This is a genomic window from Aeromonas sp. QDB30 (assembly GCF_027707645.1).
GTDB classification, from domain to species: domain Bacteria; phylum Pseudomonadota; class Gammaproteobacteria; order Enterobacterales; family Aeromonadaceae; genus Aeromonas; species Aeromonas caviae.
In genome coordinates, this window is the sequence record NZ_JAPCIY010000010.1 from 1 (window position 1) to 57671 (window position 57671).

Annotated in this window: 48 protein-coding genes, 3 tRNA genes and 1 riboswitch (1 of these 52 running past the window's edge); of the genes, 21 read left to right on the top strand and 30 right to left on the bottom strand. The window is 62.5% G+C overall.

The annotated features are described in order from the left end of the window. Positions 1–143 precede the first annotated feature (143 nt). A complete protein-coding gene (gene aqpZ, locus PG896_RS04885; protein WP_010673516.1) occupies positions 144–830 on the top strand; it encodes an aquaporin Z in 687 nt (228 codons plus the stop codon). A gap of 428 nt (positions 831–1258) precedes the next feature. On the opposite strand, the gene PG896_RS04895 is transcribed toward aqpZ, so the two are convergent. Next, complete coding sequence (locus PG896_RS04895) at positions 1259–1999, bottom strand: lytic transglycosylase domain-containing protein (RefSeq protein WP_042864220.1); 741 nt, start codon at positions 1997–1999, stop codon at positions 1259–1261. Between the two features lie 342 nt (positions 2000–2341). Here PG896_RS04895 and PG896_RS04900 point away from each other — a divergent pair, with 342 nt between their 5' ends. Next, entirely contained in the window at positions 2342–2782 is a 441-nt protein-coding gene (locus PG896_RS04900) for a GNAT family N-acetyltransferase (RefSeq protein WP_223919618.1), read from the top strand. 4 nt (positions 2783–2786) lie between these two features. Here PG896_RS04900 and PG896_RS04905 read toward each other — a convergent pair whose 3' ends face one another. Then, the gene (locus tag PG896_RS04905) at positions 2787–3329 is read right to left on the bottom strand and encodes a DUF1439 domain-containing protein (protein WP_029313991.1); all 543 of its coding nucleotides are present in this window, start codon (positions 3327–3329) and stop codon (positions 2787–2789) included. Positions 3330–3425: 96 nt separating this feature from the next. Between PG896_RS04905 and cls the strand changes: the two genes are divergently transcribed. Further along, on the top strand, positions 3426–4907 hold the full coding sequence (gene cls, locus PG896_RS04910) for a cardiolipin synthase (protein WP_010673520.1): 1482 nt from the start codon (positions 3426–3428) through the stop codon (positions 4905–4907). A 109-nt stretch (positions 4908–5016) separates the two neighbouring features. Continuing rightward, positions 5017–6285, top strand: coding sequence for a DUF945 family protein (locus PG896_RS04915; protein ID WP_103244466.1), 1269 nt, complete (start codon positions 5017–5019; stop codon positions 6283–6285). 58 nt (positions 6286–6343) lie between these two features. Here the strand turns inward: PG896_RS04915 and purU are convergent, their stop codons facing one another. Then, on the bottom strand, positions 6344–7180 hold the full coding sequence (gene purU / locus PG896_RS04920) for a formyltetrahydrofolate deformylase (protein WP_029313992.1): 837 nt from the start codon (positions 7178–7180) through the stop codon (positions 6344–6346). A 209-nt stretch (positions 7181–7389) separates the two neighbouring features. After that, positions 7390–7547: riboswitch (FMN riboswitch) on the top strand. Between the two features lie 104 nt (positions 7548–7651). On the opposite strand from purU, the gene ribB reads away from it, so the two are divergent. After that, on the top strand, positions 7652–8305 hold the full coding sequence (ribB, locus tag PG896_RS04925; RefSeq protein WP_201956734.1) for a 3,4-dihydroxy-2-butanone-4-phosphate synthase: 654 nt from the start codon (positions 7652–7654) through the stop codon (positions 8303–8305). Positions 8306–8530: 225 nt separating this feature from the next. Further along, entirely contained in the window at positions 8531–8773 is a 243-nt protein-coding gene (locus PG896_RS04930) for an Lpp/OprI family alanine-zipper lipoprotein (RefSeq protein ID WP_010634682.1), read from the top strand. A 139-nt stretch (positions 8774–8912) separates the two neighbouring features. Here PG896_RS04930 and PG896_RS04935 read toward each other — a convergent pair whose 3' ends face one another. Further along, positions 8913–9761: a tetratricopeptide repeat protein gene (locus PG896_RS04935; RefSeq protein ID WP_201956736.1), complete on the bottom strand. Its 849-nt coding sequence runs from the start codon at positions 9759–9761 to the stop codon at positions 8913–8915. After that, entirely contained in the window at positions 9758–10480 is a 723-nt protein-coding gene (locus PG896_RS04940; protein WP_270835448.1) for a 4'-phosphopantetheinyl transferase family protein, read from the bottom strand. Before PG896_RS04940 ends, PG896_RS04935 begins: the two co-directional genes overlap by 4 nt. Before the next feature lie 276 nt (positions 10481–10756). Here PG896_RS04940 and PG896_RS04945 point away from each other — a divergent pair, with 276 nt between their 5' ends. The 3 genes from PG896_RS04945 (at position 10757) to PG896_RS04955 (ending at position 13305) form a co-directional block, all read left to right on the top strand. Continuing rightward, positions 10757–11245 (top strand): C40 family peptidase, encoded by a 489-nt coding sequence (locus tag PG896_RS04945; RefSeq protein ID WP_010673526.1) that lies wholly within the window; start codon positions 10757–10759, stop codon positions 11243–11245. Between the two features lie 151 nt (positions 11246–11396). Then, positions 11397–12344, top strand: a complete 948-nt coding sequence (gene rlmF, locus PG896_RS04950) for a 23S rRNA (adenine(1618)-N(6))-methyltransferase RlmF (protein ID WP_029313997.1) — start codon at positions 11397–11399, stop codon at positions 12342–12344. A gap of 235 nt (positions 12345–12579) precedes the next feature. Next, complete coding sequence (locus tag PG896_RS04955) at positions 12580–13305, top strand: MaoC family dehydratase (RefSeq protein ID WP_010673529.1); 726 nt, start codon at positions 12580–12582, stop codon at positions 13303–13305. A gap of 63 nt (positions 13306–13368) precedes the next feature. Here the strand turns inward: PG896_RS04955 and PG896_RS04960 are convergent, their stop codons facing one another. Continuing rightward, positions 13369–14361, bottom strand: coding sequence for a DUF481 domain-containing protein (locus tag PG896_RS04960; protein WP_029313999.1), 993 nt, complete (start codon positions 14359–14361; stop codon positions 13369–13371). A 13-nt stretch (positions 14362–14374) separates the two neighbouring features. Beyond that, complete coding sequence (locus PG896_RS04965) at positions 14375–15292, bottom strand: L,D-transpeptidase family protein (protein ID WP_270835449.1); 918 nt, start codon at positions 15290–15292, stop codon at positions 14375–14377. Positions 15293–15632: 340 nt separating this feature from the next. On the opposite strand from PG896_RS04965, the gene PG896_RS04970 reads away from it, so the two are divergent. Next, a tRNA-Ser gene (locus PG896_RS04970) sits at positions 15633–15722 on the top strand. Between the two features lie 380 nt (positions 15723–16102). On the opposite strand, the gene PG896_RS04975 is transcribed toward PG896_RS04970, so the two are convergent. Next, on the bottom strand, positions 16103–19540 hold the full coding sequence (locus PG896_RS04975) for a hybrid sensor histidine kinase/response regulator (RefSeq protein ID WP_010673541.1): 3438 nt from the start codon (positions 19538–19540) through the stop codon (positions 16103–16105). A 249-nt stretch (positions 19541–19789) separates the two neighbouring features. Here PG896_RS04975 and PG896_RS04980 point away from each other — a divergent pair. Together PG896_RS04980 and PG896_RS04985 are read left to right on the top strand one after the other, a co-directional pair. After that, positions 19790–19865 (top strand) — tRNA-Gly (locus PG896_RS04980). Between the two features lie 55 nt (positions 19866–19920). Beyond that, positions 19921–19994 (top strand) — tRNA-Cys (locus tag PG896_RS04985). 62 nt (positions 19995–20056) lie between these two features. Here the strand turns inward: PG896_RS04985 and PG896_RS04990 are convergent. Beyond that, entirely contained in the window at positions 20057–20344 is a 288-nt protein-coding gene (locus tag PG896_RS04990; RefSeq protein WP_010673542.1) for a hypothetical protein, read from the bottom strand. Positions 20345–20558: 214 nt separating this feature from the next. Here PG896_RS04990 and PG896_RS04995 point away from each other — a divergent pair, with 214 nt between their 5' ends. Then, a complete protein-coding gene (locus PG896_RS04995) occupies positions 20559–20759 on the top strand; it encodes a YbfA family protein (protein ID WP_010673543.1) in 201 nt (66 codons plus the stop codon). A gap of 254 nt (positions 20760–21013) precedes the next feature. Here the strand turns inward: PG896_RS04995 and PG896_RS05000 are convergent, their stop codons facing one another. The 4 genes from PG896_RS05000 to PG896_RS05015 all read right to left on the bottom strand — a co-directional run bounded on the left by PG896_RS05000 (position 21014) and on the right by PG896_RS05015 (position 27207). Then, positions 21014–24235: a response regulator gene (locus PG896_RS05000; protein ID WP_270835450.1), complete on the bottom strand. Its 3222-nt coding sequence runs from the start codon at positions 24233–24235 to the stop codon at positions 21014–21016. A gap of 143 nt (positions 24236–24378) precedes the next feature. Next, complete coding sequence (locus PG896_RS05005; RefSeq protein ID WP_102948757.1) at positions 24379–25146, bottom strand: DODA-type extradiol aromatic ring-opening family dioxygenase; 768 nt, start codon at positions 25144–25146, stop codon at positions 24379–24381. Positions 25147–25444: 298 nt separating this feature from the next. Then, complete coding sequence (locus tag PG896_RS05010) at positions 25445–25915, bottom strand: FKBP-type peptidyl-prolyl cis-trans isomerase (protein WP_010673545.1); 471 nt, start codon at positions 25913–25915, stop codon at positions 25445–25447. 137 nt (positions 25916–26052) lie between these two features. Continuing rightward, complete coding sequence (locus PG896_RS05015) at positions 26053–27207, bottom strand: Na/Pi symporter (protein ID WP_223932150.1); 1155 nt, start codon at positions 27205–27207, stop codon at positions 26053–26055. Positions 27208–27513: 306 nt separating this feature from the next. On the opposite strand from PG896_RS05015, the gene PG896_RS05020 reads away from it, so the two are divergent. Continuing rightward, positions 27514–27963, top strand: coding sequence for a hypothetical protein (locus PG896_RS05020; RefSeq protein WP_223932151.1), 450 nt, complete (start codon positions 27514–27516; stop codon positions 27961–27963). A gap of 88 nt (positions 27964–28051) precedes the next feature. Here PG896_RS05020 and PG896_RS05025 read toward each other — a convergent pair whose 3' ends face one another. From PG896_RS05025 to PG896_RS05045, 5 genes are all read right to left on the bottom strand, one after another. Next, positions 28052–29395 carry an APC family permease gene (locus PG896_RS05025; protein WP_039039328.1) on the bottom strand — a complete coding sequence of 448 codons (1344 nt, stop codon included), beginning with the start codon at positions 29393–29395 and terminating at the stop codon, positions 28052–28054. A 471-nt stretch (positions 29396–29866) separates the two neighbouring features. Then, positions 29867–31210, bottom strand: coding sequence for an APC family permease (locus PG896_RS05030; RefSeq protein WP_041214747.1), 1344 nt, complete (start codon positions 31208–31210; stop codon positions 29867–29869). Next, a complete protein-coding gene (locus tag PG896_RS05035; RefSeq protein ID WP_010673549.1) occupies positions 31210–31347 on the bottom strand; it encodes a hypothetical protein in 138 nt (45 codons plus the stop codon). Before PG896_RS05035 ends, PG896_RS05030 begins: the two co-directional genes overlap by 1 nt. A gap of 233 nt (positions 31348–31580) precedes the next feature. Then, positions 31581–32870, bottom strand: a complete 1290-nt coding sequence (gene gabT, locus PG896_RS05040; protein WP_042014742.1) for a 4-aminobutyrate--2-oxoglutarate transaminase — start codon at positions 32868–32870, stop codon at positions 31581–31583. 232 nt (positions 32871–33102) lie between these two features. After that, entirely contained in the window at positions 33103–34566 is a 1464-nt protein-coding gene (locus PG896_RS05045) for an NAD-dependent succinate-semialdehyde dehydrogenase (RefSeq protein ID WP_270835451.1), read from the bottom strand. A 309-nt stretch (positions 34567–34875) separates the two neighbouring features. On the opposite strand from PG896_RS05045, the gene puuR reads away from it, so the two are divergent. Beyond that, positions 34876–35484 carry an HTH-type transcriptional regulator PuuR gene (gene puuR, locus PG896_RS05050; protein WP_029314011.1) on the top strand — a complete coding sequence of 203 codons (609 nt, stop codon included), beginning with the start codon at positions 34876–34878 and terminating at the stop codon, positions 35482–35484. Positions 35485–35533: 49 nt separating this feature from the next. Further along, the gene (locus PG896_RS05055; protein WP_125117411.1) at positions 35534–36811 is read left to right on the top strand and encodes an NAD(P)/FAD-dependent oxidoreductase; all 1278 of its coding nucleotides are present in this window, start codon (positions 35534–35536) and stop codon (positions 36809–36811) included. A 100-nt stretch (positions 36812–36911) separates the two neighbouring features. Here PG896_RS05055 and PG896_RS05060 read toward each other — a convergent pair whose 3' ends face one another. The 5 genes from PG896_RS05060 to PG896_RS05080 all read right to left on the bottom strand — a co-directional run bounded on the left by PG896_RS05060 (position 36912) and on the right by PG896_RS05080 (position 41296). After that, on the bottom strand, positions 36912–38111 hold the full coding sequence (locus tag PG896_RS05060; protein WP_041213311.1) for a transporter: 1200 nt from the start codon (positions 38109–38111) through the stop codon (positions 36912–36914). Between the two features lie 62 nt (positions 38112–38173). Further along, on the bottom strand, positions 38174–38833 hold the full coding sequence (locus tag PG896_RS05065) for a hypothetical protein (protein ID WP_010673556.1): 660 nt from the start codon (positions 38831–38833) through the stop codon (positions 38174–38176). 7 nt (positions 38834–38840) lie between these two features. Further along, positions 38841–39518, bottom strand: coding sequence for a C39 family peptidase (locus PG896_RS05070; protein WP_039039335.1), 678 nt, complete (start codon positions 39516–39518; stop codon positions 38841–38843). A gap of 52 nt (positions 39519–39570) precedes the next feature. After that, on the bottom strand, positions 39571–40530 hold the full coding sequence (locus PG896_RS05075; protein WP_081331937.1) for a hypothetical protein: 960 nt from the start codon (positions 40528–40530) through the stop codon (positions 39571–39573). 187 nt (positions 40531–40717) lie between these two features. Continuing rightward, positions 40718–41296, bottom strand: a complete 579-nt coding sequence (locus PG896_RS05080; protein WP_223924172.1) for a hypothetical protein — start codon at positions 41294–41296, stop codon at positions 40718–40720. A gap of 346 nt (positions 41297–41642) precedes the next feature. Here PG896_RS05080 and PG896_RS05085 point away from each other — a divergent pair, with 346 nt between their 5' ends. After that, positions 41643–42944 (top strand): sigma-54 dependent transcriptional regulator, encoded by a 1302-nt coding sequence (locus PG896_RS05085; RefSeq protein ID WP_010673560.1) that lies wholly within the window; start codon positions 41643–41645, stop codon positions 42942–42944. 98 nt (positions 42945–43042) lie between these two features. Here the strand turns inward: PG896_RS05085 and ybaL are convergent, their stop codons facing one another. Further along, on the bottom strand, positions 43043–44674 hold the full coding sequence (ybaL, locus tag PG896_RS05090; protein ID WP_043155825.1) for a YbaL family putative K(+) efflux transporter: 1632 nt from the start codon (positions 44672–44674) through the stop codon (positions 43043–43045). 373 nt (positions 44675–45047) lie between these two features. After that, entirely contained in the window at positions 45048–46829 is a 1782-nt protein-coding gene (ggt, locus tag PG896_RS05095) for a gamma-glutamyltransferase (RefSeq protein WP_203764579.1), read from the bottom strand. 112 nt (positions 46830–46941) lie between these two features. Between ggt and PG896_RS05100 the strand changes: the two genes are divergently transcribed. Then, entirely contained in the window at positions 46942–47559 is a 618-nt protein-coding gene (locus tag PG896_RS05100) for an arylesterase (RefSeq protein WP_270835452.1), read from the top strand. 168 nt (positions 47560–47727) lie between these two features. Here the strand turns inward: PG896_RS05100 and rdgC are convergent, their stop codons facing one another. Then, positions 47728–48639: a recombination-associated protein RdgC gene (gene rdgC, locus PG896_RS05105; protein WP_010673564.1), complete on the bottom strand. Its 912-nt coding sequence runs from the start codon at positions 48637–48639 to the stop codon at positions 47728–47730. A gap of 179 nt (positions 48640–48818) precedes the next feature. Here rdgC and PG896_RS05110 point away from each other — a divergent pair, with 179 nt between their 5' ends. The 3 genes from PG896_RS05110 (at position 48819) to PG896_RS05120 (ending at position 54336) form a co-directional block, all read left to right on the top strand. Next, positions 48819–49247: a GNAT family N-acetyltransferase gene (locus tag PG896_RS05110; protein ID WP_049636616.1), complete on the top strand. Its 429-nt coding sequence runs from the start codon at positions 48819–48821 to the stop codon at positions 49245–49247. Positions 49248–49357: 110 nt separating this feature from the next. Beyond that, entirely contained in the window at positions 49358–50584 is a 1227-nt protein-coding gene (locus PG896_RS05115; protein WP_270835453.1) for an exonuclease SbcCD subunit D C-terminal domain-containing protein, read from the top strand. Further along, the gene (locus tag PG896_RS05120; protein ID WP_270835454.1) at positions 50581–54336 is read left to right on the top strand and encodes an AAA family ATPase; all 3756 of its coding nucleotides are present in this window, start codon (positions 50581–50583) and stop codon (positions 54334–54336) included. Before PG896_RS05115 ends, PG896_RS05120 begins: the two co-directional genes overlap by 4 nt. Before the next feature lie 81 nt (positions 54337–54417). Here the strand turns inward: PG896_RS05120 and PG896_RS05125 are convergent, their stop codons facing one another. The 4 genes from PG896_RS05125 to PG896_RS05140 all read right to left on the bottom strand — a co-directional run. Next, on the bottom strand, positions 54418–54963 hold the full coding sequence (locus PG896_RS05125; protein WP_039039343.1) for a cytochrome b: 546 nt from the start codon (positions 54961–54963) through the stop codon (positions 54418–54420). A gap of 254 nt (positions 54964–55217) precedes the next feature. After that, positions 55218–55727, bottom strand: coding sequence for a PTS glucose transporter subunit IIA (crr, locus tag PG896_RS05130; RefSeq protein WP_010673569.1), 510 nt, complete (start codon positions 55725–55727; stop codon positions 55218–55220). Positions 55728–55770: 43 nt separating this feature from the next. Beyond that, positions 55771–57498, bottom strand: a complete 1728-nt coding sequence (gene ptsI, locus PG896_RS05135) for a phosphoenolpyruvate-protein phosphotransferase PtsI (RefSeq protein WP_041213301.1) — start codon at positions 57496–57498, stop codon at positions 55771–55773. A gap of 44 nt (positions 57499–57542) precedes the next feature. Continuing rightward, positions 57543–57671, bottom strand: partial view of an HPr family phosphocarrier protein gene (locus PG896_RS05140; protein ID WP_005303128.1) — the 3' end only. 129 nt of this gene lie beyond the right edge of the window; 129 of the gene's 258 nt are visible here — the last part of the coding sequence; its start codon lies beyond the right edge, outside the window — the gene reads right to left on this strand; it ends in the stop codon at positions 57543–57545.

The window sequence follows — 57671 nt, forward strand, 5'->3', positions numbered from 1 at the left end:
AATGTGGCGTTGGAGCCGATTTCAAAAAAAGTGGCGCAATACCGTTAGGGCAAGTACGTCGATTTAACGGCGCTTACTGTTCAATAACAGTGTCCGTATGAGCCTTTCTGGCTCTCGTGTTAATCATCATGGGAGAGACAAGAGTGAAACCTTTTGCTGCTGAATTTATGGGAACCTTTTGGCTGGTACTGGGAGGCTGCGGGAGCGCCGTGCTGGCTGCCGCCTTCCCCAATGTGGGGATCGGCCTGCTGGGCGTCGCCCTGGCGTTTGGTCTGACCGTGCTGACCATGGCCTATGCCATCGGTCATATCTCGGGTTGCCACCTTAACCCGGCCGTGACCGTCGGGCTCTGGGCCGGTGGCCGCTTCCCGGCCTCCAACGTGCTGCCCTACATCGTGGCCCAGGTGCTTGGCGGGATCGTGGCAGGTGGCGTGCTCTATGTCATTGCCAGCGGACAGGCGGGTTTTGATGTGAGCGCCGGCTTTGCTTCCAACGGCTATGGCGAGCATTCCCCCGGTGGTTACAGCCTGCTGGCCGCGCTGGTGTGTGAAGTGGTGATGACCGGTTTCTTCCTGTTTGTCATCATGGGTGCCACCGACAGCCGTGCGCCGGCCGGGTTTGCTCCCATCGCCATCGGTCTGTGCCTGACCCTCATTCACCTCATCAGCATTCCGGTGACCAACACCTCGGTCAACCCGGCGCGCAGCACTGGGGTGGCGCTTTTTGTCGGTGACTGGGCCGTGGGCCAGCTCTGGCTGTTCTGGGTTGCCCCCATTGTCGGTGCCATTCTGGGTGCATTGGCCTATCGTGTGATCGCCACGAAAGAGTGATGTGTTGCTAGTTAACGTGTGGTATCGACACGCCCCCGGGCGTGTTTTTTTATGTCTGAAGGAATACCGGGCAGGGCGCCATGCTGACGATAGGGTGCGGCATGATCACAGTCCCTTGGCGCTCAGCATCTCTTTGTAGCGCTGATGCAGCAGCTTGACCCGTTCCACATAGGCCCGGGTTTCGGCCAATGAGGGATGCCGCCGTGCTTGTACCGTACCGGTCCTACAACCCCTTGGCGCTCAGCATCTCCTTTGNNNNGCCCGGGTTTCGGCCAATGAGGGATGCCGCCGTGCTTGTACCGTACCGGTCCTACAACCCCTTGGCGCTCAGCATCTCCTTGTAGCGCTGATACAGCAGCTTGACCCGTTCCACATAAGCCCGGGTTTCGGCCAATGAGGGATGCCGCCGTGCTTGTACCGTACCGGTCCTACAACCCCTTGGCGCTCAGCATCTCTTTGTAGCGCTGATGCAGCAGCTTGACTCGTTCCACATAAGCCCGGGTTTCGGCATAGGGCGGTATGCCGCCGTGTTTTTGCACCGCACCGGCGCCTGCATTGTAGGCGGCGGTGGCCAGGGCCACATTGCCGTCATACTGCTTGAGCAGACCCGCCAGGTATTTCACCCCGCCAAAGATGTTCTGCTCCGCCAGCAGGGCGTTGCCGACCCCGAGCTCGCGCGCCGTGGCGGGCATCAGCTGGGTCAGTCCCATGGCGCCCTTGCGGGAGACGGCCAGGGGATTGAAGGCGGACTCGGCATGGATCAGCGCCCGGATGAGGGCAGGCTCGACCTGATAAGCCTTGGCTGCCGCCTGTATGGTGCTGGCGTAGTCATAGAGGAAGAGGCCTGTCGTGTGCCAGTTGACCTTGGACGCCGGATCGCAGGCATAGCAGTCGTTGAACAGCAGCAGTTCGTAGTGACCCTGCTCCGGCATCATGTCGGAATAGCGTATGACCCCGTTCTTTTGTACCGACTTGTAGACCTGGATCTGACGGCTTGCAGGCTTAGCGGGTTCAGGGGAGGGGAGCGGCGCCGTGGTGAGTGCCACGGTACGCGGCGTGGGAACCGGGGAGGAGACAGCCGTCTCCGGGGTCAGGATCACCACCTCTGCCGGTGGCGGTATCTGAGCCGGGGCTGCGTGGGAAAACAGCGGCATCATGCCCAGCAACATCCATGCTTTCAACGGCTTGCTCCTTAAGCCTCGTTAGCCACGTTGAGTAAAGCATTCGGGATGGCGCAGAACAAGTGCCCGTGAACAGGGGAGGCTGGAAATGTGATGGCAGAGGGACGTCCCACCTGTGTGCTCACTCAGGACAAGGGGCGCGGCTCATGGCGTCAAGGGACGCATGATCGCAACCTCGTCTTTTCCATCTAGTTATTGGCTTTTTTGTAAGTTAAAGGCGTGTTATCTTGCTGTTGCTCCACTCTGGTCAGATCTCTTCGTGGAGCCAGAGAGCGAGCAGGAGGGGGCCGGTATGGCCAGAGCGAAATGGGCATGACAAGCAGGCGAGCGATGGAGCTCAGATTCGAAGAGTACTGTGATGCGGATCTTTCCCTCATCAGAGACTATTACGAGACGACGTTTTCCCACTATGTGCCGGATTTGGCAGAACGGATTTTTGTGGTTCGTGATGCACACTGGCTGGTGGGGGCGGTGCGCCTGCGCGATGAACAGGATTACTACCACTTGTGCGGCTTTCGTCTGCTCCCTCACTACCAGTCTCTGGGGCTGGGGTCCCGCCTGCTGCAGCATGCCTGCCGCGATCTTTCCGACAAGCCCGTGATCTGTCACGCCCTGCCGTTCGAGAAACCCTTCTACCTCAAGGCGGGATTTGACCACCTTCCCCTGCATGAACTCGACGGACCCCTTCACTCCCACTATCACCAGCAGCACGAACAGGGTTATCAGATCGAGCTGCTGGTGCGTCAGGCGAAGGCGCCTGTTTTCAACTGACGTCTTATTGGGGTTTGGTCAGCAGGTGGATCTTGCCTGGTGACAGCTCCAGCCCCAGCAGATTTTCCTTGAGCCAGGCCTGATTGGGGTCCTTGTCATCCAGCTTGTAGACAGGCTGGGTCTCCAGCCGTTTCTCCATGCTCTGCAGCAGCATCCTCAGCATGAAACCAAACTTCTGTTCCGCCGCAGCAGGCTCCAGCTTGTAATCGATGAGCTTCATGTTGTCGAGGAAGAGCGCACTCCTGGCCTTGTCGTAGCGGGGCCTCGCCTCATAGGTCATGTTGAGGCGCGCGTCGTACTCGGTCTGATCCGGGAGCGCGATTTTCAACTTGCCTTTGCCAAACACCCTGGCGGTATCCGGGCTCTGGCGACCAATCTGCACATCGCTCTGCTCGAGTTGCACATGGGCCTTGATGATGCCGGGCAATTCCAGCTGTTTGTCCACTTGCACCTGGGATTGCAGGTACTGATTTATCTGCTGCTCATTGATGTCATATGAGCCTTGACCTAGCATGGCCAGACTCAGCAGCATAGATTGCAGGATCATGCTAACGACCTGATAGAATGGGTGTGCCCCGTAGCATACCATCCCGACCCTGTGGGGTCTGCCCGTGCCATCTGTCCAATACACCAAGGAGTTGCCTTGCTCGACGGTCTGGAATACGACATTCAGTTGCTGTTTTCCCGCTTTCTCGGCTGGTTGTTGCTGTTGTTTCACACCGTGATCGTGGCAGGGATCTCCCTGCGGGTGGTGATGAAGCGACGTCCCATCGGGGTATCCCTCGCCTGGTTGGCCCTCATCTATGCCATCCCCTTCGCCGGGGTCGGTTTCTACGTGCTGTTTGGCGAGATACGCCTCGGTCGCAAGCGGGCGGAGCGGGCCCAGGCCATGTACCGTCCTTACGCCATCTGGATCCGCCAGCTCGCGCGCCTCTTCCCCCAGCACTGCTGCGAGGTGGGCAGCAAGGCACGCCCGCTCCACGATCTGATCCAGGGGCGCTTGGCCATGCCCATGCTCTCGGGCAACCGGATGACCCTGCTGCACAAGCCCAAGAGCATCGTAGAGGAGATAGTGCGCGACATCCGGGGCTCCTCCCAATCCTGTTATCTGGAGTTCTACATCTGGCACCCCGGCGGGGATGTGGACGAGGTGTGCGAGGCGTTGATGGAGGTGGCGGCACGCGGCGTGGATTGTCGTGTCTTGCTCGACTCCATCGGCAGCAAGACCTTCTTCCGCTCCTCCTGGCCCAAAACCTTGCGTGCCGCTGGTGTCAAAGTCGTGGAAGTGTTGCCGGTCGGCGCCTGGCGAATCCCCTTCCAGCGTCAGGACTTGCGCATGCACCGCAAGCTGGTGGTGATCGATGACAAGGTTGGTTACACCGGCTCCATGAACATGGTGGATCCCCGTTTCTTCAAGCAGGATGCCGGGGTCGGCCAATGGGTCGACATCATGATCCGGGTGCAGGGCCCCGTGGTGCCGTTGATGTGGTCCACCTTCGTCTGGGACTGGGAGATGGAGACCGGCGAACGGCTGCTCGACAGTCTGCAACATGAGCCGGAAGCCTGGCCACAGACCAACTATCGGGCCCAGCTCATTCCCTCCGGCCCCTTCGTCGGCGGTGACTGCATCCAGCAGAGCCTGCTGCTCGCCATCTACCAGGCTCGTCATCATCTGGTGCTGACCACCCCCTATTTCGTGCCGGACGATCCGCTGGCTGCGGCCCTCTCTTCGGCGGCGGCCCGCGGCGTGCTGGTGCAGTTAGTTCTGCCTGCGCGCAACGACTCCCTGATGGCCAACCACGCCAGCAACTCCTTCATGGAGGATCTGCTGGCGGCAGGAGTGGAGATATACCGCTATGATGCCGGACTGCTGCACACCAAGAGCGTGCTGGTGGACGATGATTTCGCCCTGGTGGGCACGGTCAACCTCGACCGGCGCAGTCTCTGGCTCAATTTCGAGATCACCCTGCTCATCGACAACCCGGTGTTTGTCGCCGAGATGAACCAGCTGGTGCAGGGCTACATGCTGGAGGCGACCCCCATGTCACTGACCAGGTGGCGTGCCCGCCCCTGGTACAAAAAATTGCTTGAGAACATCTTCTACCTGTTCAGCCCCCTGCTGTGACAGCCAGAGCGTGGAACCCAAGCCGTTGTCTGGCTTGTGTTGATGCCCATCCTCCCCGTAGAGTGCGCCCATGCACCCGCCATTGAACCATTGTGGAGAAACAGAACTGATGAAGAAAAAAGTGGCCTTGGCCGTCGGAGCCGTGTTGGTGGTGGGAGGGCTTGGCGCCTGCTGGTACACGGGCAATACGTTCGACCGGATCCTGGCCGAGCAGATCGCCAGGGCGCAGCAGGAGAGCGGAATCGAAGTCACCTGGAGCCCGGAGACGGAGAATCTGTTTACCCGCGACGGCGTGCTCAAGGTGGTGGTGCCGCCCCAGACGCTGGCGAGTTTTGATCCCCAGCTGGCGGGAAGCGAACCCATCGAGATGCAGTTCGCGTTCAACAGCCGCCTGTTGCCGCTCTATATCAAGAGTCACCTCCAGCTTGATACCGCACAGGGCACGCTGGCGCCCATCCTGACCTCTCTGGGGATGCAGCAGTGGCAACTGGGGGCCGAATCGGCGAGCAGCCTCTGGACCATGAGCAACAGTTCCCGCTTCTGGGTGAGTGACTTCAAGGTCAAGGAGGGGCTCAACGAGTTCACCTTCCTGCCCTTGAACGGCGACTATCGCGGGGATCTCGACGGCAATGGCCATCTCACCGCCCACTGGTTGGGGATGACGGTCCACGATGCCCAGAGCAAGACAGATCTGGCTTTGGCGGATCTCAAGGGCAGTGCCGACATGGCCGAGATCAGCGGGCTCTGGCTCTCTCCCCGCAGCGATGCGACCCTCACGGCCTTCTCCCTGACCCAGCCGGGGAACGTCAAGATCACGCTGGAGGGGCTGACCACGGCCACCGAGCTGGCGGGGGACGATCTTCAGACGCTCTCCACTCGCTATCAGATGAAGGTGGCGACCCTCAACATGGAGAGCGAGGAAGACCGGCTCGCGCTGACCCAGGGAAATCTGGATCTCTCCCTCAAGGGGCTGGATCTCGAGGGGTATCAGACGCTGCAAGAGGCCAGCAGCAAACGGGTGGACGAAGCGGCCATCCAGGAAGCGCTGGACAAGATGCTCCAGAGAGGGGCCACACTGGAACTGGCGGATCTGAGTGCGCGATTGAACGGTGAGCTTGTCAGCCTGCAAGGGGAGGCCAAGCTGGCGCCCACCACCCTGGCACAGTTGATGGGCAGCGAGGAGGGGATGCAGGCACTCTCCGGTCTGCTGCATGCCCACCTTGGGGAGAAGCTGGGCCAGGCCGTACCCCAGTTGGCCCCCATGCTGGAGCAATTCACTGCCATGGGATATCTGAAGGCGCAGGAGTCACAGCTTCAGGCCGAGCTCAAGCTCGACAAAGGGGCCGTGACCGTCAATGGTCTGCCGCTGCACCCGTGAGTGCCGCGCAATGAAAAAGGCTCCCTCGGGAGCCTTTTTTCTGGGGGCGCGCAGCCGCTTATTTGAACACGACGGTCTTGTTGCCGTAGACGAAGACCCGCTCGTTCAGCACCAGTTCCAGCGCCCGGCTCAGCACGGATTTCTCCACGTCGCGTCCGGCCTTGGCCATGTCATCGGCACTGAAGGTGTGATCGACGTGGATCACGTCCTGCTCGACGATGGGGCCTTCATCCAGATCGTCGGTGACGAAGTGGGCGGTGGCACCAATCAGCTTGACCCCGCGGTCGAAGGCCTGACGATAGGGGCGGGCACCGATGAAGGCAGGCAGGAAGGAGTGGTGGATATTGATGATCTTGCGCGGATAGGCTTCCACGAAGCTTGGGGTCAGCACACGCATGTATTTGGCCAGGATGACGTAATCCGGCTGGTAGCCATCAATGAGCGTGCGCACTTGCTCCTCATGCTCGGTGCGGCTGAGATCCTCGTGGCTCACGCAGTGGAAGGGGATGTCGAACTTGCCGGTCAGCTCGGCGAGGGTGTCGTAGTTGCCGATGACCGCGACGATGTCCATGTCCAGGGCGCCGGCATAGTTTTTCATCAGGATGTCGCCGAGGCAGTGAGTCTCCTTGGTCACCAGGATGACGATGCGCTTCTTGCCCGCTTTGACGAGACGACGCTGGGCGCCGGCAGGCAGGGCATCATCGAGGTCGGCCAGCAGGGTCTCGTCGTTGAAGCGCCCTTCCAGCTCGGTGCGCATGAAGAAGCGGCCGTTTTCGTGATCCACGAACTCGTCGTTCTTGTTGATGTTGAGCTGGTGCTTGTAGCAGATGTTGGTGATCTTGGCGATGAGACCCTTGGCATCGGGGCAATCGGTCAGCAGTATTTTCTTTTCCATCTCTGTCATGATTCCGTTTGTGATGTTGGCACCCGGTCTGCGCGGGCGCGCGCGTTTTTGCTGGCACTATGCCACAAACGAAATCAGAAAGGACAGCGCGCCGTGTATCGGGTGGTGCTCGCGCGAAAATTGCCGTGCAGCCAGCTCCCGGTTTGTCTTTGATGGGTTTTTGGCTGGCGTCCTGCGTCTTTTTTCTTTAGGCTGTCTGCGCTTATTCTCAGGGCGGGGCGAAATTCCCCACCGGCGGTATCCCGATGTGACTCGGGGAGCCCGCGAGCGCCCGACCCGGCATTCATCCGGGACGGGGTCAGCAGATCCGGTGAGATGCCGGAGCCGACGGTCATAGTCCGGATGAAAGAGGATAAGACAGATATTGCTGGCCAGACCCTGCCGGGTTGGCCGCCGCATGGCTACTTCTGTCTGCCTTTCCATGCCCTGATTCTGGTCCTTGTCTTTTTTAGGAGTCTTACCATGAATCAGTCTCTACTCAGTGAATTCGGTGATCCCATTGCTCGCGTCGAAGCCGCGCTGGCCGCCCTGCGTGCCGGTCAGGGTGTGCTGGTGGCCGATGATGAAGATCGCGAGAACGAAGGCGATCTCATCTTTGCCGCAGAAACCATGACCAACGAGCAGATGGCCATGATGATCCGCGAGTGCTCCGGCATCGTCTGCCTCTGTCTGACCGACGAGCGGGTTCGCCAGCTCGAGCTGCCGATGATGGTGGAGGCCAACTCCAGCCACTATCAGACTGCCTTCACTGTGACCATCGAAGCGGCGCAGGGGGTGACCACCGGGGTGTCCGCCGCCGATCGCATCACCACCATCCGTGCGGCCATCGCCGACGGTGCCCGGCCCTCCGATCTGCATCGACCCGGCCATGTCTTCCCGCTGCGCGCCCGCACGGGTGGGGTGCTGACCCGCCGTGGTCACACCGAAGCGACCGTCGATCTGATGCAGCTCGCCGGGCTCAAACCTTACGGAGTATTGTGCGAGTTGACCAAGGAAGATGGCTGCATGGCCAGGTTGCCGGACCTGGTGGCCTTCGGTCGCCAGCACCGGATGCCGGTCCTGACCATCGAAGATCTGGTGCAATATCGTCAATTGCTGTCAGAACGTTCAGCCTGAGCCTCATACGAAATTGTAATAAGCCCAAATTTTGGTTACGCTTTGTGCGAACCTCATCCAGGGACACTCATTTTTGCTTAAAGTTTGTACGGAAAGTGTGCAACTAAAAAAAAATGAGGGTTTTAACGCATTTATCTGTGATGAGGCCTATCCAAACTATGATTTTTTTGTGCCATAATCACGCCGCTTGCTAAACGTCTGGCGAGTTAAAGGGAGCTTTTAAAAATGAAAAAAATGTTGTTGGTAGGTGTTGTTGGTCTGTCCGCTCTGCTGGGCGGTTGTGCAAACACCAGCGAACTGGAAACTTCCGTTCAGAATCTGTCTAACAAAGTTGACCAACTGGCTCAAGATGTTAGCGCTGTTCGTGCTGATCAGTCCAAGATCGCTGCTGATGTTGCAGAAGCCAAGCAAGAAGCTATGCGTGCTAACCAGCGCATCGACAACATGGCTACTTCCTACAAGAAGTAATCCATGCGAAAAATGGCGCATTTCAATGCGCCATTTTTTTTTGCCTGAAATTCATCAAATTACCGCGTTTCCCCGCTGAAATCCGCCTGACAAGGCAATGCCGACGAATCGGCATCCCCTCTTATGATTTTCCTGTCGCTCAATAGAGCAGGCTGTAGAGCTTGCGACGATAACTCTGCGCCGCCGGGTGCGCGCCCATGGTTGCCAGCACATCGAGATAGATCTTCTTGGCATCGCCAAAGACGAGATCACGTTTGAGGATGGTGAACAACAGAGCCAACGCCTCCTCCTGTCTACCAACCTGGCTGTAAAGCACCGCCAGCTCCTGAGCGAGGGCATGGTCATCAGGCTGTTCAGCGTGGCGCAGCTCCAGGGCGCGCAGCTCAGGACTGTCGCTGGCCTGCAGCGCCAGCGAGAGGCGGGAGCTCAGGGTCTGGTAATGATCATCCTGTGCCACCATGGGGATGGTCGAGAGCAGGCTCTGCGCCTCGTCAAGGAGATTGAGATCCAGCGCGGCCTGTATCAGCCAGAGCGTGATGTCGTGACGCTCGGGGGCGAGGCGATGGGCCTGGCCAAGATGGGTGTGCGCCACATCGGCTTGCCCGTTCTCCAGCGCCTGCTTTGCCTGATCGAGCAGCAACTCCTCCTCTTTGGGGGCAAAGGCGGCGAAATACTGGCGCAATGTGGCTTCATCCTGCGGCCCTTCCAAAAAGGCCTGTTCATCCGGGCGCCCCTGATGGAACAGCACCAGCGCGGGCAGTGCGCGCAGGGCAAGCTGGCTGGCCAGAGGCTGCAACTGGGGGTCGTTCATGTCGACTTTGGCAAGGGTCACCGCCGCATTGGCCGGGCCGACCAGCGCTTCCACTTGCGGGGTCATGGCTTGGCACTCCGGCATTTGGGGGGCGTGGAAATAGATGACGACCGGCTTTTTCATGGACGCATCGAGCAATTCTGCGTGGAAGTTCTGGGGAGTGATGTCGACGATCATGAGGCTGACTCTCGAAAAATGGTGTGGATCAACATGGGGTCCAGCGGGATGGAATTCAAGCGCGCATCCAGCAGATGGGCATCGACCCGGCGAGTCGGGGCAGCCAGGCTGAGCCATCCGCTGCCCGCGGGCCAGTCGCGGATTTCATAGTGGCGATTGTCGAGATGATTTTTGAGCTGCCATGCCTGCTCCGGAAGGAAGCAGATCTTGTCGAGTCCGGCGGAAATACCGTCGCCATGCGCCTTGAGCACAGCTTCCTTGCGAGACCATAGCCGATAGAAGGCCGAATGTTGCTCCTCTCGAGGCTGGGTGTTCAACCATTGGTATTCGCTTGGCGCATAGAAGCGTTTGGCCAGCGGCAGTATGGGGCGGTGACGCAATCCCATCTCGATGTCCACCCCAAGGGGACCCTCCCGACAGAGGGCGAGCACCAGCCACTCTCCGCTGTGGCTGAGGTTGAACTGCCAGCGATGACTGAGCAGTGTCGGTTTGCCATGCGCACCGATGCCAAAAGTCAGGGCATCGGCCCGGCAATGGAGTCGCTCGGCCAGCAGGCGGCGCAGCAGCACCCGGCCGAGCAGGTACTCATGCTGGCGACCCGCCTGGTGGATCTCGTGCCAGTGACGGCGTTCATCCGGGGCGAGTTCGGATGCCAGCCTGATCATCAGGTCTGCATCAACGCTTGCCGTATTTAACAAATAGAGATCCGCAGATAGCATAATATTTCACTTAAAAATGGGGGTGAAATAGCGATAACAGTCCGTTTGATGCGCTCAAAACCGATGCTTTCAAGATTGTATATTGTTTGGGCATGATCACATAAATTGCGCTAAACAGAGCATTTCCTTGCAAAAATGTGAGGTCGATTGGGATTTTCGCTTGCCTCGATAGAATTCTTGGATATAGTCGGGTGCTGTTGCCTTATAAATTGCCCTGTCGGGCTGCATTTTAACAAGTTTCACTCTTTTTGCGGGGATAAAGGATTGCGCCACCTGATGCTACTGCTGGTCGCGCTCGGAATGGTAGGTTGTGCTTCGGCACCCCAACCCGAGGTCGCGAGCAAGATCGAGGTTTCCATGATGGAACCCGTGATTGAACCCGAAGTTTCGCCTACCCCGGATGTCAACGAAATCCTGACCGTATACAAAGAGTGGCGTGGTACCCCCTATCGTTATGGCGGTACCACAGAACGAGGTATCGATTGCTCGGCGTTTACCCGTGAAGTGTTCCGCAATGCCATCGGCATCGAATTGCCCCGCGATACCCGCTCCCAGGTCCACGAAGGCTCTCGCGTCTCCAAGCAGGATCTGGTCGAGGGGGACCTGGTCTTCTTCAAGATCAACCCGCGTCTGAACCATGTCGGCATCTATGTCGGCAACGGTGAATTCATCCATGTCTCCTTCCGTGCCGGCGTCACGCGCTCCAAGCTCGACAATGTGTATTGGCGCAACAAGTTCTGGCAGGCACGCCGGATCGATATCTGAGTCAGGCTGGACAAACGGCTCGCAGTACGGACTGTTTTTCCAACCTCACTTGAACCGGACCCTCAGGGTCCGGTTTTTTTATGGCCCTCTTTTAGACTTTCCCTGGCCGACTCTCTATAGTGTGGCCCCCTTGATCCTCGGCAGGTCCAGCATGACACCCCAGCAGAAAACCGGATTGCACCCGCGCAATCGCCATCAGGCACCCTACGACTTCGACGCGCTCTGCCTGCGTACCCCGGCGCTGTCGCCTTTCGTGTTCGTCAACGAGCACGGCACCCGGACCCTGGATTTCGCCGATCCGGCCGCCGTCAAGGCGCTCAACCGGGCGCTGCTGGCGCTGCACTATGGCATCGAACACTGGGATCTGCCGCCTGGCTACCTCTGCCCGCCCATCCCGGGGCGGGTCGATTATCTGCACCGCGTCGCGGATCTGCTGGCGGAGAGCGCGGGATGCGTACCGACGGGCAAGCAGGTTCGAGTGCTGGATGTCGGTGTCGGGGCCAACTGCATCTATCCCTTGCTGGGCGCCCGGGAGTATGGCTGGCGCTTCGTGGGCTCAGACATCGATCCTGTGTCGGTGAAGGCGGCAACCCTGCTGGCCACCAGCAATGGATTGGGCAACCAGATCACATGCCGTCATCAGGGTAACCCCAAGCATGTCTTTCGCGGGATCCTGGGGCCGAAGGAGCACTTTGCCCTGACTCTGTGCAACCCGCCGTTTCATGCTTCTCTGGCGGAAGCGAGCAAGGGGACGGAGCGCAAGCTGCGCAACCTGGGCAAGGGCCAGGCAGTGGCCGGGGCGCCCGTGCTCAATTTCGGCGGTCAGAAGGCTGAGCTCTGGTGCGAGGGGGGCGAGGCGGCGTTTCTGGCGGCCATGATAGAGCAGAGCAAGGAGTTTGCCAGCCAATGCCTCTGGTTCAGCTCGCTGGTGTCGAAAAAGGAAAATCTGCCTGCCGCACGAAAGGCGCTGGCTCGGGTGGGGGCGCGGGAGGTTCGCGTGCTCGACATGGCGCAAGGCAACAAGGTGAGCCGGATCCTCGCCTGGAGTTTCCTGGACGATGAGCAGCGCAAGAGCTGGTGGACCGCCCAGGGGAGATGATCGAGGACGGGGCTCAGTGGCGACACGGGCCCCGTCTCTTTTTCAGCTCAGATGTTGATTCGTTTGCAGCCTTACATTCAATCGTTTTCCTGCCCGTGTTTGCTCGCATGTTAGTGACCACTTCGCGCCTGGTACAGGTGTACGCCGAGATTTTTTTGTACTTGCTGATGAAACTTTCATAAAATAGGACTGGTTAGACCTCTTTACAGGCTTTGAATCGAATAGGGATCGGTAAATGAAAGTTGTCGATTTTCTGAAGCACAAGCGCGAAATTCTGGCGCAACACCCCTTTGAGCTCAAGGATTGGCTCTCTCCGGCGATCCGCGACTACTGGCGTGAGTTTCAGCAAAAGGCACACCTTCACCCCTTGCTGGGAAGAGTGCTGGATCTGCAGGGGGAGTCCCAGGATGCCCGCCAGCAAGAGGCTGCCAGAGTCACCCAGGTAGCGAATGGCCAGCCTGCCCTGGCGCAGGATCCCGTGGTGGAGCTCGAAGGCGAAGCGGCGGCACTCTATGCCGAGTTGCAGACCCGCATCGGTGAAGAGACCCATGTGGGCGAGTGGTTGCAGGTCACCCAGGCGTTGATCAACCAGTTCGCGACCGTGACCGGCGATCATCAGTGGATCCACACCGATCCCGAGCGTGCGGCAGCCGAGTCTCCTTTCAAGACCACCATTGCCCACGGCTTCCTGACTCTGGCCCTGCTGCCCCAGTTGACCGGTTCGGTGGACGAGAGCACGCCGGAGTTCCCGACAGCTCGCATGGTGGTGAATTTCGGCCTGGAGCAGGTCCGCTTCCCTTACCCCATCAAGGTGGACAGCAATATCCGCGCCCGTACCAAGCTGTCGCGTGTCACGCCCATCAAGGGAGGCATCGAGCTCCTCAAGGAGATCAAGATAGAGATCGAGGGGATCCGTCGCCCTGGCTGCGTCATCGAGTCGGTCACCCGGATCTATTTCTGACGCGCTCGTCTTGCACCCATGAACACAGGCCCACTTTGGTGGGCCTGTGTCGTTTCTGGCGGGTCAGAAACTCGCTCCCAGGGTGATGAGGTGACGCCACTCTTTCTCGCTCACATCCCTGTGCAGGCCGTGGTAGTCGAGCCAGGCATCGTCCCAATCCAGTTCGCTTGACCAGGAGAGGCGCAGGTGATCGTTGAAATAGTACCTGAGGCCCAGGCTACCGCTGACGGACTGCTTTCTGGTCAGGTAGGGGGAGGGTTGATCGACGAATTTTTCATAACTGCCCTTGCCAAACAGCTCGAACTTCTCTTCCCAGAGTGCCAAGGGCTGCCGGTAGTCCCACCCCAGGCTGACGTAGGGGTAATTGATGATCCTGTCGTCAAACAGGTCTGAGTTGCTCCACACCTCCGGCCTGAAATAGGCACGTTCCAGACCGAGCTGGGTAATGAGCTCCAGCCGGCGTTGCCTGTCATTCCAGAAGCGGTAGCCGGGGCCGGAAGCACAGTCAATCTCCAGATAACCGGCATCGATCATGTTGTAATCGATGTCGACGGAAGATCGCAGGAACCAGTGATCGTCGAAGAAGAAGTCGAGCTTGGGTTTGAGCTTGTATTCGTGGCTGTCGGTGATGTTGTTCGCCGTTTCGTAGATGTACTCGCCATCCAGGCTGTAACGCCAGTCCAGATTGGCAAACTCGGTGGAGACCTTGAGATTGACGTTGTTGGTCTTCTTGGTGTTCTCCTTGAGCTTGATGTTGAGATCCCCGTTCCCTGTCAGCAGCCAGGCATTGGCCTCGTCAGGAGAGTCCAGCAGGGGGATCCCCGTCTTGGTAAGCGGCTTGGGTTTCTCCTGCTTGTCCAGACGCCATCGTTTGATGGCGTGGCGCGGGACCGTCATGGCCTGACTGTAGGCGGGCTTGATGCGGATCTGCTCGTCCGTGATCTCCTCTATGGTCCCGCTCACTCGATCGCCGTTGCGCATCCAGAGGATGTCCGCCATCGCCGCGGAGCCAGGCAGCAGAAGCAACAGGCAAACCACATGACCCGTTCTGTTCATGTTGGTCAGGCCTTCAGCCGCTCACGGGCTTGGGCAGCCCGCTCTTGCGCTCGAGCAGGGCGGTCACCCGGGCACTGTCGATGTCGGGGGCAGCGATGAACTGCTCGGCTTCGGGGGAGAGCACCAGCGGCGCCCCCTGTGCCATCTCCGCTTCGGTGCGGGAGAGGGGGGAGTGTACCTCCAGCCAGCGACGACCGTCGGGTTCCACCGCCATCTTGACCGGCTGGTTGATGACCCGGACCGGGGTGCCGACGGGAACAAGACCAAACAGGGTTTCGATGTCATCCGGGCGCAGCCGGATACAACCCGCGCTGACTCGCAGACCGACCCCGAAATCCTTGTTGGTGCCGTGGATGAGGTAGTCCTTGTTGCCATAGCCAAGACGCATGGCGAACTTGCCGAGGGGATTGTCGGGGCCGGGGGGGACCACGGCGGGCAGATCGATCCCCTTCTGCTCCAGCCAGGACTTGCGGACCATGGGGCCGGGCACCCAGGTCGGGTTGGGATTTTTCGCAATGACGGTGGTGGTCATCTCCGGCGTCTCGCGGCCGATGTCACCGATCCCGATGGGCAGCACCATCACCTCCTGCTTGCCCTTGGGGAAGTAGTAGAGGCGAAGTTCAGGCAGGTTGATGACGATGCCTTCTCGCGGCACGTCGGGCAGCAGCATCTGGGTCGGCAGAGTGAGCCGGGTGCCCGGGGTGGGCAGATAGGGGTCTACGCCGGGATTGGCTTCGAGCAGTGCCAGAAAGCCTGTCCGGGTATGCTTGCCGACCAGTTCCAGATGATCGCCAGGCTGTACGATGTAATCTTCCAGGGCGCCGATGAGACGGCTGTCCGCTGGCGGCAGGGGATAGGTGTTGGACCAGACAGGTGCGGCCCAGAGGCTGGCGGCGGCCAGCAGCTGTGAGACGATACGAGTGTTGAGCATGGTTGTTCCTATCGGCTGGGGCGAGGGACGGGTTCCCTTCCAAAAAATGAGCAGAGATTGTCAACGAATCCCGCGGGGATTACCAGTCCGGCACCATGACTGCCGGGAGGGCGGTGGCGAGCGCATCACAGGGTGTTACTGGCCCATCAGGCTCGCCGTATTCACCCGCCGGGAACCGGGTACAGGGTGGAGACAGTGAGCGAGGAGGCGTTGCCGGGTGAAAGTCACTGGCGTTGGGAGGGGCGGGATCGCCGGATGGCGGTTTTATCGCCAGTCGTCTGATCTGCAACGAGATTTACATTGATTTCCCGGCTAGGGTTGGGTCAATATGAGTGCCCGTGGAGAGATGCCGGAGTGGCCGAACGGGATTGACTCGAAATCAATTGTGGCAGCAATGCCACCCAGGGTTCGAATCCCTGTCTCTCCGCCATTTATTCCCCTCAAGCCCGCGCCCGTCGCGGGTTTGTCATTTCTACTGTCCATCCCCCGGCTCAGCCATCTCCCAATGTCTTTTCCGATTTGGGGCCTGTGGTCACGGGGTCGCGAAGTCTCACCCCATTCTCTCGAATGTCCATTCACCTGATTAGCCACTTGCCGGCCCAGACAGGTCTCCCGGGGTCATCACCAACATGGTGATGGGGCATGGGCCCGCACCTGCAGGGTCATCTGGCCGACCCCGCGAGCTCAGCCATCGCGATCCCCCTGATAGGCGCAGAAAGCCTGCGAGTAGATGTGTCCAGAGTTGGCTATTGGTGCTTGGTTTTCTATCCCGCAGCCATCATCAGAGCAACGTGGCTGCGGGTTGGAGACTCATGCCTTGCGGCTGGCGAGCTGGCGAAGGCGCTGGGTGCTCTGGTGCAGACTCTGGTGCTGCACCTCGTTCAGGGCGCAGTGCTTGAGCACGTACTCGGCGCTGGCCACCACCGTCTTCCAGCGCGGTGCCTTGGGCAGGGTGTCGAGGTTCAGGTACTTGTCGAGGGTGCGGGTCTGGGGACTGGAGCGGTCCATGTAGACCCGCCACAGCTTGCTCTTCTCCGCCAGCACTATCTTGCCCTTGCCGGTGCTCTGCTGCCAGGTCTCCAGGGTGAGACGCATGGTGTCCACCAGGGCGCGGCGCAGAGGTTCGTCATCCTGCTGGCGAATGAGATCGTCCGCCAGCGACCTGAACTCCCCTCCCAGCCGGCTCAGTTCCCCCAGCAACTGGCCATCCTCGATGATGGCCTGGCGAGAGAGGCTCTTGAGGGCGTTCTCCAGTGCAGCCATGCGATTGTCGTCCTGGCGCGGTTCTGTGCCAAGGGTCAGCGCATAGGCGTGCTGCCCCCCTAGGTTGATGGGCAGGGCGCGGGCGTTGAGGGTGTCTCGCTGGCCCGCCACCAGGAAGTCCAGCTCCCGCTCCGGCTGCGCGGTCATGTCGGGCCACTGGCTTGCCAGCGGGGCGGCCAGCCACTCGTCCAGCATCTGCCCCTCCATGGCTTCCGGCTCCTGACCCAGCAGGCGCGCCAGGGCCCGGGAGGCAAACAGCACCCCTCCTTGCTCATCGAGGAAGACCATGGGATCGGCCCCCTCGCCAAGCAGGGCGAGGAGCCGCTCCTGATCCTGGTGCAGTTGCTCCTGGAGCAGCAGACGGTGCTCTATCTCCTGTTTGAGCAGGCGGTTCTCCACCAGGGAGGCGCGCCCGGCGCTGGCCTCCAGCAGGGCCCTCACCCGGGCGAACAGCTCCTCCTTGCAGAAGGGTTTCACCAGATAGTCGTTGGCCCCGGCGTTGAAACCCTCTTCAATCTCCTTGGGCTGGTTGAGGGCGGTGAGCAGCAGCACCGGCAGCTTCTCCTTGGGGTGCTGCTGGCGCAGACGGCGGCAGACGTCGAAGCCCGAGAGGGTGGGCATCATCACATCAAGCAGGATGAGATCCACCGGCTCCTGAGCCAGCTTGGTCAGGGCGTCGTGGCCGTCGCTGCTGGGCAGGATGCGATAACCGCAGGGCTGCAGCAGGTGGCGCAGTATGTGTAAATTGATGGGCTCGTCATCCACCACCAGGATGACGGGGGCATCTTGCGGCGGGGGCGGCAGATCCTCGCTCTCCCAGTCCGGCAGGATGACGGGTTGCTGGCGCACCAGCTGGTGCTCTATCTGGCGGCTGTCGAGGGTCAGACTGCCCGCCTTGCCGCTGGCCAGCGGTAGGGTGAAGGCGAAGGTGGAGCCGACGCTCGGCTCGCTTTCCACGAACAGCTCCCCCCCCATCAGGTGCACCAGCTGGCGGGTGATGGAGAGACCGAGGCCCGCTCCCTGCTTGCTCACTTCCGGGCTCATCTGCACCAGGGGCTCGAAGATGTGCTCCAGATGGTCCCTGGCGATGCCGATGCCGGTGTCGGTCACCTTGATGCGCAGGAAGTTGCCCTCCACCAGGGCGCTCAGCACCACCTTGCCCTGGGGGGTGTACTTGATGGCGTTGCCCACCAGGTTGTAGAGCACCTGCTCGAGGCGCTGCTCGTCCGCCAGCACAGGGGGCAGCTCGGCGGGGCTCTTGTCCACCAGGGTGAGGGGCTTGGCCTGCACCAGGTGCTGGCAGAGATCCAGCACCAGCCGGATGACCCCCTTGGAGGAGACCGGCTGGGGGTGGATCTCCAGCTGGCCGTAGCGCATCTGGTGGTAGTCGAGCAAGTCGTCCACGAGGCGGGCCAGACCGTCGGCGCTCTTGATGATGAGGCCGAGTTGTTTCTGCTGCCCTTCGGTCAGGTCCTGCTGGCTGGCGAGCATGGACTCGGCCATCCCCTTGATGCCGTGGATGGGGGTGCGCAGCTCGTGGGAGGTGTTGGCCAGGAGCTCGTCTTTGAGCTTGTCCGCCTGTTGCAGGCTGAGGTTCTGCTTGTGGGTCAGCTTGACCTGCTGTTGCAGCTCCTGGGTCTGGCGTTCGATGAGCTCGATCTTGTCCTTCACCGAACGCTGCATGTGGCGAAACGCCTGGGCCAGCCGGTCGATGTCATCGTCGGTGCGGGGGATGGTGATGGGGTGATCCAGAGCGCCGTCCGCCACCTGTTCGGCGGCGGCGGTGAGGGATCGCAGGGGCGCCGTGATGGAGTGGGAGAGCCAGCGGGAGAAGAGGATCAGCAGCAGCAGTGAGCCTGCCCCCAGCAGGATCACCAGCGTCTCGAGCTGGCGGATGGGGGCATAGGCCTCGCTGGTGGAGATCTCGGCGATGAAGGCCCACTCGGTATCGAACACCTTCACCTGGGTATAGGCGGCCAGCACCTCGTCATCGTGGTAGGAGAGGAAGGGGCCGACCCCCTGCTCCCCGGAGAGGGCCTTGATGATGAGGGGGGTCTGCAGCGGCCGGAAGTCGGGGCTGAAGCTGTTCTCCACGCTGAATTCAGGGGCGAGCCAGGCGTTGGCGCGCATCCGCTTGTCCGGGCCGATGAGAATGGTCTCGCCGGTTGCGCCGAGCCCCTCCCGCTCCGCCATGATCTGGTTGAGCTTGTCCGGCAGCAGCTCGAAGATGACCACGCCGCGCACATAGTCGTACTGCATCACGGGGGCGGCGAGGTAGGCGACCACCTGGCCGGTCAGCTCGTTGCGGCCAAAATCGGTGAACTCGAAGATCTGCTGGGGCTTCTGGCCGCCATCGAGGCGGCGCTTGATCTTGGCGAAGGTGTTGCCAAGACCGCTGGACTGGTAGGGGCCCGAGAGCAGGTTGGTGGCGAAGTTGGCCTGCTTGGTGACCGAGTAGACCACGTCACCGTTGAGGTCGACCAGGAAGATGTCGCTGTAGTTCGATTTGCGCACCATGTCGGCGTAGCCGCGATGGAAGCGCTGGTGGACGCGGCCATACATCTCGTCCGCCAGGATGAGGGCGCTGATGGAGGGCTCTATCTCCACCTGACTGTCAGGTTGTTGCAGCTTGTCCCAGGAGCCCGGCACATAGCGGGCCTGGGCGCGGGCGCGGGCCTCCTGCGGCGTGGTGCCGAGCTTCTCGAAGGCACCGGTGAAACCGTAGAAGCGACCGATACTGTTGCCGGCAAAGTCCTGCTGGGAGAAGTTGATGATCTGCTCCTTGAGGTTGCCGAAGTAGTCTTGCAGCTGGTTTTTCTTGATGTTGCGCACCGAGACCAGATGGTTGGAGGTCTGGGTGGTGAGATCCTTGCCGTGGCTATAGAGGAAAAACAGGGTGACGACCAGGAAGGGCACCAGGCCCAACATGAAAAAAGCCAGCATCAGCTGCGGTCTGAGCCCCCGAGGCCTGAAGTTCCATTTCATCGCATGATTTTCAATTGAGAATCCAGTTACTAAGCGCGATGAGTTTCTGACTAAAGGCTAACTATTTCAATGGCTTTATCTTAAATTCGCTCGTCGGGTCACAGGGAGCGGGGGGATTTTCGACCAAGGCGTCTAAAGGGTGAGCAAACAGCACGGGAAAGGGCTCAAAGTGAGAAAAAAGGGTTGTGCCCGGGCTCGGGGTACGTATAATGCGCCTCGTTGTCAGGCAACTGGCACGCAAGCAGTCATGCGGGAATAGCTCAGTTGGTAGAGCACGACCTTGCCAAGGTCGGGGTCGCGAGTTCGAGTCTCGTTTCCCGCTCCAATACTCCATGGCACCAACCATGGACATCACTCTCAAGGCAATGCCTTGTCAGCATGGCGCGTTAGCAAAGCGGTTATGCAGCGGATTGCAAATCCGTTTAGTCCGGTTCGACTCCGGAACGTGCCTCCATCTTCTCCCTGTTTTCCATATCCCTGACGTTGTCCATCCGCCATGGCGGCCCGGATGATGCTTCATTGCATGTCAGTCAGCCGTGAACAACCCTCCCGTTGCCACGTCTTGTGCAGATGCTGATCCATCTCGGCCAATGCCTCGCCCCTGGATCCGGACCTCTCTTCGCCCCCCTGTTCTGCCAGTGCGGCCATCTCCTTTATCAGCAAACCGCATTGCCACAGGCTGGCGGTGGGGACCCCGTGATAGGGGATGTCGATGGCATCGTCACGATTGAGCCGCCACTCCTGCCACTGGCTCCAGGCGAGCACGCCCAATGCCCCCAGCAGCGCCGCATCTGCAAGTTTCATCCTGTGTTCCCCCGTTCTGTTCCAGTCCTCGTTAACTCTGGAACAGGGGCCGCGTTTTGCCACCTTTGTTGTTTTTTAGTTAAAGAATGTAACCCGGTTTCATTTTTAGGCTTTTAGCCCCATTTTTTATCAAAAAATGGCGCAGTCGGTGTAGTAATCCTACAATGATTGGCGTAATCTTTGTTCAGTGGTCTTACCAGTGAGGCGTTACATCATGTTTCATCCCTTCTCCCTGACTCAGATAATCCTTCGCCGCATCTTCGTCCTGATGGCGGGTCTGCTTGCCTTCCCGGTGATGCTGTTTCGCCGGGATCGCGCCCGTTTCTACAGCTACCTGCACCGCATCTGGAGCAAGACCAGCACCAAGCCGGTCTGGCTCAAGATGAGCGAGCGAGGGGAGCGGATCTTCTACTGATCCTCCCCGTGACGCCCGTTTCACCCGGCGCCAGACTGGCGTGACAGGCAGGGCGCACCTCCCGATATAAAAAACCGACACCCTGGTGTCGGTTTTTTTATGGGGCTCGAACCGCCACCGGCCTTGTATCCATGGCCGGTCCACGTTGTCTCTTGTCCCTGTGGGCGATCCTTTATGCGGCAAACGCCGGCGCACTCTCAGCCGCACTCTCAGCCGCGCCCGTGCGACATGACGGGAGGAAGGGCTGGCGGTACTCAGGGCGCAGGCTCAAGGGTGGCCAGCGCCGCGCGCAGACGGGCGAGGCCGATGGGCTTGAACAGGCAGTCGTTCATGCCGGCGGCGAGGCAAAGCTCCCGCTCGCGAGGCTGGGCATGGGCGGTGAAGCCCCAGACGGGCAGGTCATGGCCAAGGGCACGCAGGCTGCGGGTCAGCTCGAAGCCGTCCATCACCGGCATCTGGCAGTCGGTGATGACCAGATCGAAGGGGTGGCTGGCGAGGGCGCGCAGGGCCTCCAGGCCATTGCTGCGCACACTGACGTCGTGTCCCAGGTGCTTGAGCTGCTGGCGCAGCAGGATCTGGTTGGCGTGATTGTCATCGACCACCAGGATATGCAGCCGATGGGGGAGGGGTTGAGCCTGGTGGGGCTGGGGCGCCGGCATTGCCGTGATCGGGGCGGGGGGTTGCTGGGCGAGCGTGAGGGGCAGCCTTATCTCGAGGCGGGTGCCTTCGCCGACCTGACTGTGAACGGCTATCTCCCCCCCCATCATCTGACACAGGATGCGGGCGATATTGAGGCCCAGCCCGCTGCCGGGGAACTGGCCCTGGCCGTGGGCGCGATAGAAGGGGGTGAAGAGCCTGGGCAGCTTGTCCGCGGGAATGCCGGCTCCGGTGTCGGTGATGATGAGGTGCAGCACAGGAGGCTGCTCGCCCCCGGTCAGGGTGGCGGTGATGGCGACCCGGCCCTGCTCGGTGAACTTGATGGCGTTGCCGATGAGATTGAAGAGGATCTGGCGCAGGCGAAGGGGATCGATCAGCACCCTTGGCATGGGGGTGTCGGGCAGCCTGACCTCATAGGTCAGCCCCTTCTGCTCGGCCATGCCCGCAAAGACCCGGGTGACGGACGAGAGCAGGGGCGCGAGATCGCAGGGGGTGGGCGTCAGGGTCATCTGGCCTGCCTCTATGGAGGCGATATCCAGGCTGTCCCCCAGCAGATCCAGCAGGCCGTTGGCGGAGTCGGCGGCGATGCGCAGCAGCTCGCCGCTGTGACGGCTGAGAGCGGGATCCTCGGTGGCCAGCTCCAGCATGCCGAGGATGGCGTTCATGGGGGGGCGGATCTCGTGGCTCATGGTGGCGAGGAAGTCGCTCTTGGCGCGGCTGGCGCTGTCGGCCTGCTGTTTGGCCTCGCGCAGCGCCTCTTCCAGCCGCTTGCGGTCCGTGATGTCTATCCAGCCGTCGATCACCCCGCTGATGGCCCCCTCCCCGTCGAAATAGGGCACCATCCAGTGATAGATGTCGCTCTGGGTTCCCCTGTGATGGAAGAGGCGATCCGCAAAGATGGGCTGCCCCTCCTGCAATACCCTGGCAAAGTCCTGCTCCAGCACGGCGATGCTGCCTGCATCGAGCACCCCTGACAGCCCCTGGGCGAAGGGCTGACCCAGGATGGCCTTTGGCTCGGCGCCGAGCTGGGTCAGGTATTTGCTGTTGCACAGCAGCACCTTGCCGCTCTTGTCCCGCACGACGATGGGGTGGGGCAGGCTCTCCCCCAGTGCCCGGATGAACCTGACATGGGCCTCCAGTTGCTGGCGGGAAGCCTGCTCGGCGCTGGCCATCCGCTTGAACATGCGGTTGCGATAGAGCAGCACCAGCGCCAGGGTGAGGAGCCCCACGAACACCAGGTAGACGATGTGGGCGTGGCGATCCATGAAGCCGGGCACCGGCAGTTTGCGGTTGCGCCACTCGTAACTCATCATGGCGAGCTCGTTGGGGGGGATGGCGAGGATGGTCTTGTCGAGGATCCCCATCAGCATCCCCTGTCCGGGCAGGCTGGCAAACCCCATCCGGATCGGCTCGTCATCGGCGGGGCCGGCGATGCGCAGGGGGCTCTGGGGATCATTGTCCAGCGCATGGCGGGCAAAATAGAGGGGCACGATGGCGGCATCCACCTGTCCCTGGGCGAGCACCTCCATCGCTTCTGCTGCACTCTCCACCTGGGTGATGCGGCTGCCCTCCAGTCTCTGTGCGAGGGGCACATGGCGCGTCATCGCCACCGTCTTGCCCGCCAGACGCCGGATGGTGTCGATCCCTTGTTCCTCCTGGCGGGTGAGGATCACATAGATGTTGTCGGTGGCGTAGGGCACCGAGGTGCGCAGCCCGTAGTGTTCAGCCACCTGCTGGGAGATGGCGCCGATGAGGTCGATGGCGCCTGACAGCATGGCTTTTGCCAGCTGACCCTCGGAGTCTACCCGCACGAACTCGAAGGTGAGGCCGGTGCGTGTGCGGATCTTGTCCAGCATGTCCACCGTCATGCCGACCAGCTGGCCGTCATGATCCAGGGCGCCATAGGGGTAGAGGTTGTCCATCAGCCACACCCTGATGGGGGGCGCTTGCCGCATCCAGGCCCGCTCGGCGGCATCATAGAGATCGGCGCTTCGCTCGTTCATGTCGCGGATGGGCCCGTTCCACTGGGTGAAGAGGGTGTTGCGCGCCCGGTCGTCGATGGCCGCCAGCCCCCGGTTGACCAGGCTGAGCAGGGCGGGCTCGGTGGCCGGGACGGCAAAGCGGAACTCGGCAGGCGCCAGCTCGGGCGGGGCCTCGCCCCGCTGGCGAAGGTGGTCGAAGCGCTCGCTGTTGAGATAGTGGGTGGAGTGGGCATCCCCCAGCAGGATGTCGTCGCGGCCGAAGAAGACCGCATCGAACGCCTCCATGTTGGAGGGATAGGTCACCAGGGTGAGAGTGGGGTAGTAGCGGCCAAAGCGCGCCCTGTCTATCTGATCCCGGACGGCGGCTACCCGCTGTCCCGGTGTGAGCAGGGCCCCCCGATAACGTCTGGGCACGGAGAAGACGAGGGGGCTGCTGAAATAGGGGTTGCTCAGGCGGATCGCCCGGGTGTCACTGTCCGCCAGGGTGAGATTGCCGAGGCTGGCGAGGTGTATCTCCCCCCGTGCCAGGGCCCGGAGCAGGTGCGCCTTGTCGGGGAAGGCGCTCAGGGCAACGGGTTTGTCCAGCATCCGGGCCAGCAGGTCGATGTAGTCGGCACTGAGCCCCTCGACGCGCTGGCGAGCGATCATGGTGAAGGGGCGGTAGTCCTCTTGCAGGATGCCGACCCGCAGTTGGGACTGCTGGCGCAGCCATCCGAGCTCCGCCTCCGACCAGCGGGGAGGCAGCGGGGCGGGATCGTAGCGGCTGTGCAGGGTCAGGGCCTGCACAGGTTGAAGGCAGAGCAGACAGAGCAGGATCAGTGTTCGATATAGGTTCATCTAGCCACCCGACGCGACAGCCATCCCTGCCAAGCCTCATCCAATGGCGGCCATTCTACCGGAAAATGGCTATAACGAGTCCGCTATTTCGCCACGCGCGTCGGCGGCAGCACGGCAAGCAGGGCGGCCTGGCCGCCCCGCCCTCAACCGAACTGGTAGGCCCCCATGTAGAGGCTGCCGTAATCCCAGCTGTCGTGCAGCTTTCGGGGTCTGTCGGCCCCTGCCGCGCCGAGCGCCACAAACAGGGGGCGCAGGTGATCGTCATGGGGATGAGATTCCACCGCGCCCGGCGCCCGGGCCCGGTACTCTTCCAGCGCCCCCCTGTCTCCCTCTGCCATGGTCTGCTCCAGCCAGCGGGCAAACTGGCTCGCCCACTGGGGAACCGGCGAGCCGTCCGGCCCGAGGGCACGGAGGTTGTGGGTGATGGCGCCGGAGGCGAGGATGCCGATCCCTTGCTCGCGCAGCCCCTGCAATGCCTCCCCCAGTTGCCACAGCTGGGCCGGGGTGAAGCTGGCCGGGATGGCGATCTGCACCAGGGGGAGTTCACTGTCCGGATCCATCAGGGAGAGGGGGGACCAGACTCCGTGATCCAGCTCGCGGCGCACCGGGGTGGCAGGCAGACCGGCCAGCAGCAGCTGATCGCTCACCGCTTCCTGCAACCATTGCGGGCTCGTCGCGGGCCAGCGGATCTGGTAGAGGGGCTCGGGGAAGCCGTAGAAGTCGTACATCAGGGCCGGGTTGGGCTCGACGTTGATCTGCAGCTCGCTTCGGCTGAACCAGTGGGCCGAGATCACCACCAGCCCTCTGGCACCCTCGAGGCGCAGTTGCTTCAGGAACCGGGTCGCGGGCTGATCGCGCAGGACCAGATCCGGGGCGCCGTGGGAGATGAACCAGACAGGGGCGATAGACATGACAGACTCCATATGCGTTGTGCCGATGCGCGCGGCGCACCGACAACCCGAGGCCAGGGCGACATGCCGCTGACGATGTGGTCATTATCTGCCCCTAATGATGGGTTAACAATCAGGCTTTATGGATAAGCACTCTTCACTTTTGGTTGATAGTTTGGCATCAGGGCGAGGGAGACCGGGGCAGAAACGACAACGCCGGCGCAGTGCGCCGGCGTTGTGATCAGGGGCCGTCGGACGTGGCTCCTGACGGGATGCCCCGCAGCGCCACCGCCAAGATCAACGCGGGCCCAGTGCGGGTTTATTGAATGCCCAGCAGCTCCACGTCGAAGATGAGGACTGAGCCCGGCGGGATCTTGCCGGCGGCTCTGTCGCCATAGGCCAGGTTGGCGGGGATGTAGAAGCGGGTCTTCTCCCCTTCCACCATCAGTTGCACCCCTTCGGTCCACCCCTTGATCACCTGGTTGAGGCCGAATTCGATGGGCTCGCCACGGGCAACGGAGCTGTCGAACACGGTGCCGTCCAGCAGCTTGCCCTCGTAGTGCACCTTCACCTTGCTGGTGGCGGTGGGGTGAACGGTGCCGGTGCCCGGGGTCAGCACTTCGTACTGCAGGCCGGAGGCGGTGGTGGTCACCAGGGGTTTTTCCTGGTTGCTGGCGAGGAACTCGGCCCCTTTGCGCACGTTCTCTTCCGCCAGCTTCCGGTTGTTGCTGCTGGAGTAGAAGTAGTAGGCGGCGCCGGCGATAAGAAGGGCTATCAGAATGAATTTCATCGGGTTTTCCTGTTCCTTGAAATCAGAGTGCAATGAAGGGGCATCTTATCCCAGCCGGGGAGGGAGGGCGAGGGGGGATGCCGGAGGATGTGACCGGACGGGCAAGGCACCTGGGGCATGATGCCCCCGGTTCGGATTTACTTGACGGCCACCATCATCAGGGCGGGCAGGGCGAAGAAGAGCCCGGCCACGTAACCCAGCGCCAGCAGCTTGTTCTCGCTGCCGACCCGGGCCAGGGTTTCGGCGGCCTTGATGGGCAATTCCCGCAGGAAGGGCACGCCATAGATGAGCGCCACGGCGAAGACGTTGAACAGCACATGCACGAAGGCGATGGTCAAGGCCAGCTGGGCGCCGGCGCCGCTGATGGCGGTGGCCGCCAGCAGGGCCGTGATGGTGGTGCCGATGTTGGCCCCCAGGGTGAAGGGGTAGAGCTGACGGGTGTTGAACACGCCGCCGCCCGCCAGCGGGATCATCAGGCTGGTGGTGGTGGAGGAGGACTGTACCATGACGGTCACCAGGGTGCCGGAGGCGATGCCGGTCAGGGGACCACGGCCCAGGGCCTTGTGCAGCAGCTCCTTGGCACGACCCACCATGACCCGTTGCAGCACCTTGCCGAGGGCGGTGACGCAGCCGAGGATCAGCAGAATGCCGATGACGATGGTGGCGATGGCGGGGCCCTTGCCCGGCAGGAAGGCGACGGCGCTGTCGATGAGATCCAGGGAGGGGGAGATGATGGGCTTCATGAAGTCCATGCCCTTCATGGACATGTCGGCGGAGCCCATCAGCAGACCGGACAGCCACTCGGCACTCTTTTGCAGCAGACCGAACATCAATTCCAGCGGCAGGAAGATGAAGACCGCCAGCAGGTTGAAAAAGTCGTGCACGGTGGCGGCGGCGAAGGCGCGGCGAAACTCGCCCCTGTCACGGATATGGCCGAGGGAGACGATGGTGTTGGTGATGGTGGTACCGAGGTTGGCCCCCATCACCATGGGGATGGCCATGCTCATGGGCAGGCCGCCCGCCACCAGGCCGACGATCACCGAGGTGACGGTGCTGGAGGATTGCACCAGGGCGGTGGCCAGGATGCCGAGCAGCAGCGCAACGAAGGGGTTGTTGGCGAAGGAGAAGATCTGGGCCGCGCCCTCGGCGCCGCCGGAGAAGCCCTTGAAGCCGTGGGAGACGGCGCCAACGGCGACCAGGATCAGGTAGATCAGCGTGATCACCGCGAGCCAGTTGAACAGGGGGCCGGGACGGCGGATCTGCTGGGGTGCGGAAGATGCGGTGCTGTGCATATGGCCTCTTGGGGTCGTTCTGCGTTGAAAATGGACGGGCGCATTACAGCAGTGCTCTATGACAGAAATATGACAACGTGACACTTTTATGATGCTTTGGTGACAGGGGGCTCGGGATTGGCGGGCCAGATGGGAGTGTAGTGATTAATTCTGATTGTTTTGTTGTTTTAAGTGAATTGGTCTGTCGAATGTAGGGATGCGTTAGAAACTGACGGACGGGGTGCCATCCACTGGTGGATCCTGTGCCGCCACTCAGTCAATGGGAGTAGACTGCCTCGTCATTTAATCAGTAATTGCGAGTCTGTCATGAAACATTGGTCCCTTCTTCTCCTGCCCCTGGCGATGGCCTCTCTCTCCTCTCATGCCGCCGTGCTGCCCTCCGATTGCAGCTCCAAAGACGTGGCGATCGGCTCGGCCGTCAACAGCGCGACCGGGGTCAACAGCCATTGCTCCGCGCAGAGCGCCAAACAGCGTGTGGACAACGCGGTCAACGATCCCGCTGGCTATGCCAAGCGCAAGGCGGCCCAGGCCACCGGCGTGGATGACGCTTACTACAAGGCCAAGAACACCCAGCAGCGGGTCGAGAATGCGGTGGACAATCCCGGTGACTACGCCAAGCGCAAGGCCGCCGAGGCTGCCGGTGTGGGCGAGACCTACAACAAGGCGAAGAACACCCAGCAGCGAGTCGAGAACGTGGTGGACGATCCCGCCAAGGCGGCGGGCCGCGCCGTGCTGCGCAAGACGGCCACCTACTGAGGGGAAACCCGGCAGAAGGCGATGCGTCGTGCAAACAAGAGAGGGGAGCCCGTGGGCTCCCCTCTTTGCATCTTGCGATCGAGATGGCTTACTGGCCGTCGGCCGCTTCCTCGTACTGACGGAAGGGGATGCGGAACACGGCGAGGCGCAGGAAGAGGTAGGTGACCCCGATCCCCGCCCAGATGAGGCCAAGCTCCAGGGAGCTCTGCTCCAGGTTGATCCACAGCGCGCCGATGGTGGCGGCCCCCAGCAGCGGCAGCACCAGGAACAGCAGGTGCTCCTTGAGGCTCTTGTTGCGCTTCTCGCGCACCCAGAACTGGCCGATCACCGAGAGGTTGACGAAGGTGAAGGCCACCAGGGCGCCGAAGTTCACCAGGGCCAGGGCCATGTCCAGATCGAACGACACTGCGGAGAGGGCCAGGGCCCCCACCAGCAGCACGTTGATGGCCGGGGTGCGCCAGGTGGGGTGGATATAGCCGAACACCCGCTCCGGGATCATGCGATCGCGCCCCATCACGTAGAGGATGCGCGACACGCCGGCGTGGGCCGCCATGCCGGAGGCGAGCACGGCCGCGGTGGTGCACACCAGCACCACGCTCTGGAACAGGGTGCCACCTACGTAGAGGGCGATCTCCGGCAGCACGGCGTCCGGCTCCTTGAAGCGGGCCAGATCCGGGAAGAACAGCTGCAGGCTGTAGGAGACGGTGACGAAGATGATGCCGCCGATGAGGGCCGTCAGCACGATGGCACGGGGGATCACCTTGCCGGCATTCGGGGTCTCTTCGGAGAGAGAGCTCAGGCCGTCGAAGCCCAGGAACGAGAAGCAGAGGATGGTGGCGCCGGTGAACAGCGGCAGCATGCTGGCAGACTCCACATGGAACGGACGGCTGCTCATCAGGGTGCCGGCCCCTTCACCGTGACTCAGGCCCCAGGCGATGAGGCCGAGGAAGGTGACGATGATGGCGATCTGGATGAAGACGATGAAGCCGTTGAGGTTCGCCACCAGCTTGATGCCGCGCAGGTTCAGGAAGGTCATCACGGTCACCAGACCGAAGATGAAGATCCAGGGCTCCACGGTGGGGAACATGGCGGTCAGGTAGATCTTGGCCAGCAGGATGTTGATCATCGGCATGAACATGTAGTCCAGTAGGGAAGACCAGCCCACCATGAAGCCCACATAGGGGTGAAACACCTTCTGGGCATAGGTGTAGGCGGAGCCTGCGGACGGGAAGCGGCGCACCAGGTGGCCGTAGCTGAACGCGGTCAGCAGGATGCCGCCGAGCGCCAGCAGGTAGGCGGTGGCCACGCGACCATCCGTGATGTCACCGACGATGGCGAAGGTATCGAATACCGCCATGGGCGTGAGGTAAGCCAGACCCATCACCACGACCTGGAACAGGGTGAGGGTCTTGAGCAGCTTGGCACCGGCCATCACGCTTTCTCCTCTGCACAGGCCCCGTGGGCGAGATGGGACGGGATCAGGGACGCGGAAACGCGTCGCTGGACACAGGGGGCGCCCATCTGTGGCACAGATGCGTGGCGCACGCCGGCGGGGACCGGCAGGAAAGCAGTGAAATGCCCCATGTTTTTCCTCACAACGTCGGGAGATTGCTTGGCAATCTGGGTATCAATTCCGGCACATGGCCGGCCTCTTGGTGAATGGTGGTGTGCCCCAGAAAAGCAAAGAACCGATGTTGTTGAAACATCGGCTCTCAAGGGGCGCCGTATTGTGCCCTCAGGGGGGGGGAGGAGACAAGCGAAAAAGGCCGCCAGCGGGGAATTTGTTCCCCCCGTGAGCGATCACTTCGCCACCGCTGCCGGAAAGTCGATGACAACCTTGTCATCAGGCGGGGCCCTGCTTTGCCGCCATGTGAAACCGGCGCCCTGGGGGCGCCGGTTTCGCTCAGGAGGCGTCCTGCTCGGGGCGGCCGAGGCGGACCCGGAACACGGTGAGGCGCAGCAGCAGGTAGATGGCACCGAGGGCGGCCCAGATCAGCCCCAGCTCGAAGGAGGCGGGCTCCAGGTTGAGCCAGAGCACCCCGATGCAGGCGGCGCCGCACAGGGGCAGGGCGAGGAACAGCAGGTGATCCTTCAGGGTCTTGTTGTGACCCAGCCTGAGATAGAAGTGGGCAATCACCGCCAGGTTGACGAAGGTGAAGGCCACCAGGGCGCCGAAGTTGATGAGCGCCAGCGCCATCTCCAGATCGAAGGCCACCGCCGAGAGGGCCAGCATGCCCACCAGCAGCACGTTGAGAGCCGGGGTCTGCCAGGTGGGGTGGATGTAGCCGAAGACGCGGCTCGGCAGGGCGCGATCCCGGCCCATCACGTAGAGCAGGCGCGATACCCCGGCGTGGGAGGCGAGCCCCGAGGCGAGCACCGCCACCGTGGTGCAGACCAGCACCACCGCCTGGAACAGCTTGCCGCCCACATAGAGGGCGATCTCCGGCAGCACCGCATCCGGCTGCTGGAAGCGGGAAATGTCCGGGAAGAAGAGCTGCAGGAAGTAGGAGACGGAGATGAAGAGCACGCCGCCGATGAGGGCGGTGAGCACGATGGCCCGGGGGATCACCCGATCCGCGTTCGGGGTCTCCTCCGACAGGGTGGTGATGGCGTCAAACCCGAGGAACGACAGGCAGAGGATGGAGGCGCCGGTCAGCAGGGGATTGATGTGCATCTGCTCGGAGAAGAAGGGGCGGCTGCTCGCCACCGTGCCGAGCCCCTCGCCGTGGCTCACGCCCCAGGCGATGAGGCCGATGAAGACGGCGATGATGCTGAACTGCATGATGACGATCAGGCTGTTGAAGTTCGCCACCAGCTTGATGCCCCGCAGGTTCAGGAAGGTCATGACGGCGGCCAGGGCCAGGATGTAGGTCCAGGGGGCCACGCCGGGGAAGAGAGCCTCCATGTAGATCTTGGCCAGCAGCATGTTGATCATGGGCATGAACATGTAGTCGAGCAGGGAGACCCAGCCCACCATGAAACCCACATAGGGGTGGAACACCTTCTGGGCATAGGTGTAGGCGGAGCCTGCCGAGGGGAACTTGCGCACCAGGTGGCCGTAGCTCATGGCGGTGAACAGCATGCCGATGAGGGCGAGCAGGTAGGCGGTCGGCACATGGCCTTCGGTGATTTCGGTGACGATGCCGAAGGTGTCGAACACCGCCATGGGGGTGAGATAGGCCAGCCCCATGATGACCACGTGCCAGAGTTTCAGGCTTTTTTTCAGACCGGCGGGGTGCGGGTGCATCAGGCGATCCCCCGCAGGCAGGCTGACGGGATCAGGCTGACGGTGAGGTCATCCTGCACGGTGGGGGCGCCAGTCCGGGATGCGGACGGATGGCGCAGACCGGCGCGGGCCGGCAGGAAAGCGATGATATGCCCCATGGAGTTCCTCACTAAGAAGCGGGTGTCGTGAGATGGCGTGCCACCTCGTTATCATTTCCGGTCTGTTCCGGCCTCGTTATGGATTTGTTTGGCGCAAAAAAAGAACCGGGCTCCGATGAGCGGACGGTCCTTGAATACGGCGGCGCATTGTGCATTCGTGATGCCCCCTTGACAAGCATATCAAGGGAGCAAAAACGCATTTTTTTGCACGTGGGCGAACGCGGTCTTCCGGATCAGGCCAGGGAGGCGGACAGGGCCTGCTCCAGCAGGTCGAGTCCCTCGTCGACGATGGCTGCCGGGGCGGTCAGGGGAGCGAGGAAACGGATCACGTTGCCACGCACGCCGCAGGCCAGCAGCACCAGCCCCCGCTTGCCCGCCTCGGCCACCAGCCGCTTGGTGAGATCCGGGTCCGGTCTGGCGGCATCTCCCTCCTTCACCAGCTCCATGGCCACCATGGCGCCGGGGCCGCGGATGTTGCCGATGCAGTCAAACCGTGTCGCCAGCTGGTGCAGGCGAGCCTTGATCTGCTCCCCCTGGGCCAGGGCCTTCTGGTTCAGGCGCTCCTCCTCGATCACCTCCAGCACCGCCAGGGCGGCGGCGCAGGCGATGGGGGAGCCGGCGTAGGTGCCCCCCAGGCCACCGGGCTTGGCGGCGTTCATCACCTCGCTCTTGCCCACCACGGCAGAGAGCGGGAAGCCGCCGGCCAGGCTCTTGGCCAGCGTCATGATGTCGGGTTCGACACCGCTGTATTCGGTGGCGAAGGTCTTGCCGGTGCGACAGAAACCGGTCTGGATCTCGTCGCAGATGAGCAGGATGCCGTGCTGGTCGCACACCTGGCGCAGGCGCTGCATGAAGCTGGCGGAGGCGGGGTAGAAGCCCCCTTCCCCCTGCACCGGCTCGATGATGATGGCGGCCACCCGGGTGGGTTCGATGTCGGCGCTGAAGCAGAGGTCCAGCGCGGCCAGGGCATCGTCTTCACTCACTCCCAGGTAGTCGGCGGGGAAGGGGAGGTGATATACCTCCCCCGGGAAGGGGCCGAAGCCGGTCTTGTAGGGCACCACCTTGCCGGTGAGGGCCATGCCCATCATGGTGCGGCCGTGGAAGCCCCCCTTGAAGGCGATGGTGCCGCTGCGACCGGTGTGGGCGCGGGCGATCTTGATGGCGTTCTCCACCGCCTCGGCGCCGGTGGAGAGGAAGAGGGTGCGCTTGGGGGTGGGGCCGGGCACCAGGGCATTCAATTTTTCCGCCAGCTCGATATAGCCGGAGTAGGGGGTGACCTGGAAGCAGGTGTGGCTGAACTTCTCGAGCTGCTCGCGCACCGCCGCCACCACCTTGGGGTGGTTGTGGCCGGTGTTGAGCACGGCGATGCCGGAGGCAAAGTCGATGTAGCGGTTGCCCTCCACGTCCCACAGCTCGGCGTTGTGCGCCCGGTCGATGAAGACCGGCAGCAGGGTGCCGACCCCCTGGACCACGGCCGCTTCGCGGCGGGCCTGCCACTGCTGGTTGTTGCTTGAATGACTCATCTTTCCTCCCTGAGGGGCATGGGCCCCCGCTGTTCCTGTGCCATCTGGCCATATGTGTGCCGCCAACTGCCCTCGGGCAGGGCGGCCTGTTCGCAAAAGGGGGCCCCCGATGTGCCCTCAGGGCCCACAAGGCGCTCGGTCGTGACCGGCGGCCCCCTCTTTCTATCTGTAAAAGCGATGGGCTGTGTCATAACGCATCTGTTTTAACGATGCGATTGCCCCTTCACTCCCCTCAGCGAATGCCGCCAAAGCAGAGGTATTTGGTCTCCAGGTACTCCTCCAGCCCTTCGGCCGCCCCTTCCCGGCCCAGTCCCGACTCCTTGATCCCGCCAAAGGGGGCCAGTTCGGTGGAGATGATCCCCTCGTTGATCCCCACCATGCCGTATTCGAGCCCCTCGGCCACCCGCCACACCCGGGCGATGTCGCGGCCATAGAAGTAGGCGGCCAGGCCATAGGGGGTGTCGTTGGCAAGCGCAATGGCCTCGGCTTCCGTCTCGAAGCGCACCAGAGGGGCGACGGGCCCGAAGATCTCCTCGTCCAGAATGGGGTTGCCCCGGGTGACCCCGGTCAGGATGGTGGGGTGATAGAAGAGGGGACCGGCGGGGTGGGCGTCGCCCCCCACCAGCACCCGGGCACCGGCGGCGACCGATTGCTGCACCAGCTCGGCCACCTTGCTGGCGGCGGCCGGGTTGATGAGGGGCCCGATCTGGACGCCCTCGCCCATGCCGTCCCCGACCTTGAAGGCTTTGACCGCGGCGGCGAGCTTCTCGGCGAAGGCGTCATAGACGCTGGCCTGCACCAGGATGCGGTTGGCGCAGACGCAGGTCTGGCCGGCGTTGCGGTATTTGGACGCCAGGGCCCCGGCCACGGCGGCGTCGAGGTCGGCGTCGTCAAAGACGATGAAGGGGGCGTTGCCGCCAAGCTCCAGGGAGAGGCGCTTCATGGTGTCGGCGCACTGGCGCATCAGCAGTTTGCCGATGCGGGTGGAGCCGGTGAAGGAGAACTTGCGCACCACGGGGTTGCTGCACAGCTCGTTGCCCACCGCGCTCGCCTGATGGGAGGTGACGATGTTGATGACCCCGGCGGGAATGCCCGCCTGCTCCGCCAGTACCGCCAGCGCCAGGGCGCAGAGGGGCGTTTCGGCGGCGGGCTTGATGACGATGGTACAACCGGCGGCCAGCGCCGGACCCGCCTTGCGGGTGATCATGGCGATGGGGAAGTTCCAGGGGGTGATGGCGGCCACGACCCCCACCGGCTGCTTGATGGTGGCCAGGCGCCGATCGGCGGAGAAGCCGGGGATGGTGCGGCCATAGGCACGCTTGCCCTCTTCAGCGAACCACTGGATGAAGCTGGCGCCGTAGGCCACCTCTCCTTTGGCTTCCGCCAGCGGCTTGCCCTGCTCGCAGGTCATGATACGGGCGAGCTCCTCCTGGTTGGCCATGATGCGCTCGAACCAGGCGTAGAGTTTGCTGCTGCGCTCCTTGGCGGTGAGGGCCGCCCAGGCGGGTTGCGCCGCGTGGGCGGCCGCGATGGCGAGGCGGGTGTCCTCCCCGTCCATGTCGGGCACCTGGGTGATGACCTGGCCGGTGGCCGGGTTCAGGACCTCGAACCGGCGCCCGCCCAGGGACTCGCACCAGCGGCCGTCGACATAGGCCAGGGATTTGATCAGGGAGAGAGCAGGTTGTGATGCTGACATAAGTAAGGGGCCTCGATAGTGGGTCTGGGTGGCGCGTTTATGTGGGCACCGCCGTATAGAATAATAAGCACGTAACGACCATAAAATGAGCCGAAATGTTTTTCAAGTGTTAAATATATTTGAGTGAACTGGGCGTCACATGCTAGAAATGGGGCTGTTAGCGCGATTTTAGCGGTTTTCATTGCGCAGGGTGTGCAAAATAATGAACGCTCTGGGTTGTGCAGGATAGTGAACGGGGCTGACGTTCCTGACGCACTATATTGACCAGTCGGCCCCAGGTATTCGAATGACCATGGAAAGAGGTGGGCGATGGAGCAATCCCGTGGCGAGGTCCGGTGGCGGACCATGACGGACAACCCCCTGGCGGAGCACGAGAGAAACATGGGGGAGCGGCTTGCCCGGATCCGCAGGGAGCTCGGGCTCTCCCAGCGCCGGGTGGCGGAGCTGAGCGGCCTGACCCACGGCGCCATCTGCATGATAGAGCAGAACAAGGTGAGCCCCTCGGTGGCCTCCCTGCAAAAGCTGCTGAGCGTCTACGAGCTGCCGTTGTCGCGCTTCTTCGCCGAAGAGGAGGTGGCGAGCACGCCCAGCGTGGTGATCAAGGCGGAGCAGCTCATCGAGCTCGGCAGCCAGGGGGTCTCCATGAAGCTGGTACACAACGGCAACAATCGGCGCCAGCTCGGCTTCATGCTGGAGACCTATGCCCCCGGCACCGACACCGGCGGCGTGGTGAAGCATCAGGGGGAAGAGGTGGGCACCGTGCTGGAAGGGTCGGTGTTGCTGACCCTGGCCGGCCAGACCTATGAACTGTGCGCCGGGGACAGCTATGTCATCGACACCGGCGAGCCCCACAGTTTCAGCAATCCCTCGGGGCAGGTCTGCCGCATCGTCAGCGCCCACACCCCGGCCAGCTTTTAATGTGAACAACCCGTTGTGTTGGAAACGAACCGGTAAGGAAACAGGGATCATGACCGAACATGTAAAGAGTTACTACGCAGCCAGTGCCAACAAACACGCGCCCTATCCCACGCTCACCGAGCAGCTGGAGTGCGACGTCTGCGTCATAGGCGCAGGCTACACCGGCCTCTCCAGTGCGCTGCATCTGGTGGAGAAGGGGTACAAGGTGGTGGTGCTGGAGGCGGCCAGGGTCGGCTTTGGCGCCAGCGGCCGCAACGGCGGCCAGATCGTCAACTCCTACAGCCGCGACATCGACACCATCGAAGCGAACTGCCCGCCGGATCAGGCCAGGCTGCTCGGCTCCATGTTGTTTGAGGGGGGCCAGATCATCCGCGAGCGGATCAAACGCTACAACATCCAGTGCGATCTGCAGGAGGGCGGGGTCTTTGCCGCCGAGACCGAGAAGCAGCTTCACGAACTCAAGGCGCAGAAGGCGCGCTGGGAGAAGTGGGGCAACGACCAGCTGGAGCTGCTCGATGCCGACGGGGTGCGCGAGGTGGTCGCGAGCGATCGTTACGTCGGCGCCCTGCTGGACAAGAGCGGCGGCCATATCCATCCCCTCAACCTGGCGCTGGGGGAGGCGGAAGCCATCCGCATGCAGGGGGGGCTTATCTTCGAGCAGTCCGCCGTCACCAGCATCACTCCGGGTCAGCCCGCCCTGGTCAAGACCGCCAAGGGGGCAGTGAAGGCGCGCTTCGTGGTGGTGGCCGGCAACGCCTATCTCGGCAACCTGGTGCCCGAGCTCGCCGGCAAGAGTATGCCCTGCGGCACCCAGGTGATCGCCACCGAGGTGCTGGGGGAGGAGCGGGCCCGCTCACTGCTGCCGCAAAACTACTGCCTGGAGGATTGCAACTACCTGCTCGACTACTACCGCACCTCCGGCGATCACCGGCTCATCTATGGCGGCGGCGTGGTCTACGGGGCGCGAGATCCGGCGGACATCGAGCGGCTGATCATCCCCAAGATGCGCAAGACCTTCCCCCAGCTCAAAGACGTCAAGGTGGAGTACACCTGGACCGGCAACTTCCTGCTCACCCTGTCGCGCCTGCCGCAGTTTGGCCGCATCGGTCACAACATCTACTACATGCAGGGCTACAGCGGCCACGGCGTCACCTGTACCCATCTGGCGGGCAAGCTGCTCTCCGAGGTGCTGAGCGGTCAGGCGGAACGCTTCGATGCGTTCGCCAGGCTGCCGCACTACCCCTTCCCGGGGGGCCGCCTGCTGCGCATCCCCTTCACCGCCGCCGGCGCCGCCTGGTACACCCTGCGCGATCGCCTGGGGGTGTGATGACAAGGTGGCCCGCCAGGCTGGCTGGTGGCAACAAGCAGAGGGAGGCGTTATGCCTCCCTCGTTTTTTTGTCGTCAACCTGCCGGGGTCCTGACGGGGCTAGAAGCGGTAGGGGAAGCGGATCCCGATGGTGTAGTCCGGTGCATCCGTGGTGAGCCCGGCAGACCAGTTGACCGCCATGGAGAGGTTGTCGGTGATGGCCCAGGTCGACCCCATGCCAAAGCTGGCGGCGTTGGCATCGGAGCCGGTGACCTTCTCCATGGCAAAGCCTTCGGACCCCTGCTCGGACTCCATGGTGACGCGCTGGTTGATGTTGAAGGAGAGGCTGAAGCGTTCGTTGAGGGCGAATGCGACCCCCAGGCCATATTCATACCAGTCCCCCAGCTGGATGCTGCCGGGCTGGTTGCCGGGCTGGTAGGAGATATCGTCAAAGTCCTGCTTGAGGCTGTGACCATAGTTGAGGCTGGCAAACAGGATGGCGGGATCCATGGTCTTGACCAGGGAGAAGCCGGTGGAGAGCTGCCAGAGCCCGTTGCCGGTGGCGAGCTCCTTGGGGGTCACCAGGTTGCCCGATTCCGAGGTGTTGATCTCGATGCCGTAAGGATCCTTGCCGGTCGGCGCCTTGGCCCGGAAGTTCCACACCAGATCCGGCCAATCCTCGCTCTCTGCCATGACCCTGTAGTAGATGGCGAGGCTGAGATCCCCCAGACCGCCATCGCTGACGCTCTGCTCCTCGAAGTCGCGGCTGGAGTTCTCCTTGCCGGTGCTCTGGTAGTTGGTGTTGCGGAACATGTAGGGGAGGGCCAGCTCCAGTTGCCAGCGATCGTTGAGGGTGTAGCGGGTGATGACATCCGCCGTCCACTGATCGGAGCGCACCCGATCCAGGTTGATTTCGCCAAGGAAGATGGCGTCCAGGGCGAGGAAGCCGCGCAGGGCGAGATCCTTGCGGTTGTAGTGCTGGTAGGAGAGGCCCACATCGACGGTCAGGGCGCGGTCGAACACATTGTGCTGTTCGATCATCAGGTCTTCGGTACTGCGGCCGACTTCCGGCGTGCGCCGTGAGGCGTCCTGCTGGGTGGAGGCGACGGCGGCCCCGGCTCCGACCCCGGCGGTTGCCGTCGTGGCACCGGCGGCCTTGACGGCCTCCAGGCGGGCCTGGAGCTGATGAAGGGCCTGATTTTGCTGGATCAGTTGCTGGCGCAGGAGATCCAGCTGTTGTTGCAGGGCCTCCTCCTCGGCCGTGGCCCCCCAGCAGGCGAAGGGGGCGAGGGCAATCAACAGCATGCGAGACTGTTTCATCGGGATACGTCCTTGTTGTTTATCATCCTTTCTGATGGTTCAGCCCCCGGGCTCACCGGTGCTCAGCGCGAAAACCAGATGCGGGTCTGATTGAGCGTCTGCAAACCGTCCCCTCTGACCTTGTTGAACTGCAGCAGCCCCCGGCTGAAATCGGTACCGCGCAGGCTCTGCTCCAGCAGGACCCGGCCGTCGGAAGAGTGTAGTTGCAAGCCGGCATAATTCCCCGAGACCCGATAGGTGGCGGTGCCCAGATCGCCCTGGTGCTCGTAGCTGCCCGCCTGAACCAGGTGTCCCGTCATGGTGGGGGTGGTCAGTTCAATACCGGTCTGGTTGACCGAGCTGTTGCCGCTCCCCTCCAGTTGAACGACCTGCACCAGCCCGGCCCCCTGCACCTGGGCCTCCTTGGCGGGCGTGGCCGCGGGCTTGACCTCATCCTTGACGCGCACATCCAGCTTGGGTTTGTTTTGCACAATGCTCAGCGCCAGGTTCATGGCCGCCGTCTGCTGGGCCTGGGCCGTGGTCAGTGACGAGATGAACTCGATGCCGAAGTAGCTGATGCCATGGCTGCTGACATAGCGGCCGCGCAGGTGGGCCAGCTCCCCGTCCGCCAGTTCGGGCGCAAAGTGGTCTGACAGATGGGCCAGCGGGTCCGGTGCTGCCAGCAGCGGAGAGGCGATGCCACCCAGGCTGCAGAGGAGGCATAGGGCGGGTCGGGTATTCATGATGACCTCACATTAGCTCTTTGTGCTGAAAACCGAATTCCAGCAGGGATGTTTCATTGACCGGGGCGAAGAGCCCATCCTTGCCTCTGACAGAGAGCGGGGGAGAGGGGTTGGCAAGGGGGGCATCGGGACGATAGCCCGCGCCGATGACGGCGAGGAGGATGCCGTTCCAGCTCTCCTTGAACTCCTTGAACGTGATCACCCGGTTGCCGAGGGCCGGGTCTGCCAGATAGACGCGATCGTGGCGATCGATGGCCCGCAGCACGGCAAAGTGCTGATAGCCGCGAATGTTGAGCAGGACGATGGTGGGCACCCTCACCTGGCGCAGTTTTTCATCGCCCAGTCGATACCCTCTGACCCGCATGCCGAGCATTTGCAGGTACTGCTTCATGTCGAGCATGGAGAAGCCGTAGTGCTTGACCTGCTCCGGGTCTGCCATGGCAAGCATGCCATCCATGACCCAGCGTTCATTGGTTGCATGGCCGTAGGCGTAGCGCAAGATGGTGGCGACGGCGGCGGCCCCGCAGCTGAAATCCGTATGTTGGCGCTCGATGTTGGCGTACCGACGCTCCAGAATGCTCTGCACCGGTTTGTTGAGATCCCCCAGCGCCGGAAGATGCTCTCCCAGTGGCACCGAGCCTGCCCAGACGGCAGGACAGCACAGCAACAGCAACAGCCAGCGCATTCAGACCTCCAGTGTCAGGGAAAAAGGGGGCACTGGGCCCCCTCGCATCGACTTACTTGGCAAACCCTGCGGCCAGCGAGAGATTGTTCGCTTGCAGGTTGTTGGTCCCCGAGGAGACGTTCACCCCGATGTTGCCCACGGCACCGTTGAAGGCGCCGCCATCGATGGTTGCCCGGTTGAAGGTTTCGCGGCTGGTGTAGGTGTTGACCACGGGAATATACCCGACGGCGTACCCACTGAGCTTGATGTCACCCTCTTCCTTGAACTCGAACTTGCCATCATCTTTCGGGTTGTTGTTGCCGTACCTGTCGTTGTCATTGTCGTGGTCATGTCCTTTCTTGACATCATGACCGGTACCGCCCCCCTCGTAATCGCCCCAAGCCTTGAGACCGAGGAACACACCCGCCTTGTCAACCGTCTTGGTTGCACTCAGGCTTTGGTTTTCGGTCATGTTCTTGGAGACGCTCTGGCTGTTGGCCACGGTGGCCACGGCCATGTTGCCGGTGGACACGGAGGCAGCCATGTTGTTGGCCTGGACGTTACCCGAGCCCGAGGTCACGTTGACCCCGATGTTGCCTGCGGCATCCTTGAAGGCCCCATCGCCCACACCGGCCTTGTTCTGATGGCCGTGATTGGTCGTCCAGTTGTTGCTGGCGCTCTGGGTGGAGAAGACCTCGGCATCCGACGATCCGCCAGGGGCGCCATGTTGTTGTTGACCACGACCCATGATGAACTCGGCATCGACCTCGTCATAGGCGGCCAGGGAAGCGCTGTTGCCCTGTACGTTGGAGTCACCGGCTGCGACGTTGGCGCCGATGTTACCGGATGCACCCTTGAACGAGCCGTCGATCTTGCTCGTGTTCTCCGTTCTTGTATTGGCGGTGCCTATCATGGAACTGGACTGCTGGTTGTCCACGACGGCCATGCCGAGTTTGTTGACGTTGATGTAGCCGCCGACATTGACCCTGCCTTCGTATTCCACATCGACCTCTGCCTTGACCTTCTTGGTCAAGGTTGCCCCTGTCTCATCTCTGTCACCGCGGTAATCGGCGGATGCAGTGCCCGACATGGCCATGATGACCGCGGCGGCTAATGAGCTATAAATAAGTCCACGCATAATGAGTCTCTCCATTGAACTTTCAGCGGAAGATATGCCCATCGGCTGATACCCCCGGGCCTGGCTTCCTATCCCTGCGGCATCATGGGGATGCCGTTACTGCGCCAGCCAGGGGCAGGGAAACCATGTTGACTGACTGGTTTCCCTGTCCCGTGACCTGGTTCACCTGAATGACCCCCTTGCTGCCCGTGAGGGCGGTGTCATCCAGATAGATGCTGGTAGTGGTGTTGGCGGGGGGCTTTCCCCCTGGGGTCTTCGCGACGCTGGAGCTGAGATTGATGTCGGTTACGACACCCAGGCCGCTGTCATCGAGGGACAGGGCGAAGGCGTTCAGTTGCTGGTTGCCCTCACCCGCCCCCTGATTGATGCCGACCAGTCCCCGGTTCTGGCTCAGGGCCGAGCCCAGGATGGCGACGCTCTGGCTGCCGTTCAGATTGGTGGTGGATTGATTCAGCTGACCAAATTGAATGACGGCCGGACCCGAAATGGCGATGGCGGCAAGATTGCCTTGTTGGTTGTTATTGCCGGCAACCATATTGACGCCCATGGAACCACGAATATTGCTCAATGCCTGAGCACCGAGATCGACCCGGTTTTGTGCCATTGAGGGGGTGGCAAATGCCAGAAAAGGAAATGCTGCCAATGCAATATATATTTTCATGTTCTGTCTCCATCTGCCAGGAGGGCTTATTGGAGAGAGCAACGACCATGCCAATTTACAACCATATGATTTTTAGTTGTTTTTTATTTGATATAATTGTTTTTACGTCTCAATGTTGAGAGCGACATATTATGTCGTGAAGTAAGCGCTTATTTATCAATGGATTTATTTTTTCTCACGGATAATTTGGCTGTCTCAATATTGTGGTGCCATCAATCTAAAGGCGGGATGGTTTATAGTTATCATCGTCTGGCCATATTAAATGGCGCCATTTGATGATAAAGGGAGTTATCTGGACAAGTCGTCAGACTCCTTCGTGCAGTGGCGATAACAAGGAGTTGTCCCTATGACAGAAACGGCATTGTTGCTCATCAATTCATGTGCCGTACTGGAAAGCCTGCTGGAACAAGGCGAGTGGCAGGTGGAGCAGGCAAGCTCCCTGGTGGTGGCAGAGAAAAAACTGCAGGAAAAGGACTATCCCCTGGTGCTGGTGGTGATCGAGCATCAGCAGCACGAAGCCCTCTACAACCTGATAGCGCAGCACTCCGGCGCCTTGTGGATCGGCCTCATCCAGCGGGACTGTCTCGCCAGCGAAGCCCTTCGCAATTTGCTGGCAGCCTGTTTTCATGATTTTCACACCTTTCCCCTGGACAGAGACAGGCTCTCCCACAGCCTGGGACATGCCCTGGGGATGGCGCGCCTCATCCGGCGACACCGCCCCCGACTGCAACCCCAGCTTCGTTTCATCCAGGGGGAGAGCGCCCCCATCCGCCAGTTGCGCGACCAGATCGTGCGGTTGCAGCATTGCCGCCTGCCCGTACTGGTGACGGGACCGAGCGGTACGGGCAAGGAGCTGGTGGCCCGGGAGCTGCACTACAGCACGTTCGGGGAGGAGAGCCCTTTCGTGGCGGTCAATTGCGGGGCCATGCCCCATCAGCTCATCCAGTCCGAGCTGTTCGGCCACGTCAAGGGGGCCTTCACCGGGGCACAGCACCACAAGATAGGCAAGATAGAGGCCGCCGATGGCGGCACCCTGTTTCTCGACGAGATAGGGGAGTTGCCACTGGAGGATCAGGCAACCCTGCTGCGCTTCTTGCAGGAGCAGTGCATAGAGGCGGTGGGCAGCCACCTGACGCGTCGTGTGGATGTGCGGATCATCGCGGCCACCAATATCGATGTGGAGCAGGCGGTGGCCAGCGGCGGATTTCGCATGGATCTCTACTACCGGCTCAACGTGGTGCGCCTGCGCACCCCGGCCTTGTGCGAGCGGGCGGAAGACATCCAGCTCCTTGCCGATGACATTCTGGCGGAAGTGCGGGGCGGGCGGGTGCTCAGCTTCACCCGCAAGGCGCGCCAGGCCATGCAGTCCTATGGCTGGCCGGGGAATGTGAGGGAGCTGCGCAACCGGGTTCAGCGGGCGGTGGTCATGTGCAGCGGCCCCTTCATCGAAGCCGATGACATGGAGCTGACCAACATGGACAGCCTGCTGCTCGACGGCTCGCTCAAGGCGGTGCGCGAAGCGGCGGAGCGTCAGGCCTTGCAACGGACGCTGGCCCGCTTCCCCGATCAGCTCGAGGAGGTGGCCCGCACGCTCGACATCTCCCGGGCCACCCTCTATCGCCTGCTGGACAAGCACGATCTGCTGTGAGGGGACGGCAGTATCGCCCCGTCATGCAAAAAGCCCGGGCAGCAGGCCCGGGCTTCTTGTCTGGCCCCGTCGTGGGGACTCGTTACTTCCGATGAGCTTCAGGCCATCTCCATGGCGAGGTGACAGAGTCGCCGCGCAGCCTCCTCCTCGCTCTTGACCACCTGATGCACGCCGCGCACGCGCAGATGATGCACCTCCTCGTGCTGGTGGGCACAGGCGGCGATGCGCATCAGGGCGCCGTATTCCTGCGCCCTGATGGCTATCTCACCGGCCAGCAGGCTGTCATCCAGGGTGATCAGCAGCCAGCTGGCGTTGGGCAGCGCCGCCGTCAGCAGATCCTGCTGGATGGGATGGCCCGCCAGACAGGTGATCCCCATGGCGCGCCAGGGGGCCAGCAGTCGCTCGTCGGTGTCGATCACCACCATCTCCCTGCCTTGTTCATGCAACTGCCGAATGAGGTGCTGGCCTATCTCGTCGGCGCCCACTACCACCACATGGCCCTGCAAGGGGCAGAGGTGAGGTGACCCATCGGTGCGTGGTTCGGGATGGCGCCTCAGCCAGCGCTCCACCTGGTTGAAGACCAGCGGATTGAGCACGATGGAGAAACAGGCGCCGACCAGCACCAGATCCCGGGCGACCCCGGGGACCAGCTCGAGCATGACCCCGAGACCCATCAGGATGAAGGAGAACTCCCCCACCTGGGCCAGGCTGGCGGAGATGGTCAGCGCCGTGCGCTGGCTGTGGCCAAAGAGCCGCACGATGGCGAAGGCGGCCACCGATTTGCCGATCACGATGACGAACAGGGTGGCCAGCACGGCCAGGGGCTCGCGCAGCAGGATGACGGGGTCGAACAGCATGCCCACGGAGACGAAGAAGAGCACGGCAAAGGCGTCCTGCAGGGGCAGGGTGTCGTTGGCCGCCTTGTGGCTCAGATGGGAGCTGTTCATCACGACGCCGGCGAAGAAGGCGCCGAGGGCAAAGGAGACGCCAAACAGCTTGACGGCGCCAAAAGCGATGCCCAGGGAACAGGAGAGGACGGCCAGGGTGAACAGCTCGCGGGAGCCGGTGGCGGCGGTGCGGGCTAGCAGCCAGGGGATGAGGCGTCGCCCGCCGATGACCATCAGGGCGATGAAGGCAGCCACCTTGGCCAGGGTCAGGCCGATATCCGCCATCACCTGGGCCGGGGTCAGTGCCTCGCCCCCTTGCTGCAGGTTGGCGAGGATGGGGAGCAGTACCAGGGCCAGCACCATCACCAGATCCTCCACGATGAGCCAGCCGATGGCGATGCGTCCCTCGTTGGTGTCGAGCTGGCCGCGGCTCTCCAGGGCGCGCAGCAGCACCACGGTACTGGCGGTGGAGAGGGCCAGGCCAAACACCAGGCCGGCGGTCACGGTCCAGTCGAGCAGTTGGGAGAGGCCAAGGCCGAGCAGGGTCGCAAGGGTTATCTGGACGATGGCTCCCGGGATGGCGATGTGTTTCACCGACAGCAGGTCTTTCACGGAAAAGTGCAGGCCGACACCAAACATCAGCAGGATAACGCCGATTTCGGCCAGCTCGGGGGCGAGCCGCAGGTCGGCGACATAGCCCGGCGTAAAGGGGCCGCATACCACGCCGGCCGCGAGGTAGCCCACCATGGGGGAGATGCGCAGGCGGCTTGCCAGCATGCCGAAGAGGTAGGCCAGCACAAGGCCGCCTACCAGGGTGGTGATAAGGGGGAGTGAGTGGTCCATGTCGTCACCTCGCTAATGGCAGTCAGGGGCTACCAGATCACCCGAAGGTGAAGAGGGCAGCTGTCAATGAGCAGGGGGCGAAAGAGACAGAAGTTGGCCGTATCAAGGGAAATCTTGAGGGCAACAGATGCCGTTTCTATTGAAAAGTAATGCATTTATATGCCATGAGCAACACTGTTCCAGTTTTTGCGTTGGTTTTGATGAAAAGCATCTTTAATGCATTGCGATTGGGTGAAAATAGTGTGCAGTTAAAGAAAAATTGGCAGGAATAATCAATCGATGATGATATTGGGAGGCAAGGGAGAACACCTATGAGCACACGGCATGGAGGAGGCTGGCCTCCTCCATGGTGAACGAGGGTGCTGAAGGGGCATCACTCTCCCCTGGCGACCCCCTCACGTCTGGGGTCTGCGGCCCCCAGCCAGCCGCCGGCATGGCGCTGGACGCCCTGCAGCCCGGAGGTCTGCTCGTTAAGCAGGACCTCGTGCCCTCTGGCCTTGAGCCCCTGAACCACGGCGTCGGGCGTGCGCCCCTGCTCCAGCTCGGTGGGGCCGTTGCGACTGCCGAAATTGGGCAGGTTGATGGCCTGCTGCAGGTCGAGCCCCCAATCCTGGGTGCCGAGCAGCGCCTTGCCCACGTAGTTGATGATGGCCGAGCCTCCCGGGGAGCCCAGGCTCATCTCGAGCTCGCCGCTTGCCTTGTCAAACACCAGCAGGGGCGACATGGAGGAGCGGGGGCGCTTGCCGGGCTCCACCCGGTTTGCCACCGGCAGGCCGGCGGCGTCCACCGAGGTGAAGGAGAAGTCGGTGAGCTGGTTGTTCAGCAGGTAGCCGTTGACCATCAGCCGCGAGCCGAAGCCATCCTCGATGGAGCTGGTCATGGCCACCGCCATGCCGCTCTTGTCCACGATGGAGATGTGGCTGGTGGAGGGCAGCTCCGGGGTGGCGTCCCGGCCCCTGGCCAGTGCCCGGGGCGGGTTGCCGGGCTGGGCGACGCCCATGGAGCGGTTGCCGATAAGGTGCCCCCGCTGCGCCAGATAGCCCTTGTCCAGCAGACCTGTCACCGGCACGTCGACGACGTCGCCGTCGGCCACATACTGGTTGCGATCGGCGAAGGCGAGGCGTGCAGCCTCGCTGTAGAGGTGAATGGCCTCGCTGGAGGCGGCCAGTTGACCCTGCTCCCCCTGTACCGGTTTGAGGGCGGCCATGTCCCGGCTCTCCAGCATGCCGAAAATCTGGCCAAGGGCGATGGTGCCGGAGGAGGGGGTCGGGAAGCCGCAGATCTCGCTCTGGCGATAGTCAAAGCAGAGCCCGTCCCGCAGCTTGGCCCGGTAGCTGGCGAGATCGGCGGCGCTCAGCACCCCGGGGTTGGTCGGGTGGGCGTGCACCTTGGCCACCATGGCCTCGGCCAGCGGGCCGCGATAGAAGGCGTCGGGGCCGTCGCTTGCCAGGGTACGCAGCACCCTGGCCAGGGCCGGGTTGGTGAGCCGGGTACCTGCCGTCTTGGGAGTACCGTCCGCCTGATAGAAGTAGGCACGGGCGTCCGGATCCCCGGCCAGATAGGGATCTTTTGCCAGCAGGGTGGCGAGGCGGGGGCTTATCACGAACCCTTGCTCCGCGAGGGTGATGGCGGGTTCGAACAGCGTGGCCCAGGGCAGCTTGCCATAGCGCTCGTGCGCCAGGGCCAGGGCACGCACCGTGCCGGGGGCGCCGACGGAGCGCCCGCCCACCACCCCCTCATAGAAGGCCATGGGTTTGCCCTCCTTCATGAAGAGCTGATCGGTGGCAGCGGCGGGGGCCGTCTCCCGGCCATCCACCGCCGCCACCTGCTTGCCGTCCCACACCAGCATGAGGGAGCCGCCGCCGATACCCGAGGATTGGGGCTCCACCAGGGTCAGCACCAGCTGGACGGCGATGGCTGCATCGACGGCGCTGCCCCCCGCCTTGATGATCTGGTAGCCCGCATCCACCGCCAGCGGGTTGGCCGCCGCCACCATGAAGTCACGGCCCTGCCAGCCCGGTTTGTCAATCCAGCCGCTGGCCGCCTCCGGGGCGATCAGGGTCTGGGGAGGAGGGACATAGTGAAAGCCATCCTGGGAGGCGCAGCCGCCAAGCAGGCCGAGGGCGACCAGCAGGCCGAGGGGTTTGAGGGACATGACAGGCTCCTTGTCGGTTTCTTGTTCACCTGCCGAAATGTGTCACACTTGGAGCTTGATTAAAAGTTTGTCTTAATACTCATATGGTTACAAAACTATCAAGGAGGCGCTCATGACACACCTGGGGACGCTGGCGAAACCTTGCATGGCGGGGCTGCTCTGCCTGTTGCTGACGGCCTGCGGGGAGCCGACCTTCAGACCGCTGGCCCAGGGGGAGACCCTGCTCGCCTTCGGGGACAGTCTGACCGAGGGGCGCGGGGTGAGCCCGTCCCAAAGCTACCCCAGCGTGCTGGCGAACCTGAGCGGCCATCCCGTGGTCAATGGCGGGGTGTCCGGAGAGCTGAGCCAGGCCGGCAGGGCCCGCCTGCCCGGGTTGCTGGCCCGGCACAGACCCGCTCTGGTCATCCTGCTGGAGGGGGGCAACGACATCCTGCGTGGCAGCGGGGAGGCGGCCCTCAAGGCCAATCTCGCTGCCATGATAGAGGCGGTGCAGGGGAGCGGGGCCCAGATCCTGCTTGTCGGGGTGCCCCGAAAATCCCTGTTTGCCGATGGCGCCCCCCTCTACGGGGAGCTGGCAGAGCAGTACGGGCTGGTGCTGGACAACGACTGCATCGGTGAGTTGCTGCGAGACCCGGCCCTGAAGTCCGATGCGGTGCATTTCAATGCCGAGGGTTACCGCACCCTGGCGCAGCGACTTCATCGACTGTTGCAGGAAAGGGGAGCACTCTAGCGAGATGTCATGCTGCCGGGGCAGTGCGCCATGCTGCTGCAACCTATGGGGTCAGGAGATTGCGCGGCGGCGCTACCCCGGAGGGGACCAGCCCGCGGCGACGGTGCCGATGGAGATGAAAAAACCGCCGTGAAGGCGGTTTTTTGCAATCAGGCTGAGCCAATTTGCTTAGATGGACTGCTCTTCACCGCCCAGGGCGGCAAACAGGGCCGGGATGAACTGGGAGAGCTCGGCGGTGACCAGGGCGAAGTCGGCGTCCAGGCGGGCGGCGGGATCTTCACTGGTGACGTCGTCGTTCTGCTCGCGCAGCTCTTCGCTGAACTTGAGGCGCTTGATGGAGAGATCGTCCCCCAGCACGAAGCTCAGGGTTTCGCCCCAGTTGAGGGCCAGCTTGGTCACCAGCTTGTCGTTGGCCAGGTGGTTCTTGATCTCCTCGCTCATCAGATCCTGCTGCTTGCAGCGGATGATGCCGCCGTGCTCCATGGCGCTGCGCAGCTCGGCTTCGTCCTCCAGGGTGAAGGCGGCGGGCAGGTTGCCCTCGTTGAGCCACTCGGTCATGGTGATCTCGGGCGGGTTCTTGAGGGCCACCGGCACCACCGGCAGGGAGCCGATGGATTTGCGCAGGAGCGCCAGCAGATCGTCCGCTTTCTTGGCGGAGCCTGCATCCACCACCATCAGGTTGTCGGCAGGGTTTATCCAGGCGAAGGTCTGGCTGGTGCGGCTGAAGGCGCGGGGCAGCAGGGTGTGCATGATCTCCTCTTTCAGCGCCTCCTTCTCTTTCTTCTTGAGGGCGCGACCCTGCTCGAATTCAATGGCCTCTACCTTCTCCGCCAGCATCTCCTTGACCACGGTGCCGGGCAGCATCTTCTCTTCCTTGCGAGCGCACAGCAGGATGTGGCCAGAGGCGGCGTGGGTCAGGGTGGAGCCGAATTTGCCAAGGGGCTTGACCCACCCGAACCGGGAGATGTCCTGACTGCCGCAGGGGGTGAAGGCGCAGGCTTCCAGCTGGGTTTCCAGCTGCTCAACGGTCAGGTCGAAGGGGCGGGTAAAGCGGTAAATCTGCAGGTTTTTAAACCACATGGCGTCCTCGGTCTCTAGATTGTCCGGCGGGCATTGTACTAGAGAGGCGCTTTGTGATCAGCCAATCATTCTCGCTAAATAAAGGGCGATCGACCTCACAGGGCCCCATCTTGATCCCCCGGGAGCGGGCCCAACTCCCCTAGACTGCGAGTGTTCACATTGCAGACAAGGAGGCGACCATGTTGAGACAGAGTCGGCCGGAAGACATGGAAGAGATCGTCGAAATCTGGCTCCTGGCCTCCCTGCAGGCCCACGATTTCGTCGATGCCTCCTGCTGGTGGCAGGCTCAGGAGGAGCTGCGTACCCGCTACCTCGATCACGCCCGCATCTGGGTGTTCGAGGAGCGAGGGGACCTGCTCGGCTTCATGGCGCTGGTGGATGATTACCTGGCTGCACTCTTCGTGCGCCCCGATAGGCAGGGGCGGGGGGTGGGGCACGCCCTGTTGCAGGAAGCCAGATCCAGATGTGCCGAGCTGTATACACGGGTTTTCGTGGAGAACGAGCCGGCGGTGCGTTTCTACCGCCGCCACGGCTTTGAAATCGGGGGGGAGGTGCCCGATCCCCTCACCGGCCATCTTCAGTACCAGATGCATTACCAAGCCGTCTGAATCTGACGTCTGGGGCTGCCACGGTTGAAAACGGGGGGCACCATCCTCATCTTGTCTCCATCCCGGGGCGCCCTCGCCCCCGCTCTCTTCTCCTTATCGAGCCGTTTTCCATGAAGATCCTGCACACCGCCGACTGGCACCTCGGTCATCAGCTTCACGGCCACGACCGCCGCTTCGAACACGACGCCTTCCTCGACTGGCTGGCCGACACCATCAAGACCCGCGACATCGACGCCCTGCTGGTGGCGGGCGATCTGTTCGACACCGCCAACCCTCCCGCCAGTGCCTGGCAGCAGCTCTACCGCTTCCTGGCACGGCTGCGGGCCGAGCACCCGGCACTGGAGATGGTGCTCATCGGCGGCAACCACGACTCCCCCTCCAAGCTGGATGCCCCCCATGAGCTGCTGCGCGCCTTCGACCTGCATCTGGTGGGCAGCATCAGTCGGGACGACGAGGGGCACCTCGAGACCGAGCGCCTGCTGGTGCCGCTGCGAGGCAAAAACGGCGAGGTGGCCGCCTGGTGCGCCGCCGTGCCGTTTCTGCGCAGCAGCGATCTGCGCCCCGACGGGCTCAGCGAGGGGCAGGACAGACTCATCGAAGGGGTGCGCCAGGTCTATAAAGCGGTGCTGAGCGAGGGGCGGGCGCGCTGCAATCCGGATCAGGCCCTCATCGCCATGGGCCACGCCTATCTGGCGGCGGGCCAGCTCTCCGAGCTCTCCGAGCGGCGAGTGCTCGGCGGCAACCAGCATGCCCTGCCTGCCGAACTGTTTGCCGCTGCCGACTACACGGCGCTGGGTCACCTGCACCTGGCCCAGAGCCCGGCCGAGGGGGTGCACTACAGCGGCTCGCCGCTGCCGCTCTCGCTGGCCGAGGCGAATTACAACCATCAGGTGCTGGAGGTGACGTTTGAGAGGGGCAAACTGGCCCGCCTTGAGCGGATCCCGGTGCCCCGCGCGGTGAAGATGATCCGCCTGCCCCAGAGCGGCCTCGACGAGGCGCTCAAAGCCATCGAGGCGCTGGCGCTGCACCCTTGCCCACAAGAAGCACAGCCCTTCCTCGAGGTACGGCTGCTGCTGCCCAAACCCGAGGCCCGCATCCGCGAGCGCGTACTGGCCGCCATCGGCGACAAGCCGGTGCGCCTTGCCCGCATCACGACCAGTTATCAGGGCTCGGGCCAGGGGCTGGCGGACGGTGCCGGCCAGCGCCGGCTCGATGAGCTCTCCCCCACCGAGGTGTTTCGCCTCTGCTATCAGCGTCAGTTCGACGGGGAGCCGGAGGCCGAGCTGGTGGCGTCGTTTGAAGAGATCCTGGAGCAGGTGAAGGAGTCCAGCCAATGAAAATCTTGTCGCTGTCAGGGGAGAATCTGGCCAGCCTGACCGGTCAATTCACCATCGATTTTGCCGGTGGCGCCCTGGGGGCCGCCGGCCTGTTTGCCATCACCGGCAATACCGGCGCTGGCAAGAGCACCCTGCTCGATGCCATCTGTCTGGCGCTCTACGACGAGATGCCGCGCTTTATCGCCAATCGCAAGAATGTCGCCGAAGTGGGCCGCATGGATGACGAGGAGAAGCTCAAGGCCAACGACGTGCGCGGCATCCTCAGCCGTGGTCACGCCAGCGGTTTTGCCGAGGTGCAGTTTCGCGGCTGTGACGGCCGCATCTGGCTGGCCCGCTGGGCGGTGCGCCGGGCTCGCAACCGCGCCGAGGGGCGCTTTCAGGCCCAGGAGCGCAGCCTGACCGACGTGGCGTCGGGCCAGGTATTCAGTGGCAGCAAGCGGGAGCTGCAGGATCGCTTCGACGAGCTGGTGGGACTCTCCTGGGAGCAGTTTCGCCGCGCCGTCATCCTGCCGCAGGGGGAGTTTGCCGCCTTCCTCAAGTCGAGCGCCGACGAGCGTTCGGCCCTGCTCGAACGGATGACCGGCACCGAGCTCTACTCCGCCATTTCGGTCCAGACCCATGAACGGGCGCGGGAGGAGCAGCAGAAACTTGCCGCCATCAGCCAGCGGCTCGGCGACGTGGCGCTGATGGACGAGGTGACCCGCGAGCAGTGGGTGAGCCAGCAGGTCAACCTCGCCACCAGCCTCAAACACGAGCAGCAGCAACAGCAGCTGATGCAGTATTTGCGCGATCTCAACGGCCGCATCGCCGCCCAGCAGCAGGCCTGTGAGGAGGGGGAAGTGGCTCTTGCCGCAGCCGAGGCGGCCCACGGTGCGGCCGCCCCCGAGCGCGAGGAGTTCGCCCGCGCTGAGCAAGCCCAGGTGGCCCGCGCGGATCACGACGAACTGGCTCGCCTCACCCTGGAGGTGCAGCAGCAGGAGAAGGCGCAGGCCGAGCTTGGCCCTGAACTTGGCAAGCTGGAGGAGAAGACCCAGCAGAGCGCCCTCACCGAACAGCAACTGCTGGCGGAGAAGATCGCCGCCGAGCGCGAGTGGGGCGCCCTGCAGCCTGAACTCAAACGGGCGCAGGAGCTCGACACCCGCATTCGGGAAAAGCAGCAGCAACTGCAGAAGATCCAGCAGGAGGGGGCGCAGGAGCGGGAGGTGCAGCTCACCCTGGAGCAGGGCTGGCGCCAGCAGTGCCAGCAGGTGGAGCAGCTCAAGGGCCAGCACCAGCAGTGGGGTGCCTGGCTTGAGGAGCACAAGGAGCTGGCGCCGGTGGCCCGCCAGTGGCAGCCCCTGCTCACCGCCATGCAGGATTGGGCCGAGGATGCCGACAGGCTGCAGCAACTGCTCACCCTGCGCGAACACAAGCTGCGCGCCCTCAGGCAGTTGCAACATCAGCTGGAACAGGGGCAGCAGGAGCGCGACTATTGGCAGCGCGAGCAGGAGCGACTGCAGCAGCAACAGCACGAGCTGCAGGAGCAGCAGTGGGAGGGGCGTCTGGCCAAGGCGCAGGAGCAGTGGCAAGGGCAGACTGAGCAGCTGGGCCAGCTGCGCCAGCTGTTGGAGCTGGCGGACTATGGCCGCAATCACGGTGAGCAGCATGGTCGCCTGCAGCAGGAGATCGCCCAGCTGGAGCAGGCGCTCGGCAAGCTGGCCATCCTCGGCGACGAGCTGACGCCGGCCCGCGAGCGGCTCGCCCTGCAACGGGACGAGGCGCGCCATGCGCTGGAGCAGTCCCGCGCCATCGCCAGTTTCGAGCAGCATCGCCACATCCTGCGCGACGGTGAACCTTGCCCGCTCTGCGGCGCCGAGGAGCACCCCTATCACCAGAGCCAGCCACAGGTGGCCGGCATTCTGGGGCAGTTGGCGGAGCGCGTCCGCAGCCTGGAGCTCGAGTGGGAGCGGCTCAATCACCAATACATTCAGTGCGAGAGCGAGCGCCAGGAGCTGGCCCGCCAGCTGGCGGTGCGCCAGCAGCATCTGCCTGAGCTGGAGACGCGCGCCGAGCAGCTGACCCAGCGCTGGCAGCAGCTCGGCGGTGCCGAGCTGCTGGGCCATCCGCTGCCGCTGCGTCAGAGCCCGATCGAGTGGAACGAGTTGATGAGTACCCTGCTGGGCCGTGGCCAGAGCCTGGAGCAGGGGCTGGCCCGTAGCCAGCAGCAACTGCGCGAGGCCCAGCAGGGGCAGCAGCAGTTGCAGGCCGTGCGCCAGCAGCTGAGCCAGCTGGCCAGCCAGCACCAGCAGTTCGAGCAGCAGTGGCAGGAGGCCGATCGTCAGCGCATCGCCCTGGAAGGGGAGGTGAAGGGGATGGGCGAGCAGGAAACGACCCTGCGCCAGCGCCTTGAGCAGGGGGGCAGCCGGCTCGACGAGCAGATGGGAGGCCAGCCCTGGCGTCAGTGGCTGGGCAGCCAGCAGTGGCGCGAGTGGCAGCGGGCCTGCGAGGCCTGGCTGCACGGCCAGAGCGAGTGGGAGCGGCTGACCGGCGAGATTGCCAGCCTCACCCCGGCCCTGAGTGCTCAGGAGGCGCGCCTGCAGACCCAGCGTGAGCTGCTGCACAAGCTCGAGCGCGACTACAAGGAACATGAACAGCAACGGCAGGGGCTGGTTACCAGTCGTGCCACCTGTCTGGGGGGGGAGGAGATTGCCCTGGTCGAGAGCCGCTGGCAGCAGCGGCTGCAGCAACTGGCCAGCGAGCTGGAGACGATGCAGGGGGCGGCCCGCATCCTGCGCGAGCGCCAGACCGAGCTCAAGACCCGTCTCAGCCATCTGGAGCAGGAGAAGCAGGTGAGCAGCCGGCGGCGACGGGAGGTGCTGGGGCGCTGGGCTGCCCACGCCAGCAGCCTCGGCATCGCCGAATATGATCTGCGCCGCCTGCTGGCCATGAGCCCGGATGAGCTCAAGGGGCGCCGCGCCGCCTTGCAGGCGCTGGAGGATGCCCGCGCCGAGGCGCGTACCCGTTTGACCGAGCGGCAGCGGGCGCTGGCGCTGGAGGAGAGCAAGCGGGATCGTTACCGCGAGCATCACCCCGAGCTGGCCGCGTTGGCGCCAGAGGAGCTCGCCAGCCGGCTGACGGCGCTGGAGGCGCACTGCCGCGCCCTCGACGAGCAGCTGTTCCAGTGCAAGAGCACGCTGGCACAGGCGGAGGCGGCGGCCCTCAAGGCGGGCACCCTGCAGGAGGAACTGGCCGCCCAGCAGGCGGTGGCGGATCACTGGCAGCGACTCTCCGATCTCATTGGTTCGGCCAGCGGCGCCAAGCTGCGTACCTTCGCCCAGAGCCTGACCCTGGAGCGGTTGCTGCTGGAGGCCAACGCCCAGCTTGCCGAGCTCTCCCCTCGCTATCGACTGGAGCGGGTGCCCGGCACCGATCTGGCGCTGCAGGTGGTGGATCTCGACATGGGGGACGAGGTGCGCTCGGTGGACTCCCTCTCCGGCGGCGAGAGCTTCCTGGTGTCGCTGGCGCTGGCGCTGGCCCTCTCCAGCCTGTCGTCGCGCCAGACCCAGGTCGAATCGCTCTTTATCGACGAGGGCTTCGGCACCCTCGATCCCGACAGTCTGGATCTGGCGCTCGCCAGCCTCGATTCCCTGCAGGCGGCCGGCCGCCAGATCGGGGTCATCTCCCACGTGCAGACCCTGGTGGAGCGGATCGGTGTGCAGGTGCGGGTGGAGGCCCTCGGTGGCGGTGAAAGCCGGGTGGTGTTGCCCGGCTGACGACGTGTCGCCCATGACCCTCCATGAGCAAAAAGGCCCCTGTCACAGGGGCCTTTTTGTTGGTGTGCAACCCGTTGCTGGTTATTTGCGCTCGGGCAGCATATTGGTCAGGGTGTTGTCCTTGAGCACATGGTGGTGGTAGATGGCTGCCGCTGCGTGCAGGGCAATCAGAGCATAGCCAATGTTGGCCAGCGTCTCGTGCAGCTCCTTGATGGTGCCCTTCAGGCCGTCATCGGGGGCGATGAGGGCGGGGAGCGCCAGGCCGAAGAAGGGAATGGGCTTGCCCCCTGCGCTCAACAGCAGCCAGCCCAGCAGCGGGGTGAGGATGAGGAAGCCATAGAGCGCCAGATGGGCGAGCTTGGCCAGCGTGAGCATCAGGGGGGAGAGCTCGGGCACGATACGCGGTGAAGGGCTACCCACGCGCACCAGCAGGCGCACGACCACCAGCGCCAGGATCAGCAGACCCACCATAAAGTGAAACTCCTTCATCAGGTCGCGTCCGGCCGACCCTTTGGGGAAGATGTCCCTGAACTCCATCAGGCCGTAGACGGCGATCATCAGCAGCAAGGTCAACCAGTGCAGCCCTATGCTCAGGCTGCCATAACGTTGTTCGGAATTTCTCAGCATCGTTGTCTCCTCGCCACTTAAGCGGCTTATCTCTTTTCATCCCGTCTCATATCGAGCCAAAGGACCCGCAGGTATCCCTCTTGAGGGTACTCGGCTTGCTTATGCCCGTGTTGATCTCGATAACATTTCTGCCTGTTTGCCGTCATGCTGACCTGTGCGGGAGCCCATGGAGTATCGGGAGATGGAAGGGGCAAAAAAAAACCGAAGCACCAGGCTTCGGTTTTTGGCGGTCGCTGGCGTCAGGCCAGGGCGCATTATTTCTTGATGCGGATCACCGGGGTTTCGCCCACGGTCACGGCGCCAGTCATCTTCACCAGCTCTTTGATCTCGTCCATGTTGGAGATGACCACAGGTGTCAGGGTAGACTTGGCTTTGGCTTCCAGAACGGCCAGATCGAACTCGATGATGGTGTCACCGCGCTTGACCTGTTGACCTTCCTGAGCGATACGGGTGAAACCTTCACCCTTCAGCTCGACGGTGTCGATACCGAAGTGAACGAACAGCTCGATACCAGAGTCGGACTCCAGAGAGAACGCGTGGTTGGTCTCGAAGATTTTGCCGATGGTGCCGTCGCACGGAGCAACCATCTTGTTGCCGGCCGGCTTGATGGCGATGCCGTCGCCGACGATCTTCTCGGCGAAGACGACGTCAGGCACATCTTCGATGGGGACGATTTCGCCGGACAGCGGAGCAAAGATTTCGATGCCGCCAGTGTCAGAACTGTCGTCGGAAACCAGTTTCTTCAGTTTGTCGAACAGACCCATAGTAAAAGCTCCTAGAGATGATTGTCGCTGTTTGCAGCCGATCTTAGCAGACTGCCTTCTGCTTAATAAAGTTATCTACGCACGCTTCGATTTCGGCGGCGGTGGCAAAGCTCAGCGCCTGGTCGGCCATGGCCTTCACATCTTCGAAGTTGGTGTTGCGGATAAGCTTCTTGATACGCGGTACAGAGATGGCGCTCATGGAGAACTCATCCAGACCCATACCCAGCAGCAGCAGGGTGGCGCGTTCGTCACCAGCCAGTTCACCGCACATACCGGTCCACTTGCCATTGTCATGGGAAGCGTCGATCACCATCTTGATCAGGGTCAGGACGGAGGGTGACAGCGGGTTGTACATGGCGGAAATCATCTCGTTACCACGGTCGACAGCCAGGGTGTACTGGGTCAGGTCGTTGGTACCGATACTGAAGAAATCCACTTCCTTGGCCAGATGATGAGCCATCACGGCCGCGGCCGGGGTCTCGATCATGATACCCACTTCGATGGATTCATCAAAGGCTTTGCCTTCGGCACGCAGTTCGGCTTTCAGCGTCTCCACGGTAGCCTTCAGGCTGCGGAACTCTTCGACGGAGATGATCATCGGGAACATGATGCGCAGTTTGCCGAAGGCAGACGCACGCAGGATGGCCCGCAGCTGGGCGTGCATGATGTCGGTGCGATCGAAGAAGATACGCACGGCACGCCAGCCCAGGAAGGGGTTCATCTCTTTCGGGAAATTCATGTAGGGCAGTTCTTTGTCGCCGCCGATGTCCATGGTACGGACAATGATCGGTTGATCCGGCATGGCTTCGGCCACTTCCTTGTAAGCCTTGAACTGCTCGTCTTCGGTCGGCAGCGCGTCACGGTCCATGAACAGGAACTCGGTACGGTACAGACCCACGCCTTCGGCGCCGTTGCGGATGGCACCCTCGGTATCCTTGACGGTCCCGATGTTGGCGCACACTTCGACCTGGTGGCCATCCAGAGTAATGGCAGGCAGGTCTTTGAGCTTGGCCAGCTCGTCCTTCTCTGCCTGGAACTGGGCCTGGAACTTCTTGGCTTCGTTCAACTGGTCGGCGGTCGGGTTGATGATGACCTGGTTGTTGATCGCATCCAGCACCAGCATGTCACCGTTCTTGACGCGCTCGGTGATGTCGTTGGTGCCCACGACGGCCGGCAGCTCCAGGGAGCGGGCCATGATGGAGGTGTGGGAGGTACGGCCACCGATGTCGGTGACGAAGCCCAGCACGTATTTCAGGTTGATCTGAGCGGTTTCAGACGGGGTCAGGTCTTTGGCGACCAGGATGACCTCTTCGTCGATGGTGCTCAGGTTGACAACGGCGATGCCCAGTACGTTCTTGACCAGACGGGTGCCGATGTCACGGAAGTCGGTGGCGCGCTCACGCAGATAGGGGTCATCCAGATCGGCCATCATCTTGGCGTACTGTTCGATCACCTCGTGAACGGCTCTGTCGGCAGAGGCTTTGTGTTCTTTGATGAAGGATCTGATATCCCCTTCCAGCTCTTCATCTTCGAGCAGCATGATGTGGCCTTCGAAGATGGCCTCTTTTTCTTCACCGAAGGTGCGACCGGCCATCTCTTTGATGGCTTCCAGCTGTGCGGCTGACTTGGTGCGGGCTTCGAGGAAGCGGTTGATCTCGGCATCAATCTGTTCGGCGGGAATCTTGCCTTGATTGATAACGATTTCATCTTCTTTCAGAAGAAGCGCCTTACCGAATGCGATACCGGGGGACGCAAGAATGCCAGATATCATAATCCTTCCTATTAAAACGACTGTGGGGGAGGAATAAAGCTGGATTACTCCAGCTCGTCCATCAGGGCAACCAGCTTCTCAACGGCTTTCTGAGCGTCCGGGCCGTCAGCCTGGATGGTCACGTTGGTGCCTTTGGTCAGACCCAGGGTCTGGAGCTTGAACAGGCTCTTGGC

Bases quoted from the DNA above. Each gene is read 5' to 3' on its own strand.
- PG896_RS04895 (WP_042864220.1), bottom strand. From the start codon at position 1,999: ATGTTGCTGGGCATGATGCCGCTGTTTTCCCACGCAGCCCCGGCTCAG.
- PG896_RS04900 (WP_223919618.1), top strand. From the start codon at position 2,342: ATGGAGCTCAGATTCGAAGAGTACTGTGATGCGGATCTTTCCCTCATC.
- PG896_RS04905 (WP_029313991.1), bottom strand. From the start codon at position 3,329: ATGATCCTGCAATCTATGCTGCTGAGTCTGGCCATGCTAGGTCAAGGC.
- PG896_RS04915 (WP_103244466.1), top strand. From the start codon at position 5,017: ATGAAGAAAAAAGTGGCCTTGGCCGTCGGAGCCGTGTTGGTGGTGGGA.
- purU (WP_029313992.1), bottom strand. From the start codon at position 7,180: ATGGAAAAGAAAATACTGCTGACCGATTGCCCCGATGCCAAGGGTCTC.
- ribB (WP_201956734.1), top strand. From the start codon at position 7,652: ATGAATCAGTCTCTACTCAGTGAATTCGGTGATCCCATTGCTCGCGTC.
- PG896_RS04930 (WP_010634682.1), top strand. From the start codon at position 8,531: ATGAAAAAAATGTTGTTGGTAGGTGTTGTTGGTCTGTCCGCTCTGCTG.
- PG896_RS04935 (WP_201956736.1), bottom strand. From the start codon at position 9,761: ATGATCGTCGACATCACTCCCCAGAACTTCCACGCAGAATTGCTCGAT.
- PG896_RS04940 (WP_270835448.1), bottom strand. From the start codon at position 10,480: ATGCTATCTGCGGATCTCTATTTGTTAAATACGGCAAGCGTTGATGCA.
- PG896_RS04945 (WP_010673526.1), top strand. From the start codon at position 10,757: ATGCTACTGCTGGTCGCGCTCGGAATGGTAGGTTGTGCTTCGGCACCC.
- rlmF (WP_029313997.1), top strand. From the start codon at position 11,397: ATGACACCCCAGCAGAAAACCGGATTGCACCCGCGCAATCGCCATCAG.
- PG896_RS04955 (WP_010673529.1), top strand. From the start codon at position 12,580: ATGAAAGTTGTCGATTTTCTGAAGCACAAGCGCGAAATTCTGGCGCAA.
- PG896_RS04960 (WP_029313999.1), bottom strand. From the start codon at position 14,361: ATGAACAGAACGGGTCATGTGGTTTGCCTGTTGCTTCTGCTGCCTGGC.
- PG896_RS04965 (WP_270835449.1), bottom strand. From the start codon at position 15,292: ATGCTCAACACTCGTATCGTCTCACAGCTGCTGGCCGCCGCCAGCCTC.
- PG896_RS04975 (WP_010673541.1), bottom strand. From the start codon at position 19,540: ATGAAATGGAACTTCAGGCCTCGGGGGCTCAGACCGCAGCTGATGCTG.
- PG896_RS04990 (WP_010673542.1), bottom strand. From the start codon at position 20,344: ATGAAACTTGCAGATGCGGCGCTGCTGGGGGCATTGGGCGTGCTCGCC.
- PG896_RS04995 (WP_010673543.1), top strand. From the start codon at position 20,559: ATGTTTCATCCCTTCTCCCTGACTCAGATAATCCTTCGCCGCATCTTC.
- PG896_RS05000 (WP_270835450.1), bottom strand. From the start codon at position 24,235: ATGAACCTATATCGAACACTGATCCTGCTCTGTCTGCTCTGCCTTCAA.
- PG896_RS05005 (WP_102948757.1), bottom strand. From the start codon at position 25,146: ATGTCTATCGCCCCTGTCTGGTTCATCTCCCACGGCGCCCCGGATCTG.
- PG896_RS05010 (WP_010673545.1), bottom strand. From the start codon at position 25,915: ATGAAATTCATTCTGATAGCCCTTCTTATCGCCGGCGCCGCCTACTAC.
- PG896_RS05015 (WP_223932150.1), bottom strand. From the start codon at position 27,207: ATGCACAGCACCGCATCTTCCGCACCCCAGCAGATCCGCCGTCCCGGC.
- PG896_RS05020 (WP_223932151.1), top strand. From the start codon at position 27,514: ATGAAACATTGGTCCCTTCTTCTCCTGCCCCTGGCGATGGCCTCTCTC.
- PG896_RS05025 (WP_039039328.1), bottom strand. From the start codon at position 29,395: ATGGCCGGTGCCAAGCTGCTCAAGACCCTCACCCTGTTCCAGGTCGTG.
- PG896_RS05030 (WP_041214747.1), bottom strand. From the start codon at position 31,210: ATGCACCCGCACCCCGCCGGTCTGAAAAAAAGCCTGAAACTCTGGCAC.
- PG896_RS05035 (WP_010673549.1), bottom strand. From the start codon at position 31,347: ATGGGGCATATCATCGCTTTCCTGCCGGCCCGCGCCGGTCTGCGCCAT.
- gabT (WP_042014742.1), bottom strand. From the start codon at position 32,870: ATGAGTCATTCAAGCAACAACCAGCAGTGGCAGGCCCGCCGCGAAGCG.
- PG896_RS05045 (WP_270835451.1), bottom strand. From the start codon at position 34,566: ATGTCAGCATCACAACCTGCTCTCTCCCTGATCAAATCCCTGGCCTAT.
- puuR (WP_029314011.1), top strand. From the start codon at position 34,876: ATGGAGCAATCCCGTGGCGAGGTCCGGTGGCGGACCATGACGGACAAC.
- PG896_RS05055 (WP_125117411.1), top strand. From the start codon at position 35,534: ATGACCGAACATGTAAAGAGTTACTACGCAGCCAGTGCCAACAAACAC.
- PG896_RS05060 (WP_041213311.1), bottom strand. From the start codon at position 38,111: ATGAAACAGTCTCGCATGCTGTTGATTGCCCTCGCCCCCTTCGCCTGC.
- PG896_RS05065 (WP_010673556.1), bottom strand. From the start codon at position 38,833: ATGAATACCCGACCCGCCCTATGCCTCCTCTGCAGCCTGGGTGGCATC.
- PG896_RS05070 (WP_039039335.1), bottom strand. From the start codon at position 39,518: ATGCGCTGGCTGTTGCTGTTGCTGTGCTGTCCTGCCGTCTGGGCAGGC.
- PG896_RS05080 (WP_223924172.1), bottom strand. From the start codon at position 41,296: ATGAAAATATATATTGCATTGGCAGCATTTCCTTTTCTGGCATTTGCC.
- PG896_RS05085 (WP_010673560.1), top strand. From the start codon at position 41,643: ATGACAGAAACGGCATTGTTGCTCATCAATTCATGTGCCGTACTGGAA.
- ybaL (WP_043155825.1), bottom strand. From the start codon at position 44,674: ATGGACCACTCACTCCCCCTTATCACCACCCTGGTAGGCGGCCTTGTG.
- ggt (WP_203764579.1), bottom strand. From the start codon at position 46,829: ATGTCCCTCAAACCCCTCGGCCTGCTGGTCGCCCTCGGCCTGCTTGGC.
- PG896_RS05100 (WP_270835452.1), top strand. From the start codon at position 46,942: ATGACACACCTGGGGACGCTGGCGAAACCTTGCATGGCGGGGCTGCTC.
- rdgC (WP_010673564.1), bottom strand. From the start codon at position 48,639: ATGTGGTTTAAAAACCTGCAGATTTACCGCTTTACCCGCCCCTTCGAC.
- PG896_RS05110 (WP_049636616.1), top strand. From the start codon at position 48,819: ATGTTGAGACAGAGTCGGCCGGAAGACATGGAAGAGATCGTCGAAATC.
- PG896_RS05115 (WP_270835453.1), top strand. From the start codon at position 49,358: ATGAAGATCCTGCACACCGCCGACTGGCACCTCGGTCATCAGCTTCAC.
- PG896_RS05120 (WP_270835454.1), top strand. From the start codon at position 50,581: ATGAAAATCTTGTCGCTGTCAGGGGAGAATCTGGCCAGCCTGACCGGT.
- PG896_RS05125 (WP_039039343.1), bottom strand. From the start codon at position 54,963: ATGCTGAGAAATTCCGAACAACGTTATGGCAGCCTGAGCATAGGGCTG.
- crr (WP_010673569.1), bottom strand. From the start codon at position 55,727: ATGGGTCTGTTCGACAAACTGAAGAAACTGGTTTCCGACGACAGTTCT.
- ptsI (WP_041213301.1), bottom strand. From the start codon at position 57,498: ATGATATCTGGCATTCTTGCGTCCCCCGGTATCGCATTCGGTAAGGCG.